Source organism: Shewanella sp. SM20, from assembly GCF_025654545.1.
GTDB classification, from domain to species: domain Bacteria; phylum Pseudomonadota; class Gammaproteobacteria; order Enterobacterales; family Shewanellaceae; genus Shewanella; species Shewanella oncorhynchi.
In genome coordinates this window covers 1-40,671 of sequence record NZ_JAKKRK010000047.1, presented here as the reverse complement: position 1 = coordinate 40,671, position 40,671 = coordinate 1, and the positions used below count along the sequence as shown (strand labels likewise).

Here is a 40,671-nt window from a genome sequence, read left to right as displayed (position 1 = left end):
TAATGTTTTACCTGGCACAGGGCGACCCTCTTTTTTGGCTTTATCTCGCCAATGATACAGGGTTTGGTAGGAGATCCCCTCACTGCGAGCCACTTCCGTGACCGTCATATTGTGGGGAGGTAATAATTTCTTTAAGACAGCGTCTTTACGTTCAGGTGAATATCGTTCCATTGAGCTCTCATTGACCGCCCCCTTTATTTAATTATTGGATGATTTTAAGGGGTGACAACAATCCTGACACAGGGGGGTATCCAACCCTTGGTGATATAGCAAAAGCCTTATTTGAACACACCGGAATATTGCCACAAAAGAATGACTGTTCAAGTATTATGAGCGACGAAACGATGAAAAAGTCGATTCAAACTCAGCTAAGGCGGCTAGCTAAGGAAGATGGAGAATTAACGGCTAATTTTATGGCGTTAGTTGAGCTTCTTGCTTTTTCTATCTTAGAGGCAACTGGTAGCTTGAAGGTAATGTATGCATTTACTAATACGATAGACGATACACTTTTTCAATATAAGGACTTCTTGAGAGGAGACAGTACTTTCCTGTCGAAGTCTGACTCGATTCAGTGGTTGCTGAAAAATAGATTGGTTGATCGGATGATTCTTTCGTATCAAAAAAATATTTTAAAACATAACGTTGCTACAGAATTGAATATTTCGCCTTCTGATAAGTATTGGTGGCTACCTGATGTGCAAGGTAAATCCATAACTTGGCCAATATCAACAGTATTTAATTGGATGTATGACGTCACCAAGACCAATCAAACTCGCTTTCATTTTCCCGATTATGGCTTCACTGACAATTATCGATTGTCACAAAACCTTGAAAATGCATCACGATGGTCAACAGCTAAAAATCTTCCTAGTTGGGCTAACTTGCTTCAGAATCTTAGCGATTCACTGTCTGCGATGGAACAAACGAAATCGATTGCTCATAAAAGAAGTATTGATACCAAAACTAGAAACTGCTTTAGAATTATCTTATTTTTAGCAAGATTTTCAACCTCAATATTTGTCGAGCTTGAAAAGCAGTATGGAGTTGAGTTTGTTTCTGATTTAGTTAATAAATTGAAAAAGCAAGACTACAGACTAAACAGGATCCACAGTAATTTTAAGAATATCGTTAAGGAGGAATTAAGCTTTCATGATGTTATTGACCCAATGTCAATTGATCGTAGGTGGTTTGATGAAACTCAAGCATTTTGGGAACTAAAAGCTTTAGATATTGAACATAACACCAGCTATATTTGCTCAACACTTACAGTAGAAATTTTAAATACTTTCAGTTTTAATGATCTCAAGTCTTGCCTAACATACCTAGACGCATTTGCCTTATCGCCTTTGATAGCTCAAGCCAAAAGCGATGTAAGATCCCTAGCGCCACAGATGTATTTTGAACTTTTATCTAAGGGGTTGGCTCTCCGTAAAAACTCTGAGTTGTCTAAAGATCTGATTTCACAATTTATTAATGAAATCAAAGTAGCAGGACTAGACGGTAGTTTTTTATGGCTAACTAATTGGATATGGGGTACTTATCATTATCGTCGAGCAGAGGACAACTTAGCATTTCCTTTTTATCTAGATGCTTTTGAAAATGGAAAGTACTCAGCTGGACATAATCAGTACTTGTTGGTTAATCAGTTTGTTGAATGCTGTGCGAAAAACAATAAATGGCGAGACTTTAAAAGGGGAATTGGTTGGGCAGACTATCTAGGAATAAAAGTGCGTTGGTATAGAGGTTTCGATAAATCAGAAAACCCTATTAAAAGTGCATTTGAAATGCTTAAAATTGGACGCTATGCAGTACTTTGACGGGTAATTAAATATAGTAAAGAATGTAGATAGGCTACATAGCAAGGGCCTTTACATGGTTAGCTTTACTAATAAGGGTTTTAGATGGATCTCGACTGCATTCCCACGATTGAATCACTGCTGGAGCAAAACGCCATCTGCTTTACTGGGCGTCCAGATTTAATTGACCGTTATCTGGTTTTAATGGATTTAATAATACCAATAGAAACAATGGCACTGCTTGATGAGATAGGCAGCCCTTTCAAATCTTTTGAGTGGAATTCGTATCACATTTACGGCTCTGAAACGAAGAACAGCAAACCCCCTACACTCGATTGCCATGACCTTTCTCTAAATGAGTCGATTACGTTACCTAATAGACCACTTTATACCGTTCATCTTGATGCGGATTTCACCGTAACAGCACATGTCCGGTGTAATAATGGTTATTTTGATAAGCTAATCCACAAAAAAATTGGCGTGAATCCTAAAAGGTTAACGCACAGTCTAAAAGCGGTAACGCGGGCAATAGACCAGTCACCAGCATTCTTTATCTGCACTAAGTGCAATAAATTAATTGATGCCAATTTTAAGTCTCAAGATGGAACGGCCACATGTGCCTACAGCGCTTGCGGCAGGTTTGTGGAACAACACTTTGATGTTCTATCCGATAAAGTCACAAGCTCCTTATATAATAAAGATATAAGTGTCGATATATTTGACGATTACATAGCCATCTCCATTGGTTTAATCACTTGGCCGCATCCGCATGAACCGAGCTTTGAATGGGTTATTCAACGGAAAATGGCTCTTAGTTCTACACCGCGACAGGTTAAGTCTGCAGCAAAAGCTATCCACGATAGTAAGATTGCCCGTGGAAAGTGCAAGCACTGTAATGAGTCTATGAATGCAGGGCATATGTTCGATGATGATACCTGCCAAAGTTGTGCGACGGGCGTGTATGGAGTTGTTTATTGATTTTGGTGTCTAGATGGAGTCAAGTGCCTGGTATTGGGGAGGAGCACCAGTTAACGTGAGATGAATGACAAACCAAGCATGATTTTGACTGTGTGTAACTATGTGTGTATTAAATAGCAAAAAAGCCTGAATTTCTTCAGGCTTTTTCTTTTTAATACAACAGTTTAATCCTTTCGGATTAGTTCATGCCGTATTTTTTCAATTTTTTACGCAGAGTACCACGGTTGATACCTAGCATGTTTGCTGCGCGGGTTTGGTTGCCACGAGTGTGTTGCATGATGATGTCAAGCAGAGGCGCTTCAACTTCGCTTAGCACCATTTCATAAACTTCTTGTGCTTCCTGACCGTCCAACTGTGCGAAGAAGTTAGTTACGGCACGCTTGACGGCGTCACGTAATAACTGGGGCTTGATAGTGCCGTTTGCTGTTTCGATTTTGCCAACGGTAAGCTGGTGAACTTCTGTGTTAGTTGTCTGATCAAACATTCTATTCTGCTCTTTATTAATTCTGTACTAATTCATCAAAATAACATTCCACGAGGGAATACTGTTCTGCAGTGGTTTCCAGCCGATTAAAGTCAGCCCTAAATTGGCGCTGAGCTTCTTGGTCTAGGTACCATCCCATATGTTTTCTGGCGAAGCGGATACCCTTGTATTCACCATATAAGTCATACAGTTTGGTGAGGTGTTCCAGCATCACTTGACGCTGTTCGGCAACCTCAATGGGCGCTAGCTTATTACCCGTTTCCAAGTAGTGCTGGATTTCTCTGAAAATCCAAGGCCGTCCTTGAGCACCCCGTCCTATCATCAAGGCATCGGCACCGGTGTATTCCAGCACAAAGCGGGCTTTCTCCGGACTGTCGATGTCCCCATTGGCGACAACAGGAATCGAGACATTCTGTTTGATTGCTTTGATCGTGTCGTACTCGGCGTTGCCTCTGTACATACATTGTCTCGTGCGGCCGTGAACGGCGAGCGAGGCGATGCCACAATCCTCTGCAATCTGGGCGATTTGAACACCATTCTTGTGCTCTGGCTCCCAGCCGGTGCGAATCTTTAACGTGACAGGCACGTTCACTGCGGCGACCACGGCTTGTAAAATCTCTTTTACCAGCGTTGGATTTTGCATTAGCGCCGAGCCTGCCAGCTTTTTATTCACTTTTTTCGCCGGGCAACCCATGTTGATATCAATGATGTGAGCACCTTGTTCGACATTGAACAAGGCGGCTTGCGCCATTAAATCAGGATCAGCCCCTGCAATTTGCACTGAGCGGATGCCTTCCTCGCCAGAATGCGTCATGCGCTGGCGGCTTTTATCTGTATCCCAAACCTCGGGATTGGATGAAAGCATCTCGGAAACCGCTAAGGCTGCGCCATAACGAAGACAAAGATTGCGGAAGGCTTGATCGGTGACACCTGCCATTGGTGCCACGATCAGCTGATTGTTCAGTTGATAGGGTCCAATCTGCATTTTATGTTTCACCTTAGCTCTTCAAAGGGGCGCTATAGTAGCCCTTTTTGTTGGCCGTGAAAAGGTCAATAAATGACCTAGAGGTAATTTTTTTTCTTGACTTTTAATCGACGAGAAGTCAGAGGCCAAATTGTTGGAAGCCAGCGGTGGCGCATGTTGCGCCACCCTTTAGCGCTATTTACGCTTACCTGTCAAGCGGCTCCAATCTTCTTTGTGAGCCGCTGCGTCCATATCGAACCATTGGCTATAAAAGTCAGAGATTTCTTGGGCTTGTTCTTTGAGGAGACCGGAAAGGGCAAGTTTGCCACCGGTTTTTACGCGTTCTGCGATCAAAGGCGCTAATTCACGCAGTGGGCCTGCAAGAATGTTAGCGACCAGTACGTCGGCTTTGAGATCGGCGGGTTGGTCTTCTGGTAAGTACAAGGCTAGCTTGTCAGCGACATCATTGCGCTCGGCGTTGGCACGCGAGGCGTCGATGGCTTGATAGTCGATATCGATACCTGTGACTTTTTTCGCTCCCAGTTTCAGTGCGGCTACGGCTAAGATACCTGAACCACAGCCAAAATCGATCACTTCTTCATCGCTTAAATCTAAGCTGTCTAGCCACTCTAAACACAGTGCTGTCGTGGGATGAGTGCCAGTGCCGAAGGCAAGACCCGGATCTAAGATCACATTGACTGCGGTTGGATCAGGGATTTCGCGCCAGCTTGGGCAGATCCATAAACGTGTGCCAAATTGGATGGGGTGGAAGTTATCCATCCATTCGCGTACCCAGTCTTTATCTTCAATTTGTTCGACTTTATGGCTGAAGTTCTCACCGAGGAAAGGCAAGGTTTTCAGCATGGCGATGGTCGGTGTCAGATCGGTTTCTGCATCGAATAAGGCCACTACCACGGTATCGCGCCACAGTGGGGTTTCGCCTAATTTAGGTTCAAAAATAGGGGTATCTTTACCGTCTTCGAAGGTGATAGAGACTGAACCTTCTTCCATGAGCAAGTCGCTGATGGTTTCAGCGTCATCGCTATTGGTGTTTATACGGAGTTGGATCCAAGGCATGGGGGCATCCTGTGACTGAGTGTTCATAAACTAAGGGTTCAAAATATCGCGGTATTGTATACCCAAACTATCCCAAAATGCAGGATGTAGCGGGAATTTAAAGCGCTTTAGGTAAGGTCGTTTGGTTACCACTAGGGTTTAGGTTCGACGACTGGCTATCCTGGTATTGCGCTTTTGTCTATACAGACAAGGCGTTAGTTGGCGGGTATGGATTGGTGTTAAAAAGCGAATTGTCTGTTTTATTATCTGATATAACGCTATGAAAAATATTGGTTAATTGGTTTTACCTTTGTTTGGTTTTGATACGTTTTTTGTGATCATCTTCTAAGAGTTTAACTCCGTCAGGTGAGTTGGCTCACGCTTTAAATCTGTGACACTGAAGCCTGATTTGAGTTGCTGCTATGGTGTAGTTTGCCAAGAGGTGCCAACGATAAACGACATAGGTTAATTCAAGATGACAAGCATAACTCGAGTTCACAATAGGGTGAGTACACCGCTAGGTCATCCTTGGTCGGCTAAGGCTGATAGGCTGCAGAGTGCGACAGGGATTATGCTTGGCAGCTTTTTACTATTACACATGCATTTTGAATCGAGTATTTTGCTGGGTAAAGAGGCTTTTTATCGGGTTGTTCAGTTGCTTGAAGGTGGAATGTTTAGCAGCACAGGACATGGCTTTCCTATAGTCACTAAAGTGTTTTCAGTGTTTATGCTATTGGTGGTGATAGTACATGCCGCGGTGGCGCTACGGCGTTTTCCGGCGCAGCTAGGGCAATGGCGAGCTCTGCGTTCGCACATGGGGAATATCAAGCATAAGGATACCCATGCGTGGTTTTGGCAACTGATCACCGGCTTTATCTTATTTTTCCTCGTTCCTGTTCACCTCTTCACTATGATTTTGAATCCCGAAATTGGCCCGCATTTATCAGCTGAGCGGGTTTATCACGATAATGCTTGGTTGCTGTATGCGCTGTTACTTCCCGCTGTAGTGGTACACGCCATGATTGGTCTCTATCGCGTGGCGGTAAAGTGGGGCATAACCACCCAGCGCTCAGGTCTGCGAAAATTCGCTAAGGTGCTGATTATTTACTTGCTATGCCTTGGTACTGCGAGCCTTGTTTCATATCTATTTATCGGTAGCGAGCTCGGTATTCCTGTGCAGCCCTTCGTACCTGAGTAGGCTTTAAGCCAGCAGCAGGATTATGTTTCACTGCTATTATTAAGCATTAGGTTAATTATTCAGCACTCAATTGATCTGGCTCACGTTTTCGTGTGGATGTGTGAGCGATATTAGTTTGCGATAAGACTTAATGAGATTGGCTCGATAAGGTCAACGGCGTGAGGCGATAGGATGGCGATCAAATTAAATATTAAAAAATGGAGTGCTTGGCTGGATTTAAGCCAGAGTTTGTCAGGGGTAATACTCGCAGTCTTTTTGTGGACCCACTTAGTGTTAGTGTCATCGATTTTATTGGGTGCGGATGCCATGAGTTGGGTGGCACGCACCATGGAGCTGAGTTTTCTGTCCGCTGATGGACACGGTTATCCTTGGGTAGTGACTTGTATTGCCATTGGTATTGCCATTTTGACGTTAGTGCACGTGTTAGTGGCATTGCAAAAATTACCCATGAGTCTGCGTCAGCAAAGGGCGCTACGCCAACAAATGCAAGTGATCAACCACAGCGATACTCGCTTGTGGCGCTGGCAAGCCATTACTGGTGTAGTGATTTTACTGCTGTTGCCTGTGCATTTGTGGCTTATTGGCTCGGCTCCCGAAACCATTGGCCCTCAGGGAAGCGCCGATCGTATTTGGAATCAAGGTGTCTGGATGGTGTATCTGCCTTTACTGCTCACTGTGGAGTTACATGCAGCAATTGGCATTTACCGTGTGGCTTTGAAATGGGGCGCGGCGCGGGATCTCAACAACCGCAGTCGATTACGTAAGATCAAGACCATAGTGAGTGTGCTATTTGTCACTGTTGGTGTCGCCTCACTTCTGGCATTTTTACCCTACGCGAGTTAATTCCGCTTTTAATCAATGATTAAGTTAATCAGTGAATAGAATGTCGAACATAAAAAAACAGCACAAAACAATAGACCCCATTAAGGAGCAGGCGTGAAACTGATTTATACCGATTCATTGGTGGTAGGAGCTGGGCTCGCGGGCTTAAGGGTCGCTATCGCTTCGAAAGAGCGTGGGCTTGACACTTTAGTTCTGTCACTCATTCCTGCAAAACGTTCCCACTCTGCTGCCGCTCAAGGGGGGATGCAGGCGAGTTTAGGCAATGCCGTTAAGGGAATGGGCGATGATGAGGATGTGCATTTTCAAGATACGGTAAAAGGTTCCGACTGGGGCTGCGATCAAGAAGTGGCGCGTATGTTTGCCCATTGTGCACCTAAGGCCGTGCGTGAATTAGCAAATTGGGGCGTGCCTTGGTCAAGGGTGAGTGCTGGCCCGAGAGAAGTGATAGTCAATGCGCAAAAAGTCACGCTACATGAGGCCCAAGAAGCCCATGGTCTTATCAACGCCCGTGATTTTGGCGGGACTAAAAAATGGCGCACTTGTTATACCGCCGACGGTACGGGTCATTCGCTGTTATACGCTATGGATAACAAAGCGATTTCCATGGATATTCCCGTCCATGAACGTATCGAAGCCTTGGCACTTATTCACGATGGTAAGCGTTGTCATGGCGTGATTGCTCGTTGTTTGATTACGGGTGAACTTAGAGCCTATGTGGCTAAGTCCACTACGATAGCCACTGGTGGTTATGGCCGAATTTATGAAGTGTCGACCAATGCGATTATCTGCGAAGGTATTGGCCAAGCGTTGGCATTGGAAACGGGCGTGGCAAGGCTTGGCAATATGGAGGCGGTACAATTCCATCCCACTGCCATTGTTCCCGTGGGCATTTTAACAACGGAAGGGTGTCGTGGTGATGGCGGCTTATTGCGCGATAAAGACGGTTACCGCTTTATGCCTGACTATGAGCCCGATAAAAAGGAGTTGGCATCGCGGGATGTCGTATCGCGTCGCATGACCGAACATATACGTAAAGGTAAGGGCGTCGATAGCCCTTATGGCCCGCATTTGTGGCTAGATATTACCCTTTTAGGTCGCAAGCATATTGAAACGAATCTTAGGGAAGTACAGGAAATTTGTGAGAATTTCCTTGGCATCGATCCCGCTAAAGATTGGATCCCTGTACGCCCAACTCAGCATTATTCTATGGGTGGTATTCGGACTAATGCCACAGGTGAAAGTCCGCAGCTTAAAGGCTTATTTAGCGTAGGTGAGGCGGCCTGTTGGGACATGCACGGCTTTAACCGTTTAGGCGGTAATTCGTTGGCCGAAACCGTGGTTGGCGGCATGATTATTGGTAAATATGTCGCCGATTTTTGTGAGAACAATAGCCTTGAGATCGACACTCAGCTTGCAGAACGGTTTATGCAGCAGGTGCAGAGTGAAATCGATGTGCTGGTCGAGGGTGATGGTCACGAGAGCGCCTTTGAACTCAAGCGCGAAATGCAGCGCATCATGATGGATTATGTGGGGATTTTCCGTAATGGCCCCGAGCTTGAAAAAGCGGTTGCCGAGCTAAAAGTGTTGCTCGAGCGTTCGCGTAAACTCGGACTTAAGTGTAAAAAGCGTCACGCCAATCCTGAGTTAGTTGAAGCCCTGCGGGTCAAGCGTATGCTAAAAGTGGCGCTAACAGTAGCCTGCGGCGCAGCGGCGCGAACAGAGAGTCGTGGTGCCCATGCTCGCGAGGATTATCCGCAGCGAAATGATCGAGACTGGCTGAATCGCACCCTGGCCAGCTGGCCTGATCCCGAGGCACTCGAACCTGTGCTTAACTACGAAGCACTCGATGTGATGAAGATGGAACTCCCGCCGGGTTATCGTGGTTATGGCATCAACAACGCCATAGTGCATCCCGATACCGAAAAGCGTGAACAGCAAATTGCCGAGATTTTAGCTGAGCTAGGTGATGATGCTGACCGTTATCAAAGGCAGCGGGCTCTTATGCCCTTTGAATTACCCGAGAGCTTACAACCTAATAACGAACGTTTAAGTGATACTTTAAAAAGTCCATCTGCCAATGCGTTAGGAGAAAAATCATAATGAGCCAAGGTCGTCAGTTAACCTTTAATATCTTTCGTTATGATCCGCAGGAGCCAAACGATAAGCCGAAAATGGTGCGTTATCAGCTCACCGAAACGCCGGGGATGACGGTATTTATCGCCCTTAATAAACTCAGGGAAGAACAAGACACTTCATTGCAGTTCGACTTTGTCTGTCGTGCTGGTATCTGTGGTAGCTGCGCTATGGTGATCAACGGTTTCCCGACGCTAGCTTGCCGCACCTTAACGGCCAAATATCCTAAGGGCGAAATCACCTTAATGCCGCTGCCAGGTTTTGAGTTGATTGGTGATCTCTCGGTTAACACTGGTAAGTTTATGCGGGAACTGGCCGAACGCTTAAAGCTGTGGTTACACCCTAAGGCCAATGATATAAGCGTGCATCGGCTTGAAGATCCTATGGATCCAGATGAAGCTGCGCGTTTGTATGAGCTAGAGCGCTGCGTTGAATGTGGCGTATGTGTTTCTGCCTGTGCGACTAAACAAATGCGTGAAACTTTTGTCGGCGCTGTGGGCATGATGAAAATAGCTCGTTTTGAGATGGATAGCCGTGACGCTCGTACTGCCGAGGATTTTTACCATGTGATTGGCAATCAGGATGGCGTATTTGGTTGTATGACGTTACTCGGCTGTCAAGACAACTGTCCTAAGGATTTGCCACACATGCAGCAAATCGCGTATTTACGCCGCAAGATGGCCATGACTTTGATTTGATAAGTATAAATGATGAAAAGCGCCAACGTGTTTGGCGCTTTTTTGTTGATTAGCAGGCGTAGCTTTTGTGAATGTCAGCTTGATTGATTATGTCTGCGGTTTGAGCGACGAATGCTTGAAAGTGCGTACTCGCCATATGTTCATCCAGTGCGGCTTGGGATTGCCAAATTTCGTACATCCAGAAGATATTTTCATCATCTAATGAGTGATGCAGTTTGTATTCGATGCAGCCAGCCTCGGTATGAGTGTCTGTCACGAGTTGCTTGAGTATCTTAAATAGCGTATCGCTTTGGCCTTGATTCGCTATGATTTGAGCAAACACTGTTATTTTCATTGGTTAAAACCTTCTAAAACAATTTTACCGATCGCTTTGCCAGACTCTATCTGAGCGTGAGCTTTGATTAAGTTTTGGGCATTAATGGTGCCGTAGTGTTTACCGAACGTACTCTGTAACTCGCCTGTATCGATAAGGGCGCTTAAGCGGTTGAGTAAGTGATGTTGCGCAATCATATCCTCGGTCTGATAAAGGCTGCGGGTAAACATCAGTTCCCAGTGTAAGGATAAGCTTTTACGCTTAAGTTTCATCACATCTAATGGCCCCTTAGGATCATCGATTAATGCTAGTTTTCCTTGTGGCTTAAGCACTTGTACTATTTCATCAAAATGCTGATCGGTTTGGGTTAAGCTAATCACATGAGTCACATCAGTAATACCAATATTGGCAAGTTCCTGCGAAAGTGGCTTGGTGTGGTCGATGACAGCATCGGCACCAAGTTTGTGCACCCAAGCGGCGGATTCAGGACGAGATGCAGTGCCTATCACTTCTGCACCAGTGAGTTTTACTGCAAGCTGAGTGATGATTGAACCCACACCGCCGGCCGCACCGATAATTAAAATACGGGCGTCAGTTGCCGAACCATCTTGGGGTAAAGCTAAACGGTCGAATAAAATCTCCCATGCCGTAATCCCCGTTAAAGGTAATGCCGCGGCTTGGGTATAGGTTAAACTTTTAGGTTTATGGCCGACAATTCGCTCATCAACCAATTGATATTCTGCATAACTTCCACTGCGACTGATATCGCCCGCATACCACACTTCATCGCCAACGTTGAAAAGACTGGCTTTCTCACCAACGGCTTTGACGACACCGACCGCATCCCAGCCGATAATTTTGTATTCGCCTGCAGACGCTGAGCTAGATGCACGGATTTTTGTATCAACCGGATTGACAGAAATGGCTTTGATTTCCACTAAAAGGTCAAAACCTGTCGCAGTTGGCTCGGCTAGCGTGATGTTTTCTAATGCATTGGGCGCTGTGATTGCACCTGCTGTCTGGTAACCAATGGCTTTCATGTTTATTCCTCTGGGTGTACTTGCTGGAGTTTACTTGTTTGAGTGTACTTGTATCGTGTAGCCATTGTGTGGAATATTAGCCAAGAGATAAACAGGATAAAGTTTGTAATTTTTTCAAAGGATTTTTGATAATCATGCTAATTAATGATTTAGCTTTGTTCGTGCGAGTCGCTGATTGCGGCAATATATCTGCCGCAGCAGCCGAGATGGATATCTCGGCTGCTTCTGCCAGTGCAGCAATAAAACGGCTTGAGAAACAGCTCGATACTAGTTTATTTATCCGCACGACACGCAGCTTACGTTTGACTGTGCAAGGTGAGCGTTATCTTATTCATTGCCGACGTGCGCTAAGCGATTTAGCGCTTGGCGAACAGGCTATCGCCAGTGATAAAGGTAAAATATCTGGCACCTTAAGCCTGTCGGTTTCTTCAGACTTTGGCCGTAATCTGTTTGTGCCTTGGCTCGACGAGTTTTTGCTCGATTTCCCTCAACTGCAAGTGCGCTTGCACCTTGGCGACAATATCAGCAGTTTTTACCACGATAAAATTGATGTTGCCGTGCGCTATGGAAAACCGCAGGATTCTAACCAAGTGGCTTTCCCTATCTGCAGTGTTGATCGTGTCTTGTGCGCTTCACCTGAATATCTCGTCAAGTTTGGTGCGCTTGATTCATTAGAACAATTAGTTGAGCATAATTGCTTGTTTTATAAGTTAGATGATCGCACCCACGATCAATGGCTATTTAGGCGTGATGCTCAAGAATTCAAAGTGCGTGTCACGGGCAATCGTAGTGCTAATGATGCCGAGATTGCCCGCCGTTGGGCTGTGGCTGGCAAAGGGTTGGTATTTAAGTCGAGTCTAGATCTGGCCGATGACTTAATCTCAGGGCGATTAGTACGTTTGTTGCCTGAGTATCAGGGGGAGCCCGTCGATTTGTACTTAGTGTGCCCAGGACGTGAACATGTCACGCCTGTCGTGCTCTTACTACGGGAAATGCTCCGGCAGCGAACACAGGCTTTGAGTAAAAACTTGAGTAAAATCTTAGCAGTGAAAAAATCTTAGATAACAAAAAAGCCGCATAATGCGGCTTTTAGTTTAGAGACTCACTGAGTGAGATTTAAGACTTAGTGCGTTTCATGGCGGTAAAGAACTCTTCGTTAGTCTTGGTCATCGCCAATTTATCGATTAAGAATTCCATTGCGCTGACCTCATCCATAGGATTGAGGATCTTACGCAGGATCCACATTTTTTGCAGTTCTTCTTGAGTCGTGAGTTTTTCTTCACGACGGGTACCGCTGCGGTTGAAGTCAATGGCTGGGAACACACGCTTTTCTGCCGCTTTACGTGACAAATGTAGCTCTTGGTTACCTGTACCTTTAAATTCTTCGTAGATTACTTCGTCCATCTTAGAACCCGTATCAACCAAGGCTGTGGCGATAATGGTCAAGCTGCCGCCGTGTTCGATGTTACGTGCCGCACCGAAGAAGCGTTTTGGACGGTGTAGAGCGTTTGCATCCACACCACCAGTTAACACTTTGCCCGATGACGGGATAACAGTGTTATAGGCACGGGCTAAACGGGTAATCGAATCGAGTAAGATAACGACGTCTTTCTTGTGCTCAACCAAACGTTTTGCTTTTTCAATCACCATTTCGGCAACTTGAACGTGACGGCTGGCTGGCTCATCGAAGGTTGATGCGATAACTTCGCCTTTAACGAGGCGCTGCATCTCTGTTACTTCTTCTGGGCGTTCGTCGATAAGCAATACCATCAACACCACTTCTGGGTTGTTGTAGCTGATGCTTTGAGCAATACCTTGAAGTAATAGCGTTTTACCGGCTTTTGGTGGTGCAACGATCAAACCACGTTGACCTTTACCAATCGGTGAGCATAAATCCAGAATACGCGCTGTAATATCTTCAGTTGAGCCGTTGCCGCGCTCCATACGCATACGTTCTTCTGCGTGGAGTGGAGTCAAGTTTTCAAAGAGGATTTTATTACGGGAGTTTTCTGGTTTATCGAAGTTAACTTCGTTGACTTTCAATAGAGCAAAATAACGCTCGCCTTCTTTTGGTGGGCGAATTTTACCAAAAATGGTATCACCCGTTCGCATGTTGAAGCGGCGAATTTGGCTTGGTGAGACATAGATGTCATCTGGACCAGCTAAATAAGAACCGTCTGAGCTGCGTAAGAAGCCGAAACCGTCTTGGAGTATTTCTAATACCCCACCACCGAAAATGTCTTCTCCACTTTTTGCGTGGGCTTTAAGGATTGAGAAAATAATGTCCTGCTTGCGAGCGCGGGCCATATTTTCGAGCTTCATATTTTCAGCTAGCGAGACTAGGTCAGAAATCGGCGTGTCTTTTAATTCAGTTAAGTTCATTTTGGGGGTCTTGTGTTACGCGACAAAGCTTACCGCGATCAATCAGTAAGGATGTAATTCAGGATAGTGATTGACGAGCGAGAAGAGGTTATTAGAAAGAATCTGGTTATTAAAGTAGCACTAACAAAGCGGGGCGTCCAGAAATTTAGGGAAATTCCGGCACAATTAATTTATAGCTTGTGCCGGAGGTCACTCATTACGACGTCAAATTAGATTTGAGCGTCAATAAACTCTTTCAATTGCGTTTTTGAGAGTGCGCCAACTTTAGTCGCGGCTAATTCGCCGTTCTTGAATAGCAGTAAAGTTGGGATGCCACGAACGCCATATTTCGCTGGAGAAACATTGTTTTGGTCAACGTTTAATTTAGCGATAGTCAAGCGACCTGCATATTCTTCAGACACATCGTCTAAAATTGGAGCGATCATTTTACAAGGACCACACCACTCGGCCCAGAAGTCTACCAATACTGGCAAATCAGACTTTAATACGTCGTTTTCGAAGCTGTCGTCACTCAGGTATATAATTTTATCGCTCATGATGTTCTCCAGTTTGGGTGCCATTGCTGGTTTGTTAATGGCTTACCATGTATATTGGGGCTGAAAAATAGCTTTTCAAGTTACCTTTTTACAATGTGGCTATTTCAAACGATCGAGTATCTTATTGCAACCTCAACAGGTAAGCTTGCGCTATGAGCGAAACACATCTATCTACCCAAAGGTTTGCCGACCTACCTCTACATCCTGAGGTTAAACAGGCCCTTGCCGAGAACGGCTTCGAATTTTGTACGCCGATCCAGGCGTTATCACTGCCTGTATTACTCCAATCAAAAGATATCGCAGGCCAAGCACAAACGGGCACTGGTAAGACAATGGCCTTTTTGGTCGCCACGTTTAATCATTTATTATCGACTCCCATACCTGAAGGGCGACTGATTAATCAGCCCCGCGCCATCATTATGGCCCCGACTCGTGAACTGGCGATTCAGATTGCCAAAGATGCGATTTTACTCGCTAAGCATACACACTTAAAGGTGGGTATTGTTTATGGCGGTGAAAGTTACGATGTGCAGCGTAAAGTATTAGATCAAGGTGTTGATATCTTGATTGGTACAACGGGTCGAATTATCGACTACGTTCGCCAAGGTATTATTGGCTTGAATTCAATTCAGGCTGTGGTACTTGATGAAGCCGATCGTATGTTTGATCTTGGTTTTATTAAAGATATTCGCTTCTTATTTAGACGTATGCCTGAGGCAAATCAACGTCTTAATATGTTATTTTCGGCAACCTTGTCCATGAAAGTACAAGAGCTGGCTTATGATCATATGAATGAGCCCGTTAAAGTTGAAATCGCCCCCGAAGAAAAAACCTCCAAAAACATCAAAGAAGAAATCTTCTATCCTTCCCAAGAAGAGAAGATGCGTTTGCTGTTGACCTTGATTGAAGAAGATTGGCCAGAAAAAGCCATCGTTTTCTCCAACACTAAGCACAGTTGTGAAACGCTTTGGTCTTGGCTTGAAGGTGACGGACATCGTGTGGGTTTATTAACGGGTGATGTGCCACAGAAAAAGCGTATTCGTATCCTTGAGCAATTTACCAGTGGCCAACTAGATATATTGGTTGCTACTGATGTTGCGGCTCGTGGTTTACATATTTCTGACGTTTCACACGTGTATAACTATGATTTACCTGATGATTGCGAAGACTATGTTCACCGAATCGGTCGTACGGGTCGTGCGGGTAATAAAGGCATGTCGATAAGCTTTGCCTGTGAAGAGTACGCATTGAACTTGCCTGCAATCGAAAGCTACATCAATCATTCGATTCCAGTAAGTAACTACGACAGTGAAGCTTTACTGGCCGATATTCCTACGCCAGCGAAGATCCACCGTAAACACCCTAGCGGCACTCGAAACTTGCGTGATCGTTCAGGGGCAAGCCGCCCAGGTGCTCAACGCAGTGGTGCTCGCCCTCCTCGTCATGATAGGACACGTAGACATTCGTAAATGCCAACACCCGCTTATGCCGCTATAACATTAGGCTCAAATAGTTTTAATATGCTGATCGCCAAAACGCGTGGTGGTCAGCCGCATATTATTGCGAAATATAAACGCAAGGTGAGGCTCGCCGAAGGCATAGGCAACGATGGCAAATTAAGCCCCGATGTCATGCAGCGCGGCCTCGACTGTTTGAGTATGTTTGCCCAGATGTTGGTGCAACATAAGATTGAAGCAAACCATGTTGCTGTGATTGCAACTGCAACTCTTCGCAGTATTAGCAATGCTGATGAGTTTAATCAGCGTGCATTGCCACTCTTAGGTCATCCGATCGAAATTATCTCTGGTATGCGTGAAGCAGAGCTCATCTATCAAGGTATGGTGGCGACCACTTGTGGTCAAGGCCGTCGCTTGGTTATTGATATCGGTGGGGCGAGTACAGAGTTTATCATTGGCGATGGGCATCAAGTGCTGTTCAAAACCAGTTTGCCCTTTGGTAGCGTGACTTATAATCGCCAATTTTTCAGCAGTTTGCCGCTGCAGCAGTTAGATTTCGATGATGCTAAGCAGCAAGTGCTAACCGCATTAGCTGAGCATAGACAAACCCTACGTGATCTTGGTTGGCATTGTGTCGTTGGTGCCTCCGGCGCTGTACAGTCCGTGGTAGAAGTGTTACTACACCGAGGGTTATCTGAAACTATCACACTCGATGTGCTTACTCAGTTGAAGGCTGAGATCCTCGCTCAAGAAGATATTAGCTTAATGGGGATTGTTGGGCTTTGCAGTGAGCGAGCACCGACTTTTGCTGCGGGTGTCGCTATTCTATTGGCTTTGTTTGAGTTGCTGGGGATCGAGCATTTAGCCTTATCTGGCGGCGCATTACGTGAAGGTGTTTTAGTGATGTTAGCTCAGCGGATTATTGACGAAGTCAGCTAATATTTTATTGAAACATGATAAAAACCAAAGGCCGCGATGCGGCCTTTATTGTTTGTACTGTGGCGATTATTTCAATAAATCGGCGAGATCTTTTTCTAAGGAAACCGTTGGACGCTCTACGATGCGGCCAACTTCTTTACCTTGCTGCAGCACAATAAAGGTTGGAATGCGGGTAAAGTCGTATTTTGCGGCTAAGCCTTCTGGATCTTTTTTCGTTCGGTCGACACCAATATAGGTCACTTTAATATTGGGATTAGCGACTTCTTCCATAATACGGATAAAGCGCGGCGTTTCCCGGTGACAATCTGGGCACCAAGTACCAATGATCACAACAATTTCTGTAGGTTCAGTGATGCTTTTAAGCGGGGTGATTGCAGTGGTATCGACTTGATAGGTTTTATACCCTTCAGCAAACTCATTGAGATCTGTGACTAAATGTTGTGCTTCTACTATACCAGTTAAAATCACTTCTTGTTTCTCCTCACTGCAGGTCGCAATTAAACCCTGTTGTTGTTCTTCAAATCCACAGCCACCATTGGCTAGTACCTGACAACTAAAAAATAAGGCGGTAGTGGCTAGGAATGCCTTAACGTTATTGTGCATGATGCGCCCTCGAAATCGAAGAGAAAGAATGAAATTCGATTCAAACATTATTCTGGATACGATTAAAGCGATTAATTGATTTGCTGCAAGCAAGATCACGCATTGCTAATATCTATACCCAAGCTACCTGAAGATACGAGTTTCAGAGTGCCTAGGGTGCTTCAATTCAAGGCGCATCAATGACAGAATGTCGGCCACCTTTTGAATTGATGCAACACGGAAGTGGAGTGCCCTAGGCGCTCCGTCTCGGCGTGTTTTAACGCACTTTATGCTGTGTTGATTATTTTTAACTTAGCCCGCTAGGTCTGCAAATAGCCGCCTTGCCTAAAGTGCGTTAAATTCCCGCTGAATCCTGCATCTTCAGGTGGTTTGGGTATGTAAGCTTAACGAACGCATAATTACATGTTTTTCGGAGTTAAGGCATTGAAAAATTTCATCCCCGAATTGTGATTCGGGGACAGAACACATTGAGAGGATAAGGTAAATTGCTGGATTACTGATCCAGAATTTTTTCAAGAATAGGCTTATTAGCTTCTGGGAAGTCGTAATTGGTTAAGTCGGTTTTAGTGACCCAAGCGATAAGCTGACCTTCAAGGCCTTGAGCTGTGCCGTTAAATTCTGTGACTGAATGGATATCGAGTAGCACTTGTTTATCGGGATAGTCGAAACTCAACGCCATAAATGGCTGACTATCAGTGACATTGAGCGCGACTTCCTCTTTGAGTTCACGGATCAATGCCTGAGTGACAGTTTCGCCTGTCTCAACTTTACCACCAGGAAATTCCCATTTCCCACCTTGATGTAAATGATCTGGGCGTTTTGCCAACAGAATTTCACCGGCCGAGTTAGTAATAATGCCGACGGCAACATGGATGCGTTTAGTCATAATATTTATCGATTAATGAGTGGGTAAAGGTAAGTGCATTAAAGGCTTGAGCTGAGTTATTCGTGTGTAAACCCAAAATTACTCTTTAAAAAAATCGCCTTCATCGAGATCAAATTCATCAAATGCTTCTGGATCAAATTCGGCTTTGACTGGGATGACGTGTTTTTCTGACGCCCAATCGCCGAGGTCGATCAACTTACAGCGCTCGCTGCAAAAAGGTTTAAATGCAGATTGTGGCACCCACTCGACAGGGGCTTTGCAAATAGGGCAGTTAACGGTCAATGGCATAATTGTTCTCTTGGTTAACGGCGATAAAGCGGCCGCCAATACGAATGTCTTTCAGGCCATTAGTGTAAAGGCTTCATGCACAGGTAGCCAGTAAGAAATCAATTGAACGGTCGGAGTGGCGTTGTTGTTCAAACTGCACAAAATGGATAGCGAAACGGTTTTTATGGCCGCTAATCGTAGGATAACACCCGTGGTATGCATCGACTTTAACCCTTACCAAAGCAAGTGCTTGGGCACTGTCACCTTGATAAAAGCCTGCGTGGGCAACGGCATTGTCGTAATGGGACGTGCTACGAGTAAGTTGAAGTAGTAACGTGATCGGGGTAAGTAAAGGTTCGAAATGCGCTATCCAAGAGCGATAATCGTGCTGTTTTTCTTCCCAAGGTTTAGATAGCCAATAATGCAGTTGTGGTAGGTCGAAGTTACAGCAAGCACCTGGCATGCCGAAGCGTTGTCGTAGTGCGGAAATAAATTTGTCTTGTTTTAATTGGCTGCCGAAGCGTTCAGGCTTTTGTAACGGTTCACGGGCTTGGGTGAGGGCGTTGATATAGATATTGATTTGCTGGTGGTCGACGTGATCTAATTCTTGCCATTTGCTGAGTTGCAGCAAGTGCCGCTCAATATCTTTTAATACTTCATTGCGATAATCGCAGCGTTCAGACAATTCACAGAGGGAAAACAGCGGATAAAAACATCTATGTTGGTGGTCATTGCTTAGGTTACTTTGCAGCTGTTTATCGAGGTATTCGAGCCGCAAGTAGCTGCGAATTTTCTCGTTTAGGGGCTGTTCGTAAACTAATTCAGTCATGGGCGTTATGAGTACCAGATAGTTGTAAATAGCGTTGATGCAATGCTAGCACCTCTCGTTTTAAGGTTGATATCTCTCCCTGATTATCAATAATGTCGTCGGCTCGGGCGAGTTTTTCGCTGCGGCTCAATTGGCTGTTAATGATGTTATTTACTTGAGATGCATCAACATTGTCCCTTTTTGTGGTGCGGCTGATTTGCAACTCAGGCGAAATATCCACCACTAAAGTCCGATTGACTAACCTATCTAACCCGTTCTCAAATAGCAAGGGCACGACCATAATTACATAGGCTGAGGTTGCTTTTTCTACCTGCGCCAGCATTTCTTGGCGGATTATCGGGTGCAATAGCTGGTTTAACCATTCACGTTCTTCAGGATGGCTAAATATCCGTTGCCGCAGTTTGGCGCGATCGAGTTCATCCTCAGGTGTTAATATCTCAGACCCAAAATGGCTAACGATGGCCTCAAGTCCTTTTGAACCTTGAGCGACAACGTCGCGGGCAACGATATCGGCGTCGACTAAGGTAATGCCTTCTGCGGCGAATAAATTGGCAACAGTCGTTTTACCGCTACCTATGCCGCCAGTAAGGCCAACAACAAATTTGGACATAAAACTCTCTTAAAAGCTATGAAGGGCGCTACGCTGCTAGGACGGACTTCGTCCTTACAGTCTACGGAACGGGCTTCGCCCTTACGGTAAGCGAAGCGTTCAGTGAGTGAGCTTGCGAACGTTCCGTTATCCTTAAGTGAAGCCTGTTCTATAACGTACTTAAGTACCAATCCACTATAGGTTGACCCCATATTAGGGCTATCCAGCCTGCAGCAGCAATATAAGGCCCAAATGGGATGGGATTACCTTGTTTGAGGCGTTTACTGACAATCATAGTGATACCGACGACAGCTCCGACTAAGGACGAAAGTAAAATGACCAGCGGCAGCATTTGCCAGCCGAGCCAAGCACCGAAAACTGCGAGCAGTTTAAAGTCCCCATAGCCCATGCCTTCCTTGCCAGTGAGGATCTTAAATAGCCAAAAAATGGACCACAAGCTTAAATAGCCAGCTGCCGCACCGATAACGGCATCGGTTGGGCTCGCAAAGGTATGATTTAGATTGATGATCAAGCCGAGCCAAAGTAACGGTAACGTCATTTGATCTGGCAGCAGCATCTCATCAAGATCGATACCAGTAAGGGCAATAAGTACAAATGTCAGTATGCTCGCAAAGACAAATTGCCAGCTTGGACCAAAGTGCCACGCCAAAGTCGCAATAAGCAGCCCTGTGATGAACTCAATTATTGGGTAGCGGGCGGAAATGGGGGCGTGACAAGCGGCGCATTTTCCCTTGAGCATTAACCAACCGAATATAGGTAAATTATGCCAAGGTTTAATCGCCGTTTTGCACTTAGGGCAAGCAGAGCCCGGCACCACAAGATTGTACTTTTCAGGAAAGCCATCAATAGGTCTATTGAGTTGGTCTATCCCTATTTTTTTGACTATGTCTTCGTGGTATTCCTGCAAATACTGATTACATTCTTGCTGCCACTCCCGTTTCATCATCACAGGAAATCTGTGGATTACCACGTTTAAAAAACTACCAATGGTGGCGGCAAAAATAAAGCTTAGCGTAATAAAGAGCCAAGGACTCTGGTTTAGAGAGTGGCTCAAAAGAGAGATAAATTCAGTCATTCAATTTCTTATATATTATTTGTGGAAGTGAGGCGTAATAATTAGCCGCCAACAATATTACCCATCTGGAAGATAGGTAAGTACATGGCAACAATCAAACCACCCACAACAGTACCGATAACCACCATCATAATAGGTTCTATTAGGCTTGATAAGCCATCAACTGCATCGTCGACCTGCATTTCATAGATGGTTGAGACTTTATTGAGCATGTTATCTAATGAGCCGGATTCTTCACCTATCATTACCATTTGCACTAACATATCAGGGAAGAGCCCTGTTGTTTGCATAGCGACATTCATCTGCATCCCCGCCATGACCTCTTGGCGAATATTCAATATGGCTTTGCGATAAACTGCATTACCCGATGCGCCAGCGGCGGACTCTAAGCCATCAATTAACGGCACACCTGCGGCAAAGGTGGTGGCTAAGGTGCGGGCGAAACGTGCCATGGCGCCTTTGTGTAAAATCGGTCCAATGGCTGGGATTTTAAGCACGGCTTCATCGACTCTATCCCGTAAAATTTGCGAGTTTCGATGTGCGCGTACAAATAAAAATACACCGCCGACAATGGCAGCTAAAAATATATACCAAGAGGATTGTAAGCCGCGGGAAATATGCAGTACCAGTTGCGTAAAGGCGGGCAGTTCTGCACCAAAGCCTTTAAAAATATCTTCAAACTGTGGTACCACAAAAAGAAGTAACAAAACCGTAACTAAAATAGCGACAATTACAACTGCAGCAGGATAAAACATGGCCTTCTTAATTTTTGATTTAAGCGCTTCCGTTTTTTCTCTGTAGGTTGCGACTCGATCGAAAACCAAATCGAGTGAACCTGAATGCTCACCCGCGGCGACTAAGTCAACATATAGTTCGTCGAAGTAACGTCTATGGGGGCGCATTGCATCTGATAAGGGAATACCCGATTGAATTTCGGTTAAAATAGTACCCAGTAATTCCCGCATTTTAGCTTTTTCATGGCCACGGCCGAGTAGTTCAAATGTCGTTACCAAAGGAACGCCTGCCGCCAACATAGTCGCGACTTGACGGGTCATCATGGCAATATCCATAGGTGTGATTTTCGGCTCACCTAACTTAAATAGTGGAGAGGACTGCTTACGAACGCTCTTAGGGTTTACTCCTTGTGATTTAAGCTGACTACGAATTTCGGCTACAGTTGAACCTCTAAGCTCTCCTGCCGTTTTTTTTCCATCGCGGTTAACGCCTTTCCATTCGAAGGTATAGATTTTTGGCTGGCTTTTTTGCTCGTTTTTCTTAGTACGAGGCTTTCTTGCTGTCGTTGCCGTAGCCATAAATTATTCCTATAAAATAATAAGTACTTGAATGCCGAAGTTTTGAAAAAATAAGTTTAAGTAGCAGGTGTCGATTATTTAAACTGGCTTGTAGTACTTGCTCAGCCTAAAGCTTAGGTATAAAACACGAAATTTAACCAAAACTTGTTACACGATTGACTTCTGCAATACTAGTTACGCCGTGAATCACTTTCAATAATCCAGATTGACGTAAATCACGCATCCCTTGTGCTTTAGCTTGGGAGGCGATTTGTAAGGAGTTACCGCCTTCCATGATAGTACGCGCTATCTCATCGGACATCTTCATCACTTCGTAAATACCAACCCGGCCTTTGTAGCCAGCAGAGCAATGTTCACAGCCTACAGGTTTAAAGGTAGTAAAGCCTTGGGTAATTTGTGTTTGAGAAAAACCTAAACGTAATAGTTCATGCTCGGGGATGATTTCAGCTTGCTTACATTCGGGGCAAAGTCGACGCGCCAAACGCTGGGCAATAATCAGGTTAACTGAGCTGGCGATGTTATAACCGGGCACGCCCATATTGATTAAACGGGTCAAGGTTTCGGCGGCCGAGTTTGTGTGTAGGGTCGATAATACTAAGTGACCCGTTTGTGCCGCTTTAATGGCAATTTCGGCGGTTTCAAGATCGCGAATTTCACCCACCATCACTACATCGGGGTCTTGGCGCAGGAATGAACGTAAAGCGGAGGCGAAGGTGAGGCCTGCTTTTAAGTTTATGTGAACTTGGTTTACACCCTCAAGGTTTATTTCTACCGGATCTTCGGCGGTAGAAATATTACGCTCTTCAGTATTGAGAATATTTAATCCTGTATAGAGTGAGACTGTTTTACCTGAGCCTGTTGGGCCGGTCACTAAAATCATCCCTTGGGGTTTTGCTAACATCTCAAGGTAAAGTTTTTCTTGGTCGGGCTCGTAACCGAGCTTTTCAATGCCCAGTTGTGCGGAGGATGAATCCAAGATCCGCATTACAATTTTTTCGCCCCACAGGGTCGGCAGGGTACTTACCCGAAAGTCGATGGACTTAGTGCGGGAAAGCTTCATCTTGATCCGGCCGTCTTGCGGTACGCGGCGTTCGGCGATATCAAGTTTCGACATTACTTTTAGGCGCGCCGATAAACGACCTGCAAGGCTTATAGGGGGTTCAGAGACTTCGTGTAAAATACCGTCGATGCGAAAACGAATGCGGTAGCGCTTCTCATAGGGTTCGAAGTGCAAATCCGAGGCGCCTTTACGAATGGCATCGGTTAGAATTTTATTGATATAGATAACAATAGGTGCATCATCGCTGGCCTCGCCTGCGGACTCTTCATTACGTCTGTCAGTGTCAGTAATTTCAATGCTCGCCAGTGCCGCTTCATCCATGCTGCCTAAATCGAGACCACTGATATCTTCTTCGAGGATTTTTTCTAGCGCTTTAGCCAATTTATCTTCTTCAACCAGAATCGCTTCGGCGTGCAGGCCTGCACTAAATTGGAAATCTTCGAGGGCGGCAATATTGGTCGGGTCGGATGTGCCTATATACAGGCGATTTCCCCTTTTAAATAGCGGTAAGCAACGGTGTTTCTCAATGAGTTTTTTATTGAGGAAGTCCTCAGGAATGGAAGCAAGATCAAATTCATTGAGATCGAGTAATGGGGTGCCATATTCCTCATAGCAAAGCTCGGCAATAGCACGGGCTGAAACCAGTTTACTTTGTACTAAAGTGCTGACTAATGCTTGCTTATTCTGACGGGATTTTGTGATGGCGTTAGCCATCTGCTCTTCATTTAGCAGGCCTTTACGGATAAATAAGGTGGATAAACCTAAGTGAAGACCAGAAGTGGGCATTTTATCAGTATTACTCTTATTTTAAAGGCAAAGGCTGCTCTAGAGCAGCCTATTCTGTATTTCTAAATTTTTATACCAGCCCCTTTTTTGCACAAATTAATATCGGCACGACCTACGGCTGTCATTGTGTATGTCACTCCACCGTTATTATCAAAAACCCCAGCTAAGCTGCAGTTTTTAGTTGCCCACGTTAAAGTTGCCCCAGTACCTTCAGCAGGAGTTGCGCTAGCTGTTATTTGAGCATTTTTTGCTAATTCTGCAGTAAGTTCGTTTGGTGTACCACTGCAACCGATACCCGTTTGAACACAAGCTTGTACTTTGGTCGCAACTGATGTGAGGCCTTTCATTGCAGCACCACCTTCAGCTGTGACTACATAATCCTTATACGCAGGCAGTGCAATTGCAGCCAAAATACCGATAATGGCGACTACGATCATCAGTTCGATCAGAGTAAAACCCTGAGCTTTTTTATTTAATGCTTTGTTTAAATTCATGGCCTTCATTTTTCTCTCCAGCTAACTATTTAGTGACTTACTGTGGTTGAATAGAGTGTTTAACCTAACCGCTGTTTTACTCTATAAATTGTGTTATCTCATCAAACTTTATTACTCATTTATGTCAATAAAATCATTTATATGATCTATGTAACATTAACAGTACACCGATGATCTTGAATGACCCATGTGTAATGACTCATGCTGATTTATCCAAGCTCGCTTTGCTAAATTAGCACTAAGTTAATGATGGGTTAGCACTTGTTTGAATAAATTGTTTCGGCAACCGCACCTTAGGCTAACGTTTTCAAAAATATGCCTCTCAAAAAACGTGAACTAGACAATTTTAAAAAGAATCCCAGTGCTGACCTTAGGTGAGGTTGACCAAACGGCCATCTCGCCTTGGTAAAAGTTAGTACAAAGTTAGGTAAAAGGAAACAAAAATTAAGTATAAAGTACTAATAAAGTGTTGTTTTTGTATAAAAGGCTAACTTATCGACAGGTTAGGTTATAACAACTTTTTGACAATATCAGTTTAGCTGGCGTGTCTCTCTATGTTGTCAAATTGGTGACATAAAATGGTGACGGGGTGAGTGCATCGTGAGGGGGAATGCTGAGTATGATAGTGCAGGCAGGATTTCGCATTTGGTTTGCAGGAACCCTACAAAACAAAGGCATTTCGCCTTAATATTTTATGAGTGGAATGTGCTTACGGTACTTTGCGAGAACATTCCACTGCCAGTTATTAACATCTAGCGGTTTTAAGCTTTTAATCTGAGTGATAAATCTAAGGCGCGAACATGCTTAGTGAGTGCGCCAACTGAGATATAGTCCACCCCTGTTTTGGCGAATTCGGCTAAGGTATCTAAGGTGACATTACCAGAGACTTCGAGCTTAGCGCCGGCGCCTTTAGCCTTATATTGATTGTTCATTTCAACCGCTTCGACCATCTTAGTGATGTCGAAGTTATCTAACATTATGATATCTGTGCCAGAGTCGAGTGCTAAGGCGAGCTCTTCGAGTGACTCAACTTCGACTTCAACGGGTTTATTCGGGTACAAGCTGCGGGCGGTATCTACGGCTTGGCGAATACCGCCACAGACCATAATGTGGTTTTCTTTAATCAAAAAAGCATCATATAAACCAATGCGATGGTTTTTTCCGCCGCCGCAGGTGACGGCATATTTTTGTGCCGTGCGTAGGCCTGGAATCGTCTTGCGAGTATCCAACAAGCGAGTGTGAGTCCCCGCCAGTTTATCGACATAATGTTTGGTTAAGGTGGCAACACCAGAAAGTGTTTGAATAAAGTTCATTGCCGTGCGTTCGCCAGTGAGAATAGCGCGCGCAGGACCTGATAATTCACATAATAGCTGGTTGGGTAATACTAGATCGCCATCATCCACATGCCAATGCAGTGCAACTTCACCACCGAGTTGGTTAAAAACCTGCTCTGCCCATGCTTTACCACAAAAAACGCCTTCTTCACGGGTGATTAAAGTGGCTTCAGCGTACTTATCGGCGGGGATCAACATTGCTGTAATGTCGCCATAAGCGATGGCTTTGGTTTGATCGTTGATTTCGGTGCCACCTAAGTCTTCACAGAGGGCAGATTTTACTGATTGGCGGATATCATTTTCTAACATAAGCGGAGTCCTTGCATTACGGCCTACTTGCATTTTAGGTTAAGATTACCACGGCCTTAGGTCTCACGGAACAGGTTGGAAGATTGAGTAAAAGGAGTAAGCTGCAGCCTTATTTAAATTGAGAGTGGATGGTTTACTCCATGATCTCAATGTTAAAAGATAGCTCAGTCAGTAAGTTCCGTGCGTAGGGTTTCTTCTTTGCTTGGAGAAATACTGTTAGAGTAAGGCGGTATATGTGGCATAGAGGATAAGCTCATAATGCGGTTTGATTCTGGTTGGTGTGATAGTGCGAGGCGTTGTGAGTCGCCACATTTTAATCAACGTCCCTTGAATGAAGTGAGTTTGTTAGTGATCCACAATATTAGTCTGCCCGCAGGCTGCTTTGGATTACCTTACATTGATCAATTATTTCAAGGGTGTTTAGATACTAATGCCGATTCCAGCTTTGCACCGTTGCAGGGGTTGCAAGTGTCGGCGCACTTTTTGATCCGCCGCAATGGCGAGCGTGTCCAATATGTAAGCTGTAATGACAGGGCTTGGCATGCTGGGGTGTCTCGTTATGGCGAGAGAGAGAATTGTAATGATTTTTCCATTGGTATTGAACTGGAAGGCACTGATACTGAGCCTTACACTCCTGAGCAATATCAGTCACTCATCGAGTTAACACAAGCCCTACTGGTAGAATATCCATTGCTGAGTATTGAACGGATTGTGGGTCATTGTGATATTGCGCCAATGCGGAAAACTGACCCAGGGCAAAGTTTTGATTGGGAAGGATATTTAGGCAAGTTAAAGGAATATACTCAGGCGTTGCGCTCTTAGTTAATCACTTAACTTTTTGGAGTTTAGACGTATTCCATATAAACCTAGACTATTTATGGACAAATTATAGAGGTACAGCCCATGGCATTATTTTCACTCTTGGTCGCCATTTTAGTGGAGCGACTTAAATTTCTTCCTTCATCATGGCAATTTGATCGTTTACTGCAATCCTATCAGACAACATTTTTCGGTGATAAAGCGTCACTGACAAGCGTGATGATGGCGTTGGCGTTAGTGCTACCAGCCTTGTTGGTATATGTTTTATCTTGGTTAGTGGCGGGAATGTTTTGGGGCTTATTAAGTTTAGCACTATGGATTGTTGTGGCCGTGGTTTGTTTTAATCATCAGAAACAGCGTGATATTTTCAAAAAGTATATGCAAGCGGCTTGTCGCTCAGATGTCCAAGCTTGTTACCATTATGCCGCCGAACTCGATTGTAGCGAGTGTTTAGATGCTGTATCCGAGAAAGACCTAGGTGCCAAAGTGGGGCAAAGTGTTGCTTGGATTAACTATCGTTATTATGGTGCCGTGGCGCTGTTTTTCATTTTTTTAGGTCCAGTCGGTGCGGTACTGTATTGCACGGTACGTTTTTATGCCGAAGAGAATGCCCGTAAATCCCTAGAGCTACCCTTAGTCAACGAAGTGATTACGCTACTGGATTGGTTACCGAGCCGGATTTTCGCCTTTGGTTATGCCTTAAGTGGTCAATTTAGTGAAGGTTTAGCGGCGTGGCGCCGTAATGGGTTGACCTTAAATGCGACTGCTCGCACTGTGGTTGCTGAAACGGCATTAGCGGCACAACCTTTACCAGAGGTCGCAAGTGCACCTATATGTGTACAATCAACCTTAGCATTATTAGTGCTCAGTAAACGTAACTTTACACTTATTGTTGCAATACTTTCATTACTGACCATTTTTGGATTGGTGAGCTAAAAGAAGGATGCTTCGCAGCGAGAATCGAGAACGCTTCGCTGCTAGGGTGTCGTTGTGCTCCTTCTAGTCTAGAATCTAGAGCCTAGAATCTATCCGCTGCGCTTTTGGCAGCGCCTAGTGGGCGAGGTCCGTGCTTTTGTCAAATGGTCTGACCCCATAAACATTTTTTTCCGCTATGCTCTCTCTTCGTGGGTGCTTTTGATCGAGATCGCTTTTAAGGAGTGATCTTCAATCTGGACATCAAAACGCTGATTTGATAAAGTGCGCTCACTCAAAAAAATTGGTAAGACCAATTTACAACGGAGCTGAGCGCCTGATGGCCTATAGTAAAATTAATCAGCCAAAAATTTCTGACGTGATCATGGCGCAATTAGAGCAAATGATCTTAGAGGGTAGTTTACAGCCCGGTCAGAAGTTACCGCCTGAACGCGAACTGGCGATCCAGTTTGAAGTGTCTCGACCTTCTTTGCGTGAAGCTATTCAAAAGCTTGAGGCAAAAGGACTGTTAATGCGCCGCCAAGGCGGTGGTACTTATGTCAAAGAACAACTCTGGCAGACCCTTGCCGATCCTATTGTTGAACTGATGAATTCAGATCCAGAGAGTCAGTACGACTTACTGGAGTTCCGCCATGCCACCGAAGGCATGATGGCCTATTTTGCGGCCCTGCGTGGTACCGACGCCGATATGCAAAATATCAAGCGTATGATCCTCGAGGTGGAAGCCGCCACCGATATCGAACAAAAAGCTGCTGCGATTGTGCGTTTTTATCGTGCTGTGGCGGAAGCGTCACATAACGTGGCTATGTTACACCTCGTTCTTAGTTTAACCCCTGTGCTGCATCAAAATGTGGCGCAAAACCTGGAGCTTTTAAGCCGCCGCGAAGAAGCTTCTACTATGGCTAACGATCACAGACGGGCCTTGCTCGCTGCCATCGTTCGTCGTGATCCCGACGCCGCCAGAGAAGCCTCGAATGAACACTTAAGTTACATCGAAGAGGTGATGTTATCTGTGCGGGAAGAAGATAGCCGGTTGCAGCGAAGCTTGCGCCGTTTAAAGAGTGGCGCTTAAGTTCTGTGATTTAGCTGCCAGCTAAATCGGAATATGCCGCAAACACCATTCATTATCATGTATATAGAGAAGGACAGTGTCATGTCTGAAGATATGCTACAAGACGTAGATCCGTTAGAGACTCAGGAATGGGTTGATGCCCTGCAAGCCGTGTTGGAACAGGAAGGCCCAGAGCGCGCGCATTTTTTACTAGAAAAGCTGATCGATAAAGCGCGTCGTAATGGCACTCACTTGCCTTATAACGCCACAACGGCTTACCTGAACACTATCCCTGCGGGTCAAGAGCCGCACATGCCTGGCAACCAAGAGATGGAACGTCGCATTCGCGCCATCATCCGTTGGAACGCTTTAGCTATGGTGCTTCGTGGTTCTAAGAAAGATTTAGAATTAGGCGGCCATATTTCAAGCTTCGCCTCAAGCGCGACTATTTATGACGTATGTTTTAACCACTTCTTCCGCGCACCAAATGAAAAAGACGGTGGCGATTTAGTGTATTTCCAAGGCCATATCGCCCCTGGCATTTATGCGCGTTCATTCTTAGAAGGTCGCTTAAGCGAAGACCAACTGGCTAACTTCCGTCAAGAAGTGGATGGCAAGGGTCTGTCTTCATACCCACATCCAAAACTGATGCCGGATTACTGGCAATTTCCAACGGTTTCTATGGGCTTAGGTCCTATCCAAGCGATTTATCAGGCGCGTTTCCTGAAATATCTGACTGACCGTGGTCTGAAAGATTGTTCAGCACAAACCGTTTACTGTTTCTTAGGTGATGGTGAGTGTGATGAGCCAGAAGCTTTAGGTGCGATTGGTTTAGCGGCCCGTGAAGAATTAGATAACTTAGTCTTCATCGTTAACTGTAACTTACAGCGTCTTGATGGCCCTGTACGTGGTAACGGTAAGATCATCCAAGAACTTGAAGGCGAATTCCGCGGCGCAGGCTGGGAAGTCGTTAAAGTGATTTGGGGTCGTTACTGGGATCCATTATTAGCCCGTGATACGAGCGGTAAGTTACTGCAGTTAATGGAAGAAACCGTTGACGGTGAATACCAAAACTGTAAAGCCAAAGGTGGCGCTTATACTCGCGAACACTTCTTTGGTAAGTATCCTGAAACGGCCGAAATGGTGGCTAACATGTCAGATGATGACATTTGGCGCTTAAACCGTGGCGGTCATGATCCGGTGAAAGTATACGCAGCCTTAGATCACGCGCAAAAAACCAAAGGTCGCCCAACGGTGATTTTAGCTAAGACTGTAAAAGGTTACGGCTTAGGTGATGCGGGTGAAGGTAAAAACATCGCTCACAACGTGAAGAAAATGGGTATCGAGTCTATCCGTTACTTCCGCGATCGTTTCAATATTCCGATCCCAGATGACCAGTTAGAAGATCTGCCTTTCTATCACCCAGGTCCAGATTCTGAAGAAGTGAAGTACATGATGAGCCGTCGTGAAGCGCTGCATGGCAGCGTGCCACAACGTCGTCAAAAGTTCACCGAAGAGATGGAAGTGCCGTCACTGAAGATTTTCGATTCGATTTTACAGGGCTCTAACGGCCGTGAAATTTCATCGACTATGGCATTCGTTCGTGTTCTGACAGCTCTGCTGAAAGACAAGAAAATTGGCAAAAATATTGTGCCAATTATTCCTGACGAAGCTCGTACTTTCGGTATGGAAGGTTTGTTCCGTCAAGTGGGTATTTATGCTCACGAAGGCCAAAAATATATTCCGCAGGATTCTGACCAAGTTGCTTACTACCGTGAAGATAAAACCGGCCAAGTATTGCAAGAAGGGATTAACGAACTCGGCGCTATGTCTTCATGGGTATCAGCAGCGACGAGCTACTCAGTCAACGATACACCTATGATCCCGTTCTACATCTACTACTCAATGTTCGGTTTCCAACGTATTGGCGACATGGCTTGGGCTGCGGGTGACATGCGTGCTCGTGGTTTCTTAGTGGGCGGTACTTCAGGCCGTACAACGCTTAACGGCGAAGGTTTACAGCATCAAGATGGTCACAGCCACGTATTGGCGAACACTATCCCTAACTGTATTACTTACGATCCAACCTACGGCTACGAAATTGCCGTTGTGGTACAAGATGGTATCCGTCGTATGTACGGCGAAAATCAAGAAGATATCTTCTATTACTTGACAACAATGAACGAAAACTATGAGCAACCAGCCATGCCAGAAGGTGCGGAAGTGGGCATAGTGAAAGGTATCTACAAGTTAGAAACGGTTGCGGGTTCAGGTAAAGGCAAAGTTCAGTTAATGAGCTGTGGCACTATCCTTGAACAAACTCGTAAAGCGGCGCAAGCACTGGCGAAAGACTTTGGTATTACTGCCGACGTATTCAGTGTGACCAGCTTTAACGAATTGACTCGTGATGGTCAAGCCGCTGAGCGTTGGAACATGCTGCACCCAACCGAAACGCCAAAACAAGCCTATATCAGCCAAGTGATTTCAAGTGATGCACCTGCAATTGTCGCGACTGACTATATGAAGATTTACGGCGAACAGTTACGTGCTTATATTCCTACCGATTACAAAGTATTAGGTACTGACGGTTTCGGTCGTTCAGACAGCCGCGAGAATCTGCGTCACCACTTCGAAGTGGACGCTAAGTTCATCGTTATTGCGGCACTGAAATCACTGGTTGATCGCAAAGAGCTGCCTGTCGATGTGTTAGCAAAAGCCATTAAAGAATATGGTATCGACGCTGACAAGATCAATCCACAGTACGCGTAAGAGGCAATGAAAATGGCTGAATTAAAAGAAGTTTTTGTTCCTGATATCGGCGGCGATGAAGTGCAAGTGATCGAAATTTGTGTGGCTGTGGGTGATACCTTAGCTGCAGAAGAATCGATTCTTACCGTCGAAAGCGACAAGGCGACTATGGATATTCCAGCGCCTTTCGCCGGTGTTTTAGCCGAATTGAAAGTGGCTGTGGGCGATAAAGTATCTGAAGGTACTTTGATTGCTATGATGCAAGCGGCGGGCGCGGCAGCTGCCGCTCCGGCTCCAGTTGCAGCCCCCGCTCAGGCGGCACCAGCATCTGCACCAGTTCAAGCGGCTCCTGCCCCTGTGGCTGCTGCTCCTGCGACGGGCGCAACCAAAGTGGTTGAAGTCACTGTGCCAGATATCGGTGGCGACACTGATGTATCGGTTATCGAAGTATTGGTTGCTGTCGGTGACACGATTGAAGTTGATAGCGGTTTAATTACCCTAGAAACAGACAAAGCGACGATGGACGTGCCATCACCTTTCGCGGGTGTGGTTAAAGACGTTAAAGTTGCGGTTGGCGATAAAGTGTCGCAAGGCTCTTTAGTCATCATGCTTGAAGTGGGCGGTGCTGCACCTGCTGTGGCTCCAAGCGTTAGCGCGCCAGCTGCAACTGTGGCTCAGGCGGCTCCTGCCGCTACGGTAGCGCCAGCGGCCGCAGCACCAGCGGCAAGCGTGGTTGCGGTAAAAGAAATTCAAGTGCCGGATATTGGCGATGCCAGTAATGTCGATGTGATCGAAGTGCTCGTGTCTGTCGGTGATGAAATCACTGCCGACCAAGGTTTGATTACGCTTGAAACTGACAAAGCCACCATGGAAGTGCCTGCGCCATTCGCCGGTAAACTGCTGTCTTTGACTGTTAAAGTGGGTGACAAGGTTTCTCAAGGTAGCGTCATTGCGACGATTGAGACGACTTCTGTTGCAACAGTAAGTGCGGGTGCAGCTCAAGCTGCTGTTCCAGCTCCAGTGAGCGCTGCACCCGTTGCAGCCCCAACACCTGCAAGCCGTCCACCAGTACCACATCACCCAAGCGCAGGTACACCTGTGTCTACCGGTGCGGTACATGCGTCTCCTGCAGTACGCCGTTTAGCCCGTGAGTTTGGTGTCGACTTGACCCAAGTGACAGGTTCTGGCCGTAAAGGTCGCATTATGAAAGAAGACGTGCAGGCGTATGTGAAATACGAACTGTCGCGTCCGAAAGCGACTGCTGCAACTTCTGTTGGTTCAGGTAACGGCGGTGGTCTGCAAGTGATTGCAGCACCTAAAGTTGATTTCAGTAAGTTTGGTGAAGTGGAAGAGATTCCATTAAGCCGTATCCAGAAGATTTCTGGCCCTAACTTACACCGCAACTGGGTGACTATCCCTCACGTGACTCAGTTCGATGAAGCTGATATCACTGAAATGGAAGAGTTCCGCAAGCAGCAAAACGATGTAGCGGCGAAGAAAAAAGCCGATTACAAGATCACGCCTTTAGTGTTTATGCTGAAAGCTGTGGCTAAAACATTGCAACAGTTCCCTGTGTTCAACTCGAGCTTAAGCTCTGATGGCGAATCACTGATCCAGAAGAAGTATTTCCACATCGGTGTGGCGGTTGATACGCCAAACGGTTTGGTTGTGCCAGTCGTGCGTGACGTGGATAAGAAAGGCATTATCGAGTTATCTCGTGAACTGGCTGATATCTCTATCCGTGCCCGTGATGGCAAGCTGAAATCTGCTGATATGCAAGGTAGCTGTTTCACCATTTCAAGTTTAGGTGGTATTGGCGGTACGGCGTTTACGCCTATCGTGAACTACCCAGACGTGGCGATTTTAGGTGTGTCTAAATCTGAAATTAAGCCTAAGTGGAATGGTAAAGAGTTCGAACCTAAATTGATGTTGCCGCTGTCACTGTCATACGATCACCGCGTGATCGATGGTGCCATGGCTGCACGTTTTAGCGTAACGCTGTCAGGAATTCTGTCCGATATTCGTACTTTGGTTCTGTAAGCATATAAGGCTGCTCATCTTGAGCAGCCTTTTGTTTATTGTGATCAGTATCAAACACAGGTTAAAATGCGCCCACCTTACGCGCTGGCGCATTTTCGGTTGGCAGGATAGCTCCTCCAACGGATTGAATGAGAATTAGAGGAAAACATGAGTAACGAAATCAAAACTCAGGTAGTGGTATTAGGTGCAGGTCCTGCAGGTTATTCTGCGGCTTTCCGTGCTGCTGACTTAGGTCTGGAAACCATCATAGTTGAACGTTTTAGCACTTTAGGTGGCGTGTGTCTTAACGTGGGTTGTATCCCATCTAAAGCCTTACTGCACGTTGCTAAAGTTATCGAAGAAGCCAAAGCGGTTGCCGCTCACGGTGTGGTCTTCGGCGAGCCAACTATCGATTTAGATAAGTTACGTGGCTTTAAAGAAAAAGTCATTGGCCAATTAACTGGCGGATTGGGCGGCATGTCCAAAATGCGTAAAGTTAACGTGGTTAACGGTTTTGGTAAATTCACTGGCCCTAACACGCTAGAAGTGACTGCTGAAGATGGCACTGTGACTAAAGTGACTTTTGAGCAAGCGATCATTGCAGCGGGTTCTCGCCCAATCAAACTGCCATTTATTCCGCATGAAGATCCACGTATTTGGGATTCGACTGACGCATTAGAACTGAAAGAAGTTCCAGGCAAGTTGTTAGTGATGGGCGGCGGTATTATCGGTCTAGAAATGGGTACTGTGTACGCTTCTTTAGGCAGCCAAATCGACGTGGTTGAGATGTTCGACCAAGTGATCCCTGCGGCAGATAAAGATGTGGTTCGCGTATTTACTAAGCAAATCAAGAAGAAATTCAACCTGATCCTTGAAACTAAAGTCACAGCGGTAGAAGCCCGTGAAGACGGTATCTATGTTTCTATGGAAGGTAAGAGCGCACCAACTGAAGCAGTCCGTTACGATGCCGTATTGGTAGCAATTGGCCGCGCACCTAATGGCAAGTCGTTAGATGCTGAAAAAGCAGGTGTTAACGTTGATGAGCGTGGCTTTATCAAGGTTGATAAGCAACTGCGTACTAACGTACCGCACATCTATGCAATTGGTGACATCGTTGGTCAACCAATGTTGGCTCACAAAGGCGTGCACGAAGGCCATGTAGCGGCTGAAGTTATCGCTGGCATGAAGCACTATTTCGATCCAAAAGTCATCCCATCTATTGCTTACACTGACCCTGAAGTCGCTTGGGTTGGTCTGACTGAGAAAGAAGCGAAAGAGCAAGGTATTGCTTACGAAACCGCAACTTTCCCATGGGCTGCAAGTGGTCGTGCGATTGCGTCAGATTGTTCTGAAGGTATGACTAAGCTGATTTTCGACAAAGACACTCACCGCGTGATCGGTGGTGCTATTGTGGGTGTTAACGGCGGCGAGCTGTTAGGCGAAATCGGTCTAGCGATTGAAATGGGTTGTGATGCTGAAGATTTAGCATTAACCATTCACGCTCACCCAACACTGCACGAATCAGTAGGCTTAGCGGCTGAAATGTACGAAGGTTCTATTACTGATTTGCCAAACCCAAAGGCAAAGAAAAAGTAATTTAGCTGTCGATTAAAAAAGCGCTCACTTGAGCGCTTTTTTATTGCCTGTATTTTTTTGTAAATTTTATGTAAACAAGCGGGTGAATTGATAGGATTGAGCTGCTACAGTACAGTTATGGTATGCGGTAAGTTGTCACATGCAAACAAAAATAATTAGAACAATTCTGACATGTTTCATCCTTTCACTGATTAGCGTCCATTCGGCTTGGGCGGGCGGCTTCGTGCAGCGTGTTTTTACCGATAGAGACGGTTTAGCTGTCACCAGCATCCGAGGTCTAGCCTTAGATGACTACGGTTTTGTATGGGCAGCGACTGAGCAGGGCTTGTATCGGGTCAGTAATTCTAAGGTGCGGCGCATTGATAAAATTGGCACGGAATCACGGCTTGCGGATGACTTTTTAACGACAGTGGTGAACATCGACCGAGACAAGTTATTGGTCAGCACTAATGCCGCGATTTACCTTTACGATATAGTACAAAATCAATTTACCGCGTTTGGTTCTCCCTATCTATTCCCGCAGTTTCCAGGTGGTGCGCTGATATCGGCAGCCCGCAAGAATAGCAAAACATGGCGATTATTAATTGATAATGGTCAGATCTATGAGTTTTCCCCTTCAAAGTCTGAACTGCGCCTTATCACCCAATTAGCTGTTAATCGCGACCTTCCTTGGCGCAAGTTATTACTTATGCCCAATGGACACATGTTGGTTGCGGGGCAGTTGCAACTAGAGCTCCTCGATAACAAGGGCGAACGGCTGTTCCAATACCCTTGGACCGAATCTATGGGCAGTATTCTCGATATGTTGGAGGATACTCAACATAGGATCTGGATTGCGACAGGGCGTGGTGTTTATCAATTAGATCAAATCGCTCATCAAATTACACCTGTGCCAGAATTACCCGATTGGAGCACAGCGATCATTGAAGATGCTAAAGGGTATTTGTGGTTTGCCAGTCGTATTGGCTTGTTAAAATGGTCGCCTGAGACACGGTTGATTGAGAACTATCAGCAAGAGTTGAAGGCTGAGGCCAACATGGAAATGCTGAAAGCCATGTTGTTTGATGATGCAGGCTTGATGTGGGTTGGAGGCTCTGGTGATGGATTGGCATTGTTAGCGTCACAGCCTGATTTCATTCTTGATACTTATGCGGCAGATGAACCCTATCAGCTGAGCGATGCCATGACTTGGTCTGTACATGCCAGTGATGAAGGGGTTTGGCTCGGTTCTTCTAGTTTAGATTTTGTTGCTAAGGGCAGTAAAAAAGCGGTTAACATTCCGATTGAGGGGTTTAATCCCCACGAAAGTATTTATGATATTAGTGAGTTTGAGGACCATTATTTACTGATCTCAACAACCAGTGGTCTTTTTGTTATTGATAAAGAGACCTTGCAAGGCAGCAGTTTTTCTAAATGGACTCACGGTCAGGATGACTTTAAAAATAAGCTCATATATAAAACTTATCGGGATCCCAAACTGAAAGGACGCGTCTGGATTGCGACTACCACGGGACTCTATTTTTGGGAAATGGGACTCTATGAGCCCCAGCCATTTGATATTGATAAGTCATCGAACGAATTTGATGGCCCCAAGCGGCCAGTGATCCGCACGATTTATCGTACCTCTGACGGTCGTCTTTGGGTTGGCGGTAAAAAAGTCTTTGGTTACATAGACAGTCAAAACGAGTTTCATGATCAACGGCACTTATTTAATGCTTTTGCGGCACAACCAACGATTAGCCATATTGAAGAAATGTCCCCGGGAATTATCTGGTTTGGTTCCTATGAAAAAGGTTTGTTTGAATATCATCAGCAGGCGGAATCGTTAGTTTCACTGACTTCCGAATGGCAATTAAATTGTAGTTCAGTGTTTTTTATTCAAAAGACCCCTAAGTCAAATCTTGTGGGTTGTGCTGATTCTTTGATTCGTCAGGATATTCAAACTGGCAATATCGCCATGTTTAATCAACTTGATGGTTTGATTTCCGATGAAATGAACGAGGGCGCTTATTTTTATTCGCCAAAAACAGGCTTTTACTTAGGAACACCTGAAGGTGTGATGCGACTCGATGTCAATAGCCTGGTCAATCGTATAACCGATGACCATGTGATGCTTGAATCTGTCTCTGTGTACTATAACAACACGACAGAAGTATCCTTGTTGCCGCGTAACCTGATGACTATCAAACCCGATGCGAATATGGTGAGTTTTCAAATCACTAACTTAGATTATCTCGATGATTCGCCAATTCAATTTAAATACCGATTACGTTATCAGGATGAAGATAGCCATTATGTCTTGTTGCAGGGGGAATCTCAGATCAACCTCGCAGGATTAGCGGCGGGTGGCTATGTGTTAGATATTTTGAGTCAAGTTAATGGGATATGGTCAGATAAGCCGTTCTCTTATCCTTTTTATGTTGAGCAGCATTGGTGGTTATCCCAAGGTTTTAAAGGTATTTTGCTGCTGTTATTTTCAATTATTGCTTTAAGTCTTGCTTGGTATCGACAACGACAGATCAATACATTTAAGCAGATGAATCTGGCATTAACGGAGAGTGAGGACAGGTTAAGGCAGTCTTTGCGCGGCAGTGACTCAGATCTCTGGGAGTGGCATAAAAATACTCAGGCATTTCACCTTGATAATCGCGGTTCGGTGCTTGGTACGCATGCCAATGAGATTGTGGTGAGCTTAGAGGATTTGCCTGTGCATCCGCAGGATAGGGAGAAAGCTCTCGCTCAGTGGGACAACATGATGGCGGGTGAGATTGACCGATTCGAGGCCGAATATCGCTATCAGCGTAAGGACGGTAATTGGGGATGGCTGAGGGTTAGAGGGCGGCCAGTTGCTCGCAATAAGCACTCAAATGAAATTGAACGGGTCGCGGGTATTTATAGCGATATTACTGTGCAACGCCAGCTAGAAGATGAAATTAATTTATTGGCGAAAGCGTTTGGCAATACCTCTGAAGGTGTGTTGATTTTAGATGTCGAAGGCGGTATTCGCGTTGCGAATTACGCTGCGCAACAAATTATTGGTATAGATTCTGACGACTTAGTCGGGCAACCATTTGCACAATTCGTACAGATGAATGACGGGTTAGCATCGGAAATCAAGCAACTTCTCCGTGATAGTCAGTCTTGGACCGGAGAGCGGGAGTTAATCCGCGCCAATCAGCAACTCTGTCCAGTGTGGCTAAACGTGTCGGTGATGCAAAGCATTAACGGGAAAGTAACCCACTATGTGGTGGTATTTTCTGATATTACGGAGCGTAAACGTACTGAAGCCGATTTACGCCGTTTGGCTAATTACGATGTGCTTACTGGTTTGCCAAATCGCTCCTTATTTTCTAGCCGTCTATTACAGTCGATTCAAGCTGCGCAACAAACAGGTGAGAAACTGGCGTTACTGTTTTTAGATCTCGATAGATTTAAGCATGTTAATGATTCCTATGGTCATAGCATGGGCGATGCACTGCTGGTCGAAGCATCAAGTCGACTGCAATCTTGTATTTCCAGTGAGCATTTACTCTGTCGTTTTGGTGGCGATGAATTTGTGATTTTACTCCGCAATGCAAACAGCATTGACGATATTAACCATGTCGCCGAGCGCCTGTTGGAGCAAATTGTCGCGCCTTTTAAGTTGTATGGTCGGGAATTTTATATTTCTACCAGTATAGGCATCAGTATTTGGCCCGACGATGCGGTGCAGCCTGAGGCTTTTATCAAGAATGCCGATCTTGCTATGTACCATGCCAAAGAAGAAGGGCGAGGCAATTTTCAATATTATTCCTCGGAGCGTAATGCTCAAGCCCTCTATCATTTACGGCTTGAAGCCGATTTACGCAAAGCTATAGAGCGGCAAGAGTTCGAGCTTTATTACCAGCCGCAAATTGATATTTTGCGTAATGATAAGCTCATAGGAATGGAGGCATTAATTCGCTGGAAACATCCGCAAGACGGCTTTATTCGCCCCGATATTTTCATTAAAGTTGCTGAGGCTTGCGGTTTAATTGTTGATATTGACCGCTGGGTATTAAGACAAGCCTGTGTGCAGGGGGCCAATTGGACTAAGCGCTATGGCTCTGGCTTTAAGTTGTCGGTTAATATTTCGGCGGTGCATTTTAGGCAGCCAGATTTTATTGAAGATATCCAAAGAATTTTGCAAGAAACCCAAATGCCAACAGCATCTTTAGGATTAGAAATCACCGAAGGCGTATTGATGAAGGAGTTGCATGTCGCTAAAGACCACCTGACTCGATTGAAATCTTTGGGGATCGAGGTTGCCATCGATGACTTTGGTACTGGGTATTCTTCACTGGCTTATTTGCGTAATTTTGAGGTCAATACTCTAAAAATTGATCGCTCATTTTTGATTGATATCGCCACTAATACCGCAGATCAGGCGATTGTGAGCAGTATTATTGAATTAGCCCGTAACCTTAAATTAAATGTGGTTGCTGAAGGGATTGAGACGGTTGAGCAGTTAGAGCAAGTCTTTAGCCGTGGCTGTTATATTATTCAAGGGTATTATTTTGCTAAACCTATGTGCGTTGATGATTTTGAGCGCTATTTAGAGACAGATAACAAAATCGTCTCTATTGATCATTAAGCTAGAAACATAGTCTATTATTGGCTCGCGAATACTTAATATTTGTACAGCTGATGGGCAATCGTCTGCACGATATAAGCCAGTGAGCTTGATATGTAAACGTTATCGTCTTCAGTGATGATGGATATTTTGTTTAGCAGTTTATTCAATTAAACTTCATCTGTTTGTATAAAGAGTACACAAACTTATCACTAGTCGGTCCAGATAAAATATGACTGACGGTTAAATCGATAAGTTTGTTAATATAACTCGGATTTTTATCCAGGGCAAGATCACGAACATTTAACGCGCACTTTAACATAACTGATTGACCGCGATCTTCCGTTGTGATCAGATACTGGCTTTTACGCGGAGCCAGTTTATGAACATCGATATTTTTGCAGAGCACTTTTCAGAATTAGAAGACCCAAGGCAAGCATCTAAGGTCGTTTATCCCTTGTTTGACGTGGTGTTTTTAACGCTGTGTGCAGTTATCGCAGGCTGTGAGGGCTGGGAAGATATTGAAGATTT

Annotated in this window: 35 protein-coding genes; 17 read left to right on the top strand and 18 right to left on the bottom strand. The window is 45.2% G+C overall.

The window, feature by feature from the left end:
* On the bottom strand, positions 1-171 hold a 171-nt coding region (locus L5M18_RS17675), incomplete at its 3' end, for a transposase (protein ID WP_263190459.1).
* Positions 172-209: 38 nt separating this feature from the next.
* On the opposite strand from L5M18_RS17675, the gene L5M18_RS17670 reads away from it, so the two are divergent.
* Together L5M18_RS17670 and L5M18_RS17665 are read left to right on the top strand one after the other, a co-directional pair.
* A complete protein-coding gene (locus L5M18_RS17670; protein WP_263198009.1) occupies positions 210-1,817 on the top strand; it encodes a hypothetical protein in 1,608 nt (535 codons plus the stop codon).
* Between the two features lie 84 nt (positions 1,818-1,901).
* The gene (locus L5M18_RS17665) at positions 1,902-2,774 is read left to right on the top strand and encodes a hypothetical protein (RefSeq protein ID WP_263198008.1); all 873 of its coding nucleotides are present in this window, start codon (positions 1,902-1,904) and stop codon (positions 2,772-2,774) included.
* Positions 2,775-2,952: 178 nt separating this feature from the next.
* On the opposite strand, the gene fis is transcribed toward L5M18_RS17665, so the two are convergent.
* From fis to prmA, 3 genes are all read right to left on the bottom strand, one after another.
* Positions 2,953-3,258 (bottom strand): DNA-binding transcriptional regulator Fis, encoded by a 306-nt coding sequence (gene fis, locus L5M18_RS17660; RefSeq protein ID WP_006083371.1) that lies wholly within the window; start codon positions 3,256-3,258, stop codon positions 2,953-2,955.
* A gap of 16 nt (positions 3,259-3,274) precedes the next feature.
* The gene (dusB, locus tag L5M18_RS17655; protein ID WP_263198013.1) at positions 3,275-4,243 is read right to left on the bottom strand and encodes a tRNA dihydrouridine synthase DusB; all 969 of its coding nucleotides are present in this window, start codon (positions 4,241-4,243) and stop codon (positions 3,275-3,277) included.
* A gap of 174 nt (positions 4,244-4,417) precedes the next feature.
* Complete coding sequence (gene prmA, locus L5M18_RS17650; protein WP_105250427.1) at positions 4,418-5,299, bottom strand: 50S ribosomal protein L11 methyltransferase; 882 nt, start codon at positions 5,297-5,299, stop codon at positions 4,418-4,420.
* Positions 5,300-5,753: 454 nt separating this feature from the next.
* On the opposite strand from prmA, the gene L5M18_RS17645 reads away from it, so the two are divergent.
* From L5M18_RS17645 to L5M18_RS17630, 4 genes are all read left to right on the top strand, one after another.
* Entirely contained in the window at positions 5,754-6,476 is a 723-nt protein-coding gene (locus tag L5M18_RS17645) for a fumarate reductase cytochrome b subunit (RefSeq protein WP_263198006.1), read from the top strand.
* Between the two features lie 171 nt (positions 6,477-6,647).
* Positions 6,648-7,319, top strand: a complete 672-nt coding sequence (locus tag L5M18_RS17640) for a fumarate reductase cytochrome b subunit (RefSeq protein WP_263198005.1) — start codon at positions 6,648-6,650, stop codon at positions 7,317-7,319.
* A 93-nt stretch (positions 7,320-7,412) separates the two neighbouring features.
* The gene (locus L5M18_RS17635; protein WP_263198002.1) at positions 7,413-9,419 is read left to right on the top strand and encodes a fumarate reductase flavoprotein subunit; all 2,007 of its coding nucleotides are present in this window, start codon (positions 7,413-7,415) and stop codon (positions 9,417-9,419) included.
* Positions 9,419-10,150 carry a fumarate reductase iron-sulfur subunit gene (locus tag L5M18_RS17630; RefSeq protein WP_113940800.1) on the top strand — a complete coding sequence of 244 codons (732 nt, stop codon included), beginning with the start codon at positions 9,419-9,421 and terminating at the stop codon, positions 10,148-10,150. Before L5M18_RS17635 ends, L5M18_RS17630 begins: the two co-directional genes overlap by 1 nt.
* Before the next feature lie 49 nt (positions 10,151-10,199).
* On the opposite strand, the gene L5M18_RS17625 is transcribed toward L5M18_RS17630, so the two are convergent.
* Positions 10,200-10,484 carry a putative quinol monooxygenase gene (locus L5M18_RS17625; RefSeq protein WP_263176918.1) on the bottom strand — a complete coding sequence of 95 codons (285 nt, stop codon included), beginning with the start codon at positions 10,482-10,484 and terminating at the stop codon, positions 10,200-10,202.
* The gene (locus L5M18_RS17620) at positions 10,481-11,503 is read right to left on the bottom strand and encodes a zinc-binding alcohol dehydrogenase family protein (RefSeq protein WP_263176919.1); all 1,023 of its coding nucleotides are present in this window, start codon (positions 11,501-11,503) and stop codon (positions 10,481-10,483) included. Before L5M18_RS17620 ends, L5M18_RS17625 begins: the two co-directional genes overlap by 4 nt.
* A gap of 134 nt (positions 11,504-11,637) precedes the next feature.
* On the opposite strand from L5M18_RS17620, the gene L5M18_RS17615 reads away from it, so the two are divergent.
* Positions 11,638-12,564 (top strand): LysR family transcriptional regulator, encoded by a 927-nt coding sequence (locus L5M18_RS17615; protein WP_263176920.1) that lies wholly within the window; start codon positions 11,638-11,640, stop codon positions 12,562-12,564.
* Between the two features lie 55 nt (positions 12,565-12,619).
* Here L5M18_RS17615 and rho read toward each other — a convergent pair whose 3' ends face one another.
* Together rho and trxA are read right to left on the bottom strand one after the other, a co-directional pair.
* On the bottom strand, positions 12,620-13,885 hold the full coding sequence (rho, locus tag L5M18_RS17610) for a transcription termination factor Rho (protein WP_011787892.1): 1,266 nt from the start codon (positions 13,883-13,885) through the stop codon (positions 12,620-12,622).
* A gap of 209 nt (positions 13,886-14,094) precedes the next feature.
* The gene (trxA, locus tag L5M18_RS17605; protein ID WP_105250415.1) at positions 14,095-14,421 is read right to left on the bottom strand and encodes a thioredoxin TrxA; all 327 of its coding nucleotides are present in this window, start codon (positions 14,419-14,421) and stop codon (positions 14,095-14,097) included.
* 152 nt (positions 14,422-14,573) lie between these two features.
* Between trxA and rhlB the strand changes: the two genes are divergently transcribed.
* Positions 14,574-15,890, top strand: a complete 1,317-nt coding sequence (gene rhlB / locus L5M18_RS17600; RefSeq protein WP_063884693.1) for an ATP-dependent RNA helicase RhlB — start codon at positions 14,574-14,576, stop codon at positions 15,888-15,890.
* Entirely contained in the window at positions 15,891-16,817 is a 927-nt protein-coding gene (locus tag L5M18_RS17595) for an exopolyphosphatase (RefSeq protein WP_219255455.1), read from the top strand.
* Positions 16,818-16,883: 66 nt separating this feature from the next.
* On the opposite strand, the gene L5M18_RS17590 is transcribed toward L5M18_RS17595, so the two are convergent.
* From L5M18_RS17590 to nadC, 10 genes are all read right to left on the bottom strand, one after another.
* Positions 16,884-17,420 (bottom strand): thioredoxin family protein, encoded by a 537-nt coding sequence (locus L5M18_RS17590; RefSeq protein ID WP_113940794.1) that lies wholly within the window; start codon positions 17,418-17,420, stop codon positions 16,884-16,886.
* Positions 17,421-17,913: 493 nt separating this feature from the next.
* Entirely contained in the window at positions 17,914-18,306 is a 393-nt protein-coding gene (gene mutT, locus L5M18_RS17585; RefSeq protein WP_198573100.1) for an 8-oxo-dGTP diphosphatase MutT, read from the bottom strand.
* Positions 18,307-18,384: 78 nt separating this feature from the next.
* Positions 18,385-18,594, bottom strand: a complete 210-nt coding sequence (gene yacG / locus L5M18_RS17580) for a DNA gyrase inhibitor YacG (RefSeq protein WP_006083355.1) — start codon at positions 18,592-18,594, stop codon at positions 18,385-18,387.
* Between the two features lie 73 nt (positions 18,595-18,667).
* The gene (zapD, locus tag L5M18_RS17575; protein ID WP_263198001.1) at positions 18,668-19,402 is read right to left on the bottom strand and encodes a cell division protein ZapD; all 735 of its coding nucleotides are present in this window, start codon (positions 19,400-19,402) and stop codon (positions 18,668-18,670) included.
* Positions 19,395-20,012, bottom strand: a complete 618-nt coding sequence (gene coaE / locus L5M18_RS17570; RefSeq protein WP_263197999.1) for a dephospho-CoA kinase — start codon at positions 20,010-20,012, stop codon at positions 19,395-19,397. The genes zapD and coaE overlap by 8 nt, the downstream gene beginning before the upstream one ends.
* A gap of 148 nt (positions 20,013-20,160) precedes the next feature.
* Positions 20,161-21,087, bottom strand: a complete 927-nt coding sequence (locus L5M18_RS17565; RefSeq protein ID WP_263197997.1) for a prepilin peptidase — start codon at positions 21,085-21,087, stop codon at positions 20,161-20,163.
* Between the two features lie 41 nt (positions 21,088-21,128).
* Positions 21,129-22,400: a type II secretion system F family protein gene (locus L5M18_RS17560; protein ID WP_263197995.1), complete on the bottom strand. Its 1,272-nt coding sequence runs from the start codon at positions 22,398-22,400 to the stop codon at positions 21,129-21,131.
* A gap of 133 nt (positions 22,401-22,533) precedes the next feature.
* Positions 22,534-24,246: a type IV-A pilus assembly ATPase PilB gene (gene pilB / locus L5M18_RS17555; protein ID WP_263197992.1), complete on the bottom strand. Its 1,713-nt coding sequence runs from the start codon at positions 24,244-24,246 to the stop codon at positions 22,534-22,536.
* A gap of 62 nt (positions 24,247-24,308) precedes the next feature.
* Positions 24,309-24,749: a prepilin-type N-terminal cleavage/methylation domain-containing protein gene (locus tag L5M18_RS23435; RefSeq protein WP_317629901.1), complete on the bottom strand. Its 441-nt coding sequence runs from the start codon at positions 24,747-24,749 to the stop codon at positions 24,309-24,311.
* Positions 24,750-25,501: 752 nt separating this feature from the next.
* Positions 25,502-26,383 carry a carboxylating nicotinate-nucleotide diphosphorylase gene (gene nadC, locus L5M18_RS17545; protein ID WP_263197990.1) on the bottom strand — a complete coding sequence of 294 codons (882 nt, stop codon included), beginning with the start codon at positions 26,381-26,383 and terminating at the stop codon, positions 25,502-25,504.
* Positions 26,384-26,641: 258 nt separating this feature from the next.
* On the opposite strand from nadC, the gene ampD reads away from it, so the two are divergent.
* From ampD to L5M18_RS17505, 8 genes are all read left to right on the top strand, one after another.
* On the top strand, positions 26,642-27,205 hold the full coding sequence (gene ampD / locus L5M18_RS17540) for a 1,6-anhydro-N-acetylmuramyl-L-alanine amidase AmpD (protein WP_219255471.1): 564 nt from the start codon (positions 26,642-26,644) through the stop codon (positions 27,203-27,205).
* Positions 27,206-27,286: 81 nt separating this feature from the next.
* Positions 27,287-28,138 (top strand): beta-lactamase regulator AmpE, encoded by an 852-nt coding sequence (gene ampE, locus L5M18_RS17535; RefSeq protein WP_263169634.1) that lies wholly within the window; start codon positions 27,287-27,289, stop codon positions 28,136-28,138.
* Between the two features lie 316 nt (positions 28,139-28,454).
* On the top strand, positions 28,455-29,207 hold the full coding sequence (gene pdhR, locus L5M18_RS17530) for a pyruvate dehydrogenase complex transcriptional repressor PdhR (protein ID WP_105250401.1): 753 nt from the start codon (positions 28,455-28,457) through the stop codon (positions 29,205-29,207).
* Positions 29,208-29,288: 81 nt separating this feature from the next.
* A complete protein-coding gene (gene aceE / locus L5M18_RS17525; RefSeq protein WP_105250400.1) occupies positions 29,289-31,955 on the top strand; it encodes a pyruvate dehydrogenase (acetyl-transferring), homodimeric type in 2,667 nt (888 codons plus the stop codon).
* A 12-nt stretch (positions 31,956-31,967) separates the two neighbouring features.
* A complete protein-coding gene (gene aceF, locus L5M18_RS17520) occupies positions 31,968-33,974 on the top strand; it encodes a dihydrolipoyllysine-residue acetyltransferase (RefSeq protein WP_263197989.1) in 2,007 nt (668 codons plus the stop codon).
* 147 nt (positions 33,975-34,121) lie between these two features.
* Positions 34,122-35,549 (top strand): dihydrolipoyl dehydrogenase, encoded by a 1,428-nt coding sequence (gene lpdA, locus L5M18_RS17515; protein ID WP_105250398.1) that lies wholly within the window; start codon positions 34,122-34,124, stop codon positions 35,547-35,549.
* Between the two features lie 139 nt (positions 35,550-35,688).
* On the top strand, positions 35,689-40,161 hold the full coding sequence (locus L5M18_RS17510) for an EAL domain-containing protein (RefSeq protein ID WP_263197987.1): 4,473 nt from the start codon (positions 35,689-35,691) through the stop codon (positions 40,159-40,161).
* A 361-nt stretch (positions 40,162-40,522) separates the two neighbouring features.
* A partial coding sequence (locus L5M18_RS17505) for a transposase family protein (protein ID WP_263198011.1) occupies positions 40,523-40,671 on the top strand: 149 nt, incomplete at its 3' end.

Coding starts and splice junctions, on each gene's coding strand:
- rhlB (WP_063884693.1), top strand. CDS start 14,574: ATGAGCGAAACACATCTATCTACCCAAAGGTTTGCCGACCTACCTCTA.
- L5M18_RS17590 (WP_113940794.1), bottom strand. CDS start 17,420: ATGCACAATAACGTTAAGGCATTCCTAGCCACTACCGCCTTATTTTTT.
- rho (WP_011787892.1), bottom strand. CDS start 13,885: ATGAACTTAACTGAATTAAAAGACACGCCGATTTCTGACCTAGTCTCG.
- aceF (WP_263197989.1), top strand. CDS start 31,968: ATGGCTGAATTAAAAGAAGTTTTTGTTCCTGATATCGGCGGCGATGAA.
- L5M18_RS17510 (WP_263197987.1), top strand. CDS start 35,689: ATGCAAACAAAAATAATTAGAACAATTCTGACATGTTTCATCCTTTCA.
- L5M18_RS17645 (WP_263198006.1), top strand. CDS start 5,754: ATGACAAGCATAACTCGAGTTCACAATAGGGTGAGTACACCGCTAGGT.
- ampE (WP_263169634.1), top strand. CDS start 27,287: ATGGCATTATTTTCACTCTTGGTCGCCATTTTAGTGGAGCGACTTAAA.
- L5M18_RS17625 (WP_263176918.1), bottom strand. CDS start 10,484: ATGAAAATAACAGTGTTTGCTCAAATCATAGCGAATCAAGGCCAAAGC.
- L5M18_RS17615 (WP_263176920.1), top strand. CDS start 11,638: ATGCTAATTAATGATTTAGCTTTGTTCGTGCGAGTCGCTGATTGCGGC.
- L5M18_RS17620 (WP_263176919.1), bottom strand. CDS start 11,503: ATGAAAGCCATTGGTTACCAGACAGCAGGTGCAATCACAGCGCCCAAT.
- L5M18_RS17670 (WP_263198009.1), top strand. CDS start 210: ATGATTTTAAGGGGTGACAACAATCCTGACACAGGGGGGTATCCAACC.
- trxA (WP_105250415.1), bottom strand. CDS start 14,421: ATGAGCGATAAAATTATATACCTGAGTGACGACAGCTTCGAAAACGAC.
- nadC (WP_263197990.1), bottom strand. CDS start 26,383: ATGTTAGAAAATGATATCCGCCAATCAGTAAAATCTGCCCTCTGTGAA.
- coaE (WP_263197999.1), bottom strand. CDS start 20,012: ATGTCCAAATTTGTTGTTGGCCTTACTGGCGGCATAGGTAGCGGTAAA.
- aceE (WP_105250400.1), top strand. CDS start 29,289: ATGTCTGAAGATATGCTACAAGACGTAGATCCGTTAGAGACTCAGGAA.
- pilB (WP_263197992.1), bottom strand. CDS start 24,246: ATGCCCACTTCTGGTCTTCACTTAGGTTTATCCACCTTATTTATCCGT.
- L5M18_RS17640 (WP_263198005.1), top strand. CDS start 6,648: ATGGCGATCAAATTAAATATTAAAAAATGGAGTGCTTGGCTGGATTTA.
- L5M18_RS17595 (WP_219255455.1), top strand. CDS start 15,891: ATGCCAACACCCGCTTATGCCGCTATAACATTAGGCTCAAATAGTTTT.
- zapD (WP_263198001.1), bottom strand. CDS start 19,402: ATGACTGAATTAGTTTACGAACAGCCCCTAAACGAGAAAATTCGCAGC.
- L5M18_RS23435 (WP_317629901.1), bottom strand. CDS start 24,749: ATGAAGGCCATGAATTTAAACAAAGCATTAAATAAAAAAGCTCAGGGT.
- L5M18_RS17560 (WP_263197995.1), bottom strand. CDS start 22,400: ATGGCTACGGCAACGACAGCAAGAAAGCCTCGTACTAAGAAAAACGAG.
- yacG (WP_006083355.1), bottom strand. CDS start 18,594: ATGCCATTGACCGTTAACTGCCCTATTTGCAAAGCCCCTGTCGAGTGG.
- L5M18_RS17665 (WP_263198008.1), top strand. CDS start 1,902: ATGGATCTCGACTGCATTCCCACGATTGAATCACTGCTGGAGCAAAAC.
- L5M18_RS17630 (WP_113940800.1), top strand. CDS start 9,419: ATGAGCCAAGGTCGTCAGTTAACCTTTAATATCTTTCGTTATGATCCG.
- fis (WP_006083371.1), bottom strand. CDS start 3,258: ATGTTTGATCAGACAACTAACACAGAAGTTCACCAGCTTACCGTTGGC.
- L5M18_RS17565 (WP_263197997.1), bottom strand. CDS start 21,087: ATGACTGAATTTATCTCTCTTTTGAGCCACTCTCTAAACCAGAGTCCT.
- prmA (WP_105250427.1), bottom strand. CDS start 5,299: ATGCCTTGGATCCAACTCCGTATAAACACCAATAGCGATGACGCTGAA.
- dusB (WP_263198013.1), bottom strand. CDS start 4,243: ATGCAGATTGGACCCTATCAACTGAACAATCAGCTGATCGTGGCACCA.
- ampD (WP_219255471.1), top strand. CDS start 26,642: ATGCGGTTTGATTCTGGTTGGTGTGATAGTGCGAGGCGTTGTGAGTCG.
- mutT (WP_198573100.1), bottom strand. CDS start 18,306: ATGACTAAACGCATCCATGTTGCCGTCGGCATTATTACTAACTCGGCC.
- pdhR (WP_105250401.1), top strand. CDS start 28,455: ATGGCCTATAGTAAAATTAATCAGCCAAAAATTTCTGACGTGATCATG.
- lpdA (WP_105250398.1), top strand. CDS start 34,122: ATGAGTAACGAAATCAAAACTCAGGTAGTGGTATTAGGTGCAGGTCCT.